50 protein-coding genes and 6 pseudogenes (1 of these 56 cut by a window edge) are annotated in these 56,215 nt (G+C 60.7%); 29 read left to right on the top strand and 27 right to left on the bottom strand.

Going from position 1 to position 56,215, the window contains the following annotated elements; genetic code table 11:
* From AC0Z2B_RS24650 to AC0Z2B_RS24615, 8 genes are all read left to right on the top strand, one after another.
* Positions 1-873: the 3' portion of an LLM class flavin-dependent oxidoreductase gene (locus AC0Z2B_RS24650; protein ID WP_476300081.1), read on the top strand. It extends 456 nt beyond the left edge of the window; 873 of the gene's 1,329 nt are visible here — the last part of the coding sequence; the start codon falls outside the window, past its left edge; it ends in the stop codon at positions 871-873.
* A gap of 176 nt (positions 874-1,049) precedes the next feature.
* Positions 1,050-1,562, top strand: a complete 513-nt coding sequence (locus AC0Z2B_RS24645; RefSeq protein ID WP_476300078.1) for a sigma-70 family RNA polymerase sigma factor — start codon at positions 1,050-1,052, stop codon at positions 1,560-1,562.
* Positions 1,559-2,512 (top strand): FecR domain-containing protein, encoded by a 954-nt coding sequence (locus tag AC0Z2B_RS24640; protein WP_476300075.1) that lies wholly within the window; start codon positions 1,559-1,561, stop codon positions 2,510-2,512. Before AC0Z2B_RS24645 ends, AC0Z2B_RS24640 begins: the two co-directional genes overlap by 4 nt.
* Positions 2,513-2,764: 252 nt before the next feature.
* The gene (locus AC0Z2B_RS24635) at positions 2,765-5,647 is read left to right on the top strand and encodes a TonB-dependent receptor (RefSeq protein WP_476300073.1); all 2,883 of its coding nucleotides are present in this window, start codon (positions 2,765-2,767) and stop codon (positions 5,645-5,647) included.
* A 140-nt stretch (positions 5,648-5,787) separates the two neighbouring features.
* Positions 5,788-7,599 carry an extracellular solute-binding protein gene (locus AC0Z2B_RS24630; RefSeq protein WP_476300109.1) on the top strand — a complete coding sequence of 604 codons (1,812 nt, stop codon included), beginning with the start codon at positions 5,788-5,790 and terminating at the stop codon, positions 7,597-7,599.
* Positions 7,586-8,644 (top strand): microcin C ABC transporter permease YejB, encoded by a 1,059-nt coding sequence (locus AC0Z2B_RS24625; protein WP_476300071.1) that lies wholly within the window; start codon positions 7,586-7,588, stop codon positions 8,642-8,644. Before AC0Z2B_RS24630 ends, AC0Z2B_RS24625 begins: the two co-directional genes overlap by 14 nt.
* Positions 8,645-8,646: 2 nt before the next feature.
* Positions 8,647-9,669 carry an ABC transporter permease gene (locus tag AC0Z2B_RS24620; RefSeq protein WP_476300069.1) on the top strand — a complete coding sequence of 341 codons (1,023 nt, stop codon included), beginning with the start codon at positions 8,647-8,649 and terminating at the stop codon, positions 9,667-9,669.
* A 1-nt stretch (position 9,670) separates the two neighbouring features.
* Complete coding sequence (locus tag AC0Z2B_RS24615) at positions 9,671-11,239, top strand: ABC transporter ATP-binding protein (RefSeq protein ID WP_476300067.1); 1,569 nt, start codon at positions 9,671-9,673, stop codon at positions 11,237-11,239.
* 679 nt (positions 11,240-11,918) lie between these two features.
* Here the strand turns inward: AC0Z2B_RS24615 and AC0Z2B_RS24610 are convergent.
* The 9 genes from AC0Z2B_RS24610 to AC0Z2B_RS24570 form a co-directional block, all read right to left on the bottom strand.
* Positions 11,919-12,134 carry a hypothetical protein gene (locus AC0Z2B_RS24610; protein WP_416423886.1) on the bottom strand — a complete coding sequence of 72 codons (216 nt, stop codon included), beginning with the start codon at positions 12,132-12,134 and terminating at the stop codon, positions 11,919-11,921.
* An 84-nt stretch (positions 12,135-12,218) separates the two neighbouring features.
* Positions 12,219-12,611: a DUF4440 domain-containing protein gene (locus tag AC0Z2B_RS24605; RefSeq protein ID WP_476300064.1), complete on the bottom strand. Its 393-nt coding sequence runs from the start codon at positions 12,609-12,611 to the stop codon at positions 12,219-12,221.
* A gap of 85 nt (positions 12,612-12,696) precedes the next feature.
* The gene (locus AC0Z2B_RS24600) at positions 12,697-13,254 is read right to left on the bottom strand and encodes a type 1 glutamine amidotransferase domain-containing protein (protein WP_476300062.1); all 558 of its coding nucleotides are present in this window, start codon (positions 13,252-13,254) and stop codon (positions 12,697-12,699) included.
* Between the two features lie 78 nt (positions 13,255-13,332).
* The gene (locus AC0Z2B_RS24595; RefSeq protein WP_476300060.1) at positions 13,333-13,617 is read right to left on the bottom strand and encodes a DUF6555 family protein; all 285 of its coding nucleotides are present in this window, start codon (positions 13,615-13,617) and stop codon (positions 13,333-13,335) included.
* Positions 13,618-13,784: 167 nt separating this feature from the next.
* A complete protein-coding gene (locus AC0Z2B_RS24590; protein WP_476300057.1) occupies positions 13,785-15,041 on the bottom strand; it encodes an NAD(P)/FAD-dependent oxidoreductase in 1,257 nt (418 codons plus the stop codon).
* Positions 15,042-15,044: 3 nt separating this feature from the next.
* Positions 15,045-16,622, bottom strand: a complete 1,578-nt coding sequence (locus AC0Z2B_RS24585; protein ID WP_476300055.1) for an aldehyde dehydrogenase (NADP(+)) — start codon at positions 16,620-16,622, stop codon at positions 15,045-15,047.
* A 56-nt stretch (positions 16,623-16,678) separates the two neighbouring features.
* Positions 16,679-17,626, bottom strand: a complete 948-nt coding sequence (locus AC0Z2B_RS24580) for a dihydrodipicolinate synthase family protein (RefSeq protein WP_476300053.1) — start codon at positions 17,624-17,626, stop codon at positions 16,679-16,681.
* Positions 17,627-17,668: 42 nt separating this feature from the next.
* Positions 17,669-18,595 (bottom strand): 4-hydroxyproline epimerase, encoded by a 927-nt coding sequence (locus AC0Z2B_RS24575; RefSeq protein ID WP_476300051.1) that lies wholly within the window; start codon positions 18,593-18,595, stop codon positions 17,669-17,671.
* 18 nt (positions 18,596-18,613) lie between these two features.
* Positions 18,614-20,248 carry an APC family permease gene (locus tag AC0Z2B_RS24570; protein WP_476300048.1) on the bottom strand — a complete coding sequence of 545 codons (1,635 nt, stop codon included), beginning with the start codon at positions 20,246-20,248 and terminating at the stop codon, positions 18,614-18,616.
* A 269-nt stretch (positions 20,249-20,517) separates the two neighbouring features.
* On the opposite strand from AC0Z2B_RS24570, the gene AC0Z2B_RS24565 reads away from it, so the two are divergent.
* From AC0Z2B_RS24565 to AC0Z2B_RS24550, 4 genes and pseudogenes are all read left to right on the top strand, one after another.
* Positions 20,518-21,309, top strand: coding sequence for a helix-turn-helix domain-containing protein (locus AC0Z2B_RS24565; RefSeq protein WP_476300046.1), 792 nt, complete (start codon positions 20,518-20,520; stop codon positions 21,307-21,309).
* A gap of 51 nt (positions 21,310-21,360) precedes the next feature.
* On the top strand, positions 21,361-21,792 hold the full coding sequence (locus AC0Z2B_RS24560; RefSeq protein ID WP_476300044.1) for a GFA family protein: 432 nt from the start codon (positions 21,361-21,363) through the stop codon (positions 21,790-21,792).
* 47 nt (positions 21,793-21,839) lie between these two features.
* A pseudogene (locus tag AC0Z2B_RS24555) lies at positions 21,840-22,217 on the top strand (glyoxalase superfamily protein); the annotation flags it as partial.
* A 113-nt stretch (positions 22,218-22,330) separates the two neighbouring features.
* A complete protein-coding gene (locus AC0Z2B_RS24550) occupies positions 22,331-23,539 on the top strand; it encodes a DUF2252 domain-containing protein (RefSeq protein WP_476300042.1) in 1,209 nt (402 codons plus the stop codon).
* 10 nt (positions 23,540-23,549) lie between these two features.
* On the opposite strand, the gene AC0Z2B_RS24545 is transcribed toward AC0Z2B_RS24550, so the two are convergent.
* From AC0Z2B_RS24545 to istA, 11 genes and pseudogenes are all read right to left on the bottom strand, one after another.
* Entirely contained in the window at positions 23,550-24,770 is a 1,221-nt protein-coding gene (locus AC0Z2B_RS24545) for an MFS transporter (protein WP_476300040.1), read from the bottom strand.
* 159 nt (positions 24,771-24,929) lie between these two features.
* Positions 24,930-25,192 (bottom strand): annotated as a pseudogene (locus AC0Z2B_RS24540) (transposase); the annotation flags it as partial.
* A gap of 113 nt (positions 25,193-25,305) precedes the next feature.
* Positions 25,306-25,590, bottom strand: a complete 285-nt coding sequence (locus tag AC0Z2B_RS24535) for a hypothetical protein (protein ID WP_476300038.1) — start codon at positions 25,588-25,590, stop codon at positions 25,306-25,308.
* A 1,191-nt stretch (positions 25,591-26,781) separates the two neighbouring features.
* Complete coding sequence (locus tag AC0Z2B_RS24530) at positions 26,782-26,919, bottom strand: hypothetical protein (protein ID WP_476300037.1); 138 nt, start codon at positions 26,917-26,919, stop codon at positions 26,782-26,784.
* A 111-nt stretch (positions 26,920-27,030) separates the two neighbouring features.
* Positions 27,031-27,528: a tetratricopeptide repeat protein gene (locus tag AC0Z2B_RS24525; protein ID WP_476300035.1), complete on the bottom strand. Its 498-nt coding sequence runs from the start codon at positions 27,526-27,528 to the stop codon at positions 27,031-27,033.
* Between the two features lie 177 nt (positions 27,529-27,705).
* On the bottom strand, positions 27,706-27,909 hold the full coding sequence (locus AC0Z2B_RS24520; RefSeq protein WP_476300033.1) for a hypothetical protein: 204 nt from the start codon (positions 27,907-27,909) through the stop codon (positions 27,706-27,708).
* A 166-nt stretch (positions 27,910-28,075) separates the two neighbouring features.
* Positions 28,076-28,654, bottom strand: a complete 579-nt coding sequence (locus AC0Z2B_RS24515; protein ID WP_476300031.1) for a hypothetical protein — start codon at positions 28,652-28,654, stop codon at positions 28,076-28,078.
* Positions 28,655-29,274: 620 nt separating this feature from the next.
* Positions 29,275-29,790, bottom strand: coding sequence for an RHS repeat-associated core domain-containing protein (locus AC0Z2B_RS24510; protein ID WP_476300029.1), 516 nt, complete (start codon positions 29,788-29,790; stop codon positions 29,275-29,277).
* A 13-nt stretch (positions 29,791-29,803) separates the two neighbouring features.
* On the bottom strand, positions 29,804-30,370 hold the full coding sequence (locus AC0Z2B_RS24505; protein ID WP_476300027.1) for a hypothetical protein: 567 nt from the start codon (positions 30,368-30,370) through the stop codon (positions 29,804-29,806).
* Positions 30,371-30,372: 2 nt separating this feature from the next.
* On the bottom strand, positions 30,373-31,131 hold the full coding sequence (istB, locus tag AC0Z2B_RS24500) for an IS21-like element helper ATPase IstB (protein WP_476300107.1): 759 nt from the start codon (positions 31,129-31,131) through the stop codon (positions 30,373-30,375).
* Positions 31,132-32,026: pseudogene (istA, locus tag AC0Z2B_RS24495) on the bottom strand (IS21 family transposase); the annotation flags it as partial.
* A gap of 1,030 nt (positions 32,027-33,056) precedes the next feature.
* Between istA and AC0Z2B_RS24490 the strand changes: the two are divergent.
* From AC0Z2B_RS24490 to AC0Z2B_RS24440, 11 genes are all read left to right on the top strand, one after another.
* Entirely contained in the window at positions 33,057-34,298 is a 1,242-nt protein-coding gene (locus tag AC0Z2B_RS24490) for an MFS transporter (protein ID WP_476300025.1), read from the top strand.
* A complete protein-coding gene (gene truD, locus AC0Z2B_RS24485; protein WP_476300024.1) occupies positions 34,288-35,355 on the top strand; it encodes a tRNA pseudouridine(13) synthase TruD in 1,068 nt (355 codons plus the stop codon). Before AC0Z2B_RS24490 ends, truD begins: the two co-directional genes overlap by 11 nt.
* 13 nt (positions 35,356-35,368) lie before the next feature.
* A complete protein-coding gene (locus AC0Z2B_RS24480) occupies positions 35,369-36,712 on the top strand; it encodes a B12-binding domain-containing radical SAM protein (protein ID WP_476300022.1) in 1,344 nt (447 codons plus the stop codon).
* A complete protein-coding gene (locus tag AC0Z2B_RS24475) occupies positions 36,713-37,360 on the top strand; it encodes a 2OG-Fe(II) oxygenase (RefSeq protein WP_476300020.1) in 648 nt (215 codons plus the stop codon).
* Positions 37,361-37,373: 13 nt separating this feature from the next.
* A complete protein-coding gene (locus tag AC0Z2B_RS24470; RefSeq protein ID WP_476300018.1) occupies positions 37,374-37,982 on the top strand; it encodes a 2OG-Fe(II) oxygenase in 609 nt (202 codons plus the stop codon).
* Between the two features lie 30 nt (positions 37,983-38,012).
* Positions 38,013-39,344 carry a hypothetical protein gene (locus tag AC0Z2B_RS24465; protein WP_476300016.1) on the top strand — a complete coding sequence of 444 codons (1,332 nt, stop codon included), beginning with the start codon at positions 38,013-38,015 and terminating at the stop codon, positions 39,342-39,344.
* Complete coding sequence (locus tag AC0Z2B_RS24460; RefSeq protein WP_476300014.1) at positions 39,328-40,419, top strand: aminotransferase class I/II-fold pyridoxal phosphate-dependent enzyme; 1,092 nt, start codon at positions 39,328-39,330, stop codon at positions 40,417-40,419. Before AC0Z2B_RS24465 ends, AC0Z2B_RS24460 begins: the two co-directional genes overlap by 17 nt.
* A complete protein-coding gene (locus AC0Z2B_RS24455) occupies positions 40,409-41,161 on the top strand; it encodes a tyrosine-protein phosphatase (RefSeq protein WP_476300012.1) in 753 nt (250 codons plus the stop codon). The genes AC0Z2B_RS24460 and AC0Z2B_RS24455 overlap by 11 nt, the downstream gene beginning before the upstream one ends.
* The gene (locus tag AC0Z2B_RS24450) at positions 41,133-41,663 is read left to right on the top strand and encodes a GrpB family protein (RefSeq protein ID WP_476300010.1); all 531 of its coding nucleotides are present in this window, start codon (positions 41,133-41,135) and stop codon (positions 41,661-41,663) included. The genes AC0Z2B_RS24455 and AC0Z2B_RS24450 overlap by 29 nt, the downstream gene beginning before the upstream one ends.
* Positions 41,664-42,299: 636 nt before the next feature.
* A complete protein-coding gene (locus AC0Z2B_RS24445; RefSeq protein ID WP_476300008.1) occupies positions 42,300-44,204 on the top strand; it encodes a hypothetical protein in 1,905 nt (634 codons plus the stop codon).
* Between the two features lie 462 nt (positions 44,205-44,666).
* Positions 44,667-45,596, top strand: coding sequence for a LysR family transcriptional regulator (locus tag AC0Z2B_RS24440; RefSeq protein ID WP_476300006.1), 930 nt, complete (start codon positions 44,667-44,669; stop codon positions 45,594-45,596).
* Between the two features lie 25 nt (positions 45,597-45,621).
* Here the strand turns inward: AC0Z2B_RS24440 and AC0Z2B_RS24435 are convergent, their stop codons facing one another.
* A complete protein-coding gene (locus AC0Z2B_RS24435; RefSeq protein ID WP_476300005.1) occupies positions 45,622-46,512 on the bottom strand; it encodes a LysR substrate-binding domain-containing protein in 891 nt (296 codons plus the stop codon).
* The gene (locus AC0Z2B_RS24430) at positions 46,509-46,631 is read right to left on the bottom strand and encodes a hypothetical protein (RefSeq protein WP_473006401.1); all 123 of its coding nucleotides are present in this window, start codon (positions 46,629-46,631) and stop codon (positions 46,509-46,511) included. The genes AC0Z2B_RS24435 and AC0Z2B_RS24430 overlap by 4 nt, the downstream gene beginning before the upstream one ends.
* 33 nt (positions 46,632-46,664) lie before the next feature.
* Here AC0Z2B_RS24430 and ydiJ point away from each other — a divergent pair, with 33 nt between their 5' ends.
* The 3 genes from ydiJ to AC0Z2B_RS24415 all read left to right on the top strand — a co-directional run bounded on the left by ydiJ (position 46,665) and on the right by AC0Z2B_RS24415 (position 51,355).
* Entirely contained in the window at positions 46,665-49,682 is a 3,018-nt protein-coding gene (gene ydiJ / locus AC0Z2B_RS24425) for a D-2-hydroxyglutarate dehydrogenase YdiJ (protein ID WP_476300002.1), read from the top strand.
* Positions 49,683-49,815: 133 nt separating this feature from the next.
* Positions 49,816-50,556: a hypothetical protein gene (locus AC0Z2B_RS24420; RefSeq protein WP_476300000.1), complete on the top strand. Its 741-nt coding sequence runs from the start codon at positions 49,816-49,818 to the stop codon at positions 50,554-50,556.
* Positions 50,557-50,629: 73 nt separating this feature from the next.
* Entirely contained in the window at positions 50,630-51,355 is a 726-nt protein-coding gene (locus tag AC0Z2B_RS24415; RefSeq protein ID WP_476299998.1) for a hypothetical protein, read from the top strand.
* 828 nt (positions 51,356-52,183) lie between these two features.
* Here the strand turns inward: AC0Z2B_RS24415 and AC0Z2B_RS24410 are convergent.
* Positions 52,184-52,276, bottom strand: a pseudogene (locus tag AC0Z2B_RS24410) (LysE family translocator); the annotation flags it as partial.
* A gap of 1 nt (position 52,277) precedes the next feature.
* Here AC0Z2B_RS24410 and AC0Z2B_RS24405 point away from each other — a divergent pair.
* Both AC0Z2B_RS24405 and AC0Z2B_RS24400 read left to right on the top strand, forming a co-directional pair.
* Positions 52,278-52,463: pseudogene (locus AC0Z2B_RS24405) on the top strand (Lrp/AsnC ligand binding domain-containing protein); the annotation flags it as partial.
* A gap of 99 nt (positions 52,464-52,562) precedes the next feature.
* Positions 52,563-53,780: an MFS transporter gene (locus AC0Z2B_RS24400; RefSeq protein ID WP_476299997.1), complete on the top strand. Its 1,218-nt coding sequence runs from the start codon at positions 52,563-52,565 to the stop codon at positions 53,778-53,780.
* Here the strand turns inward: AC0Z2B_RS24400 and AC0Z2B_RS24395 are convergent.
* The gene (locus tag AC0Z2B_RS24395) at positions 53,743-54,255 is read right to left on the bottom strand and encodes an N-acetyltransferase family protein (protein WP_476299995.1); all 513 of its coding nucleotides are present in this window, start codon (positions 54,253-54,255) and stop codon (positions 53,743-53,745) included. The genes AC0Z2B_RS24400 and AC0Z2B_RS24395 overlap by 38 nt on opposite strands.
* Before the next feature lie 95 nt (positions 54,256-54,350).
* Here AC0Z2B_RS24395 and AC0Z2B_RS24390 point away from each other — a divergent pair, with 95 nt between their 5' ends.
* The gene (locus AC0Z2B_RS24390; RefSeq protein ID WP_476299994.1) at positions 54,351-54,710 is read left to right on the top strand and encodes a YciI family protein; all 360 of its coding nucleotides are present in this window, start codon (positions 54,351-54,353) and stop codon (positions 54,708-54,710) included.
* Between the two features lie 26 nt (positions 54,711-54,736).
* Here the strand turns inward: AC0Z2B_RS24390 and AC0Z2B_RS24385 are convergent, their stop codons facing one another.
* The 3 genes and pseudogenes from AC0Z2B_RS24385 to AC0Z2B_RS24375 form a co-directional block, all read right to left on the bottom strand.
* Positions 54,737-55,165, bottom strand: a complete 429-nt coding sequence (locus AC0Z2B_RS24385; RefSeq protein ID WP_476299992.1) for a GNAT family N-acetyltransferase — start codon at positions 55,163-55,165, stop codon at positions 54,737-54,739.
* The gene (locus AC0Z2B_RS24380) at positions 55,162-55,965 is read right to left on the bottom strand and encodes a PhzF family phenazine biosynthesis protein (RefSeq protein WP_476299990.1); all 804 of its coding nucleotides are present in this window, start codon (positions 55,963-55,965) and stop codon (positions 55,162-55,164) included. The genes AC0Z2B_RS24385 and AC0Z2B_RS24380 overlap by 4 nt, the downstream gene beginning before the upstream one ends.
* 121 nt (positions 55,966-56,086) lie before the next feature.
* Positions 56,087-56,215 (bottom strand): annotated as a pseudogene (locus tag AC0Z2B_RS24375) (IS110 family transposase); the annotation flags it as partial.

Raw genomic sequence — 56,215 nt, 5'->3', positions numbered from 1 at the left:
CGCTACGCCCGCGCCCGCGAGTTCTACGACGTGGTTACCGGCCTGTGGGACAGTTGGGCCGACGATGCCTTCATTCGCGATGCCGACAGCGGCGAGTTTTTCGACCCGGCCAAGCTGCACACCCTCAATCATCATGGCGAGCATTTGCACGTGCGTGGGCCGCTGCACATCGCCCGGCCCGTGCAGGGCTGGCCGGTGATCGTGCAGGCAGGCTCCTCGGAGCCAGGCCGGCAGCTGGCGGCGGAAACCGCCGAGGTGATCTTTGCCGCGCCCAGCAACCTGGACGACGGCCGCGCCTTCTACGCCGACGTCAAGGCGCGGCTGGCGCCGTTGGGCCGTGAGCGCGACCACTTGAAAATCCTCCCGGCGGCCTTCGTGGTGGTGGGCGATACCCTGCAACAGGCGAAAGCCATTCGCGCCCGGCTCGACAGCCTGGTGCACTACGAAAGCGCCATCGCCTCGCTGTCCATCGCCCTGGGCACCGACGCCTCGCGCTTCGACCCCGACGGCTACCTGCCGCCGGTGCCGCAGACCAACGACAGCCAGAGCAGCCGCGAACGGGTGCTGGCCCTGGCCGACCGCGAGCAGCTCACCGTGCGCCAGCTGGCCCAGCGCCTGGGTGGTTACGCGGGCCTGGCGTTCGTCGGCACCGCGCAGACCATCGCCGACCAGATGCAGGAATGGCTGGAGCGCGAGGGCAGCGACGGCTTCAACGTAATGTTCCCGTGGCTGCCCGGCGGGCTCGATGATTTTGTCGACAAAGTGGTGCCGGAGTTGCAGGGGCGGGGGATTTTCCGGCGCGAGTACGAGGGCGCTACCCTGCGTGAAAACCTCGGCTTGCCGCGCCCGGCGAACCGCTTTTTCCCCGGGTAGCGAGGGTCTGCGCCAGCCCTTTGAAGGCAATCTCCCACAGGGCTGGCCTTATGCCTTTTGTATCGCAATTGTAAACTTTTAATTCCTTCCTGAAATCTCCCGCTTTGTTGCAGAGTGGCCGGGCCGCGCCCCAGCCGGGGCCTTTAACGTTCTGCATTCAAGGCATGGAGCATCCGATGGGCGCCACTCCCACTTCGCATTACCCGCTGATTGGCCAACTGTTCAAGCGTGACTACGGTTGGCTGTGCGGGCGCATCGCCCGGGTACTGGGGTGCCCGCACAATGCGCAGGACGTGGCGGCGGAAACCTTCCTGCGCGTCCTGGCGCTGCCTGACCCGTCGGCCATCCGCGAGCCGCGGGCACTGCTGACCACCATCGCGCGGCGCCTGGTGTATGAGGGTTGGCGTCGCCAGGATCTGGAACGCGCGTACCTGGAAAGCCTGGCGCTGGCCCCCGAGCACGTGCACCCTTCGCCCGAGGAGCGCGCGGTGCTGATCGAGACGCTGGTGGCGGTGGACCGGCTGCTCGATGGCCTGTCGGCGAAGGCCAAGGCGGCGTTCCTCTGCCACCAGCTGGACGGCCTGACCTACGCGCAGATCGGCGCGCAACTGGGGGTGTCCATCAGCCGCGTGCAACAGTACATGGCCCAGGCCTTCGCCCGTTGCTACCACCTGATGGCCGACGCATGAACGGCGCGGTGCCCGACAGCGTGGTCATCGACGAAGCGGCGCAGTGGATGGCGCTCCTGCATTCGGGGCAGGTCAATGACCAGCAGGTGCAGGCCCTGGCGCAATGGCGCGCCAGCGATCCCCGGCATGAGGCCGTGTGGCAGACGATGACCCAGGGCGTGGGCCAGTTGCCCAGCGCGGTGTTGCGCGGCGTGCCGCGCCAGGCGCTGCTGCGCAGCCTGCAGGCGCCGAGCAGCCGCCGGCGTTTTTTGCAGGGCAGCCTGGGCCTGGCGGCGCTGGTCAGCGGCGCCCAGTGGCTGGGCCGCGACGGTGCCTGGCCAGGCAGTGATAGCCTGCAGACCGCCACTGGCCAGCGCCAGGCTCTGACCCTCGACGATGGCAGCGCGCTGGTGCTGGACGCCCGCAGCCGCGTGGCCCAGCGCTTCGACGCCACCGAGCGGTTGTTGCACCTGTACCAGGGCGGCGTGTGGCTGGACGTGGCGCGCGAGCAGCGGCCCTTCATCGTCGAGACCGAACACGGCCAGGTCCGCGCGCTGGGCACCCGCTTCGTGGTGCAGCGCGATGAGGCCAGTACCGCGTTGAGCATGCTTCGCTCCCAGGCGTTGATCACCACCCGCAGTGGCCTTCGACAGGTGGTGGAGGCGGGGCACAGCGTGCGCTTTGACGGCGAGCAGTGGCTGGCCAGCAGCACCGCCAGCGACGCCGACGCCGCCTGGATCGACGGCCGCCTGGAAGCCCGCGACTGGAGCCTGGGGCAGGTCATCGAACGGCTGCGCAGCTACCGCTCCGGGGTGATTCGCGTCAGCGCCAGGGCGGCTGCCTTGCGCTTGAGCGGCATTTTCCCCCTCGACGACAGCGACCGCGCCTTGCAACTGCTGGGCCTGTCGCTGCCCATCGCGGTCACGCGCTACAGCGCGTATTGGGTGACCATCGACGTCGTGGACGTGTAAAGCAATACGCCTGTAGCAGCTGCCGCCAGGCGGCGTCTTGCGACCGTAGTGTATCAGGCGCACCACGGCGCCCCCGGACGCGGCCGTCGGCCGCTGCTACGCGGCTACGTAACGCCGCGTCCGAAAGCACCGCGCATCCCCAGGCAGGCCTCCTGCATAAGCTCAGCACCTTTGCGTCTAACCGCCCCCCTGTAAAACCGCGCCCCTCGCTGCACAACCCTGAAAACAACCAGATATCAGGGATGCCCCTTCGTGAAGCCATTTACCTTGACGCGTATCAGTGCCGGCCTGCTGCTGGGCTTGAACCTTGTGCCCCAGTGGGCGCTGGCGGTGCCGTTCGACCTGCCGGCCGGGCCGCTGGACGCGACGCTGCTGCAGATCTCCCGGCAGACCGGCCAGGCCATCGCCTTCGACCAGCGCCTGGTGCGCGGCCAGGTGGCGCCAGCGGTGCAGGGCGACCTCAGCACCGAGCAGGCCTTGCGCACCGCGCTGCAAGGCACCGGCCTGCACAGCGAGGCCACCGCCACCGGCGTGGTCATCAGCGCTGACGTCAGTGCGCAGCCTGCCGCCACTACCCGCGCCACGCCGCCCACCACGCAACTGGAGCGGGTGGAAGTCACCGGCAGCGCCATCCGCCGGGTAGACGCGGAAACCGCCGTGCCGGTGACCATCCTGCGGGTGGAGCAGCTCAAGGAGCAGGGCGTCACCAGCACCGAACAATTGGTCAGCCGCATCGCCAGCAACCAGTCCTCGGTCAACTCCAGCCGTGCCGTGGGCTCCAGCAGTGGCGGCGCCTCGTTCGCCGACCTGCGCGGCATTGGCCCGAACAAGACCCTGGTGCTGCTCAACGGCCGCCGCTTGAGCAACAACGCCATCAGCGGCGCCGGCGTCGACCTCAACACCATTCCCTTCGCGGCCCTGGACCGCGTAGAGGTGCTGCGCGACGGCGCCTCGGCCCTGTACGGCACCGACGCCATCGGCGGCGTAATCAACTTCATCACCAAGAAGAGCGTGGTCGGCGGCTCCATCAGCGGCGGGCTCACCAGCCCCACCCACGCAGGCGACGGCGACACCCACGACCTCAGCGCCAGCTACGGCTTCGGCGACCTGGACCAGGACCGCTTCAACGTATTCGCCGTGGCCAACTACGACAAGCAGGACAGCCTGGCCGCCAAGGACCGCAGCTACACCTACAACTACCAGCCCGGCTGCGGCCTGGACTACACCTCGGGCACCACCTCGCCGGCCAACTGGAGCCAGGGCAGCAACGCCACCAACCCGCTGGCGGGCGGGGGTTGCAAAGCCCCGGGTTTGATCCTGCGCAACGGCATCTGCCGCGAGAGCCTGTGGAGCTCGCTGGACCTGATTCCCGAATCGGAAAAGACCTCGCTGTTCACCAAGGCCAGCGGCAAGCTGGCCGATGACCAGACCCTGAGCCTGGAATATTTCTTCGCCAAGAACCAGAGCCGCACCCAAGTGGGCGCCGCGCCGCTGACCGGCCTACAGGTGAACCCTGGTACCACTTACTACCCCGGCAACGGCGTCACCCCCGGGCCCACGGGCTTCGCCCTCGACCCCACGCAGCCGGTGGACGTGAACTGGCGTGAAAGCGCCGAAGGCCCGCGGCGCCAGAGCGACGACAACACCAACCAGCGCCTGCTGCTGACCTTCGAAGGCAATGCCGCCGGCTGGGATTACAACCTGGGCGCCTCCTACAACCAGAACAAGGTGGTGGGCAGCATCAACAGCGGCTACGTCAATGACAGTGCGGTGGCCGCCGGCGTTGCCAATGGCACCATCAACCCGTTCGGCCCGCAAAGCGCGGCCGGCGCCGCCTACCTGGCCGCCAACGCCGTGGAAGGCGACTACAGCACTTCCATTGGCCGCGTGAAGGCCATCGACGGCCGCGCCAGCCGCGACATCGGCGACTGGTTCGGCGCCGGCCCCGCGGCGTTGGCGCTGGGCGGCGAGTACCGCAAGGAAGAGTTCCACCAGGATTACCAACCGTTCGCCGCCGAGGTCCAGAGCCTGGGCGTCGACCCCAACGCCGCCGTGTCGGGCGACCGCTCGGTACTGGCCGAATACGCCGAACTGAACGTGCCGGTGCTCGACAGCCTGGAAGTCAGCGCCGCCGTGCGCCACGACAAGTACAGCGACTTCGGCAGCACCACCAACCCCAAGTACTCGTTCCGCTTCCAGCCGTTCAAGGAACTGGTGCTGCGCGGCGCCTACAGCGAGGGCTTCCGTGCGCCGTCGCTGTATGAGCTGTACAACCCCAACTACACCACCTTCACCAACGCCAACTACAACGACCCACGCCTGTGCGCTGGCGGCCGCCCCAGCAACGGCGGCATTGCCAACCGCGACTGCGCCCAGCAGTTCTTCAGCCGCACCGGCGGCAACACCCAACTGAGCCCGGAAACCGCCCGCAACGTCACCTTCGGCTTCGTCTACCAGCCGGTGCGCGACCTGTCGGTGGGCCTGGACTTCTGGTGGATCAAGATCGCCAACCAGATCGCCGAATTCCCCGAGTCGGCGATCTTCGACAACCCCGACGCGTTCGCCGACCGCATCGTGCGCAAGGCCGACGGCTCCATCGACCACATCGTCACCGGCCTTGCCAACCTGGGCAAGGTCAAGACCAGCGGCATCGACGTGTCCCTGGACTACCGCTTCCCCAACACCCCGTACGGCCAGTTCGGCCTGGGCCTGCAGGGCACCTACGTGACCCGCTACGACTACCAGGAACAGATCGGCGGCCCGTTCATCGACAAGGTCGGCGACTTCCGCGGCGGTGACTTCACCTCGGCCGGCGCCATCGCCCGCTGGCGCCAGAACCTGGCCCTGAGCTGGAACCTGGGCCCGTACGGCGCCAGCCTGGTCAACCGCTTCACCAGCGGCTACCACGACTCCGACCCGGACACCCACCACAGCGTCGCCTCGTACAACGTCTGGGACCTGTCGGGCACCTACCACTGGCGCAAGAGCGTGGACTTCACCGTGGGCGTGCAGAACCTGTTCGACCGCGAGCCGCCGTTCAGCAACCAGACCTACACCTTCCAGAGCGGCTACGACCCCAAGTACGCCGACCCCTTTGGCCGCGTGCTGTTTACCAAGCTCGCCTACAACTTCTGAGGGCGGCGTTATGCACTTCGAGTCTGACCAGGCAACGGTTTGCGCCAATGAATACTAAAGCCCGCGCTATAAAAAGCCTGTGCTCGTTGCACAACCAGGCAGGCACGCACGTTTTCGCTGTCGCGCTGGCCGCGGTGTGCATGGCGTCGAGCGCCTGGGCTGCGCCCCAGGGCTACCTCACCGTCTACGGCGAGGCGCCACGCTACCCCGATGGCTTCCAGCACTTCGACTACGTCAACGCCAATGCGCCGAAGGGCGGCAGCCTGCGGCGCTCGTCCATGGAAGATGGCGCCTTCGACCACATCATTCCTTACGTGGACAAGGGCACCGGCGTGACCCAGGTCGACAGTTGGCTGTACGCGCCGCTGGGCTACCGCTCCAAGGACGAGCCCTACACCGTCTACGCCCTGGTGGCCCGGCAGTTCGAGCTGGCACCGGACCGGCGCTGGCTGCGCCTGACCCTCGACGACCAGGCGCGTTTCGCCGACGGCCAGCCGATCACCGCCGAGGATGTGCGCTACACCTTCAACCTGTTCATGACCCAGGGCAGCCTCAAGTATCGCCAGCAGTTCGCTGACGTCGACCAGGTGCGGGTGGAGTCGCCCACCCGCGTGCTGTTTACCTTCAAGGACAACGGCAACCGCAACCTGCCGTTGGACATTGCCAGCCTGCCGGTGCTGCCCGAGCACTGGTGGCGCACCCGCGACTTTGCCAACGGCGGCGGTTTTGAGCCGCCGCTGGGCAGCGGGCCGTACCGGGTGAGCCCCGTTGACCCCGGCCGCAGCATTCACTTTGAGCGCGACAAGACCTGGTGGGGCCGCGACCTGCCGGTGAGCCGCGGCCTGTATAACTTCGACGAACTGAGCGTGGAATTCTTCGGCGACACCCAGGTGTCGCAGCAGGTGCTCAAGGCCGGCGGCTACGACTACAACCGCGAGTTCTCGGCGACGGCCTACACCGTCGGGTATGCCGGCGCCGCGCAGGACGACGGCCGCCTGGTGCGCGAACACCTGGCGCCGGGCGCTGCGGAGAACAGCCAGGGGTTTGCCTTCAACCTGCAGCGGCCAATGTTCCAGGACCGCCGCGTGCGCCAGGCCATCGCCATGCTCTGGGACTTCGAATGGAGCAACCGGCAGATGATGCGCGGCATGTACCTGCGCCAGCGCAGCTACTTCTCGCACAGCGACCTGGCCGCCACTGGCTTGCCCAGCGCCGAAGAGCTGAAAATACTTGAGCCGTGGCGCGGGCAAGTGCCCGATGAAGTCTTCAGCCAGGCCTTCGAAGCGCCGAAGACCGACGGCAGCGGCATCGTCCGCAACCAGCAGCTGCAAGCTTTGCAACTGCTGGAAAGCGCCGGCTGGCACCCACGGGGCGACCACCTGGTGAACGCCGCCGGGCAACCGCTGAGCTTCACCTTCCTCAACGTGCAGCGCGGTTTCGAGCGCCTGCTGCTGCCGTTCAAGCGCAACCTGGCGCAGATCGGCATCGGCTTGAACATTCGCCAGGTCGACGCCGCGCAGTACACCAACCGCGTGCGTGCGCGGGACTACGACATGATCGTCATCGCCTACCCGGTTACGCCCACGCCGGGGCGTGAGCTGTACAACTACTACGGCTCGGCCAGCGCCGCCGACCCCGGTTCCAATAATTACTCGGTGCTGCGCAGCCCGGCGGTGGACGGCCTGATCGACGGCCTGGTGAAAGCCGACAGCCGCGCCGCCATGGTGCAGCACGCCCACGCCCTGGACCGGGTGCTGCAGTGGGGCTACTACTGGATTCCCAATTACTACCCGCCGGGCGTGTCCTCGGTGTGGTGGAACCGCTACGGCCGGCCCGCCGTGCAGGCGGCCAACGAGCCCGGCCTGGACACCTGGTGGCAGGTGAGCCCGGCGGCGCTGACCAGCGCGCAGATGCAACGGGCCGAGGAGGGCGACCGCCATGTGGGCTTATAGTCTGCGGCGCCTGGCGCTGATGGTGCCGACCCTGCTGTGCATCCTGCTGGTGAATTTCGCCATCGTCCAGGCGGCGCCGGGCGGCCCGGTGGAGCAGGCCATTGCCCGCCTGCAAGGCCTGGGCGCGGTGGCCAGCAGCGGCAGCGCCAGCGACAGTGCCGGCGGCGCTGGCCGTGCCAGCCGCGGCCTGGACCCGGCGCTGGTGGCCGAGATCGAGCGCCAGTACGGCTTCGACAAACCGCCGCTGCAACGCCTGTGGCTGATGCTGGACAACTACGCCCACTTGGATCTGGGCACCAGCTTCTTCCGCGGCGCCAAGGTCACCGAACTGATCCTCGACAAGCTGCCGGTGACCCTGTCGCTGGGCCTGTGGGCCACGCTGGTCACCTACCTGGTGTCGATCCCGCTGGGCATCGGCAAGGCGGTGCGCAACGGCAGTGCCTTCGACGGCTGGAGCAGCGCGCTCATCGCCTTCGGCTACGCCATGCCGGCGTTTCTGTTCGCCATGCTGCTGATCGTGCTGTTCGGCGGTGGCACGGCGCTGGACTGGTTCCCGGTGCGTGGCCTGGTCTCGGACAACTTCAGCCAGCTGGGGCCGTTGGCCAAGGTCGCCGACTATTTCTGGCACCTGGTGCTGCCGGTAACCGCGCTGGTGGTGGGCGGCTTCGCCACCCTGACCCTGCTGACCAAGAACAGCGTGCTCAGCGAGGTCAGCCGCCTGTACGTGGTCACCGCACGGGCCAAGGGCCTCAGCGAGCGCCAGGTGCTGTACCGCCACGTGTTTCGCAACGCCATGCTGTTGCTGGTGGCGGGCTTGCCCAACGCGCTGGTCAATGTGCTGTTTGGCGGCTCGCTGCTGATTGAGGTGATCTTTTCCCTCGATGGCCTGGGCCGCCTGAGCTACGAGGCGGCGGTGGCCCGCGACTACCCGGTGATGTTCGGGTCGCTGTTGCTGTTCACCCTGGCAGGCCTGGTGATCAAGTTGGTGGGCGACCTGTGCTACCGGCTGGTCGACCCGCGTATCGATTTTTCCCCAAGGAGCTGAGCATGTTTGCGCTTTCCCCCGTGGCGCGCCGCCGTTGGCTGCGCTTTCGCCAGCACCGCCGTGGCTGGTGGTCGCTGTGGCTGTTCGTGGCGCTGCTGGGCCTGTGCCTGGGCGCCGAAGGGCTGGCCAATGACAAGCCGCTGCTGCTGGCCTGGAAGGGCAACTATTACTTCCCGGCGCTGGTGCGCTACACCGAGCAGGACTTCGGCGGCCAGCTGCCGTTCCAGCCCGATTACCGCGCCGCGTCCACGCGCCAGCTGATTGAAGGGCAGGGCGGCTGGATGCTGTTCGCGCCGGTGCCATTCGGTGCCGAGACGGTGAACTACGACCTTGCCGGGCCTGCCCCCAGCCCGCCGTCGAAAGACAATTGGCTGGGCACCGACGACCAGGCGCGCGACGTGCTGGCGCGGGTTATTTACGGCGCGCGGGTGTCGCTGCTGTTCGCCCTGGCGCTGACCCTGGTCAGCACCGTTATCGGCGTCACAGCCGGTGCGCTGCAGGGGTACTACGGCGGCTGGGTGGACCTGCTGGGCCAGCGCCTGCTGGAGATCTGGTCGGGACTGCCGGTGCTGTACCTGCTGATCATCCTGTCGGGCTTCGTCGAGCCGAACTTTTGGTGGCTGCTGGGCATCATGGCGCTGTTCACCTGGCTGGCGCTGGTGGACGTGGTGCGCGCCGAGTTCCTGCGCGGGCGCAACCTGGAGTACGTGCGCGCGGCACGGGCGCTGGGTGTCAGCGACGGCCGGCTGATGCTACGGCACATCCTGCCCAACGCCTTCAACGCCACGCTGACCTGGCTGCCGTTCATTGTCACCGGCGCCATTTCCACGCTGTCGGCCCTGGACTTTCTCGGCTTCGGCATGCCGGTGGGCACGGCTTCCCTGGGCGAGCTGATCGGCCAAGGCAAGAACAACCTGCAGGCGCCCTGGCTGGGGCTGACGGCGTTCTTCGCCCTGGCGCTGATTCTTTCGCTATTGGTGTTCATCGGTGAAGCCAGCCGTGACGCCTTCGACCCGAGTGCCTGACATGACCGACCCGCTTATCACCCTTCGGCAATTGCACGTGGCGTTCAGCGGCACGCCCGTGGTGCACGGCCTGGACCTGGACATCTACCCCGGCGAGTGCCTGGCGCTGGTGGGCGAGTCCGGCTCGGGCAAGTCGGTGACCGCCCATTCCATCCTGCAACTGCTGCCCAGGGCAACCACCCACACCCAGGGTAGCGTTCGCTACCACGGCGAGGAGCTGCTGGGCGCCAGCGCCAAGCGCTTGCAGGCGCTGCGCGGCAACCGCATCGCCATGGTGTTCCAGGAGCCCATGAGCTCGCTGAACCCGCTGCACACGGTGGAGAAACAGCTGGCCGAAACCCTGCGGCTGCACAAGGGCATGAGCGCCGGCGAGGCGCGCGCGCGCATCCTCGAGCTGCTGGAACTGGTGGGCATCCGCGACCCGCGCCAGCGCCTGGGCAGCTACCCGCACCAGCTGTCCGGCGGCCAGCGCCAGCGGGTGATGATTGCCATGGCCCTGGCCTGCGAGCCGCAATTGTTGATCGCCGACGAGCCTACCACTGCTCTTGACGTCACCGTGCAGCGGCGCATCCTGGCGCTGCTCAAGCACCTGCAGCAGCGCCTGGGCATGGCGCTGCTGCTGATCAGCCATGACCTCAACCTGGTGCGCGACATTGCCCAGCGGGTGGCGGTGATGCGCGGCGGCGAGATAGTCGAGCAGGGCGCCAGCGCCGAGCTGTTCGCCCACCCCCGGCACCCGTATACGCGGCAGCTGCTGGACGCCGAACCGGGTGGGCGGGTGCACGCCGACCCCGACGCGCCCCTGCTGTTGCAGGTGCGCGACCTGCGCGTGGCCTTCGCCCGTGGCGGCTGGCCGTGGCGCAAGCAGTGGCTGCACGGGGTGGACGGCGTCGATCTGCAGGTGCGCCGTGGGCAGACCCTGGGCATTGTCGGCGAGTCGGGCTCGGGCAAGTCCACCCTGGGCCAGGCGCTGTTGCGGCTGATCCCGTCCCAGGGCAGCGTGCAGTTCCAGGGCAGCGAACTGCAAGGCCTCGGCGCCCGCGCCCTGCGTCCCTGGCGGGCGCAGGTGCAGGTAGTGTTCCAGGACCCGTTCGGCAGCCTCAGCCCGCGCCTCAGCGTGCTGCAGATCATCGCCGAGGGGTTGCAGGTGCACCGGCAATTGCCGCCCGATGCCTGCGAGGCACTGGTGATCGAGGCCTTGCATGAGGTGGGCCTGGACCCGGATTGCCGGCACCGCTACCCCCATGAGTTCTCCGGCGGCCAGCGCCAACGTATTGCCATCGCCCGGGCGCTGGTGCTCAAGCCGCAGTTGATCGTGCTGGACGAGCCCACCTCGGCACTGGACCGCTCGGTGCAAAAACAGATCCTGGCGTTGTTGCGGCGGCTGCAGGCCGACCATGGCCTGGCCTACATTTTCATCAGCCACGACCTGGCGGTGGTGCGCGCGTTGGCGCACCAGGTGATGGTGCTGCAGGCGGGCAGGGTGGTGGAGTACAGCAGCACCGAGCGCTTGTTCACCCAGCCGCGCCAGGCCTACACCCGCGAACTGCTGAGCGCCGCCGCGCCTTGACCGAACCGCGTCGGGGCCGGACGCAGCCTGCGGCAGCTGCTACGGGGGTACGCACCTCCGCCGTAGCAGCGGCCGCGAGGCCGCGTCCCCAGGCACCGCGGTGTTGCAGTGGAACCGCGTCGGGGTCGGACGCAGCCTGCGGCAGCTGCTACGGGGGTACGCACCTTCCCCGTAGCAGCGGCCGCCAGGCCGCGTCCCCAGGCGCCGCGGTGTTGCGGTGGAACCGCGTTGGGGCCTGACGCAGCCTTCGGCAGCTGCTACGGGGGTACGCACCTTCCCCGTAGCAGCGGCCGCGAGGCCGCGTCCACAGGCGCCGCGGTGTTGCGGTGGAACCGCGTTGGGGGCGGACGCAGCCTTCGGCAGCTGCTACGGGGCGGGGAAATACGCACCCCCGTAGCAGCGGCCGCGAGGCCGCGTCCACGGGCGCCGCGGTGTTGCGGTGGAACCGCGTTGGGGCCTGACGCAGCCTTCGGCAGCTGCTACGGGGGTACGCACCTCCCCCGTAGCAGCGGCCGCGAGGCCGCGTCCACGGGCACCGCGGTGTTGCGGTGGAACCGCGTTGGGGGCGGACGCAGCCTTCGGCAGCTGCTACGGGGCGGGGAAATACGCATCTCCCGTAGCAGCGGCCGCGAGGCCGCGTCCACAGGCACCGCGCGGTGGGGGGAGGGCGGTGCGGGTGTCAGGCGTCCTTGAGCACCGAACGCAATATCGCGTCCAGGTCCAGCCAGGGGTATTGGTCCTGCTCGGTGCGCGCCGCGCAGGCCTTGGCGTGGGTGAATGGCGTGTACGCCTTGCTCGCCAGCTGCGATTGCCCGCACAGCGGGCACTGCAGGTGGTCGCCCAGCAGACGCCAGGCGCGGTCCCAGTTCTGCAGCTTGAGGGGTCTGTCTGGCACGGCATCATGCCCCGTCGACTTAAACGCTGAGCATGCACCTATCCGGCAGGGAAATGCCGGCCATTGGTCGGGATCAGCAAGTTTTCAGATCGCCGTTTCCTGTAAAAAATGCCACTGCACGCCGGCCTCGTCGACGCTCATCACCACCACGGACCAGCGCGCGGTTTCCACGCCCTGCAGCCGATGCACCTCGCGGTAGCGCAGGGTCACGCCGTTGCCGGCCTGCCACACGGCCTGCACGTCGCTGACTTGTATCTGCAACCCGGGCCTGGCGCCGGCGGCGCCCTGGAACATGCGTTCGACCTGCTGGCGGTTCACCTCGACGCCCTGGGTGGTGACCATGCGGAAGTCGTCGGCGAAGGCGGGCATCAGCTCGGTGATTGCCGCCTGGCCCTGGGCGGCGGTGAAGACTGTGTGAATCAGTTCATGTACGTGGTGCACGCTGTGGCAGGCGCGCTCAAGTTTAGTGGTTGGCACTGGAGTCCCTTCGGCAGATGGGTGAGCAGGATGTGACGTCAGTCTGCCACACCGCAGCGCCAGTGACGCGGCCTGGTGGCCGCTGCTACGGGAGCGAATTGGCGATGGCGGCGTTGAATGCCGGTAGGTCCTCGGGCGTGCGCGAGGTAATCAGGGTCCAGCCGTTGGCGCCGCATTGCTTGACCTCTTCGTCCACCCAGCCGGCGGCCTTGGCGTTGACCAGGTCGGTGCGCACGCTGGCGTAGGAGGTCAGCGTCTTGCCTTCGATGACGCCGGCGTCGATCAACACCCAGGGGCCATGGCAGATGGCGGCCACGGTCTTGCCGGCCTTGACGAATTCGTTGACCAGCCGCTGCGCGTCCTTGTCCTGGCGCAGGGTGTCGGCGTTGACGGTGCCGCCGGGGATCACCAGCGCATCGAAGTCGGCGCCTTTCACCTCAGCCAGGCGGGTGTCGGATTCCACCGTGCGGTCCTTCTCGGTGTCCTGCTGGAAGGTCTGGGTGGTGCCGCCCTTGATCGAACCGTGCACCAGGGTGGCGCCCAGGCCGCGCAGGGTGTCCAGCGGCTTGAGCAGCTCATCGCGCTCGATGCCGGTGTTGCTGGTGATGACCAGGATGCGCTTGCCTTGGAGTGGGGTGCCCATGGGGAATGTCCTCTGCCGGGGATAGGGAATTTTCAGTGAGGAGTACAAATGTGCTCCTGGCGTTCATGCCCGCCTTGATCAGCTTTCGGCAGGCTCCGACGATGCGGTTTCATCAGTGCCTTCGCGCGGGCTGGGGCGCTGGCCGGCCAGGCGCCATTTCACCTCGGTAATGCCGTAGCGCTCGGCCATGGGCCGGCTGACCTGGCGGGTCTGCTGGCGGCCGAACTTGGGGATGATGCCGACCCCTGCGTCGCAACTGGCCCAGTGCCAGGCCAGGGCGTTGTCCATTTTTTCCAGGCGGATGATGAACGAGGCCGGTTTGCCGTGTAGCAGGTATTCGATGACGTAGAGCTGTGGGTTCATGGGCGCCTCCATCGTGCCATGTGGGTGGGATCACGGCGGGGCGCGGTTGATTCAAAAAAAATGCAGGCAAATGCGATAAATGGCGTGTCTGCGCGGGTTCGCCGGATTCCTGACGCGAATCCGTGGTGCGCGCGGATGCGGCCTGGCGGCCGCTGCTACGGCGCAGATCAGAACCGATCCAGGCGGTAGGCGCTCGAAGCAGGTGGCTCGCCGCTGGCCAGCGCCGCAACCATCTCTGCCGTCAGCGCCGCCTGGGTCAGGCCCAGGTGCTGGTGCCCGAACGCCAGCAGCACCTTGCCGCCCGCCACCCGGTCGATCACCGGCAGGGAGTCGGGCAGCGACGGCCGGAACCCCATCCACTCGGTAGCGCCGCGGGCGTCCAGGTCGTGGCTGAACAGGCCCTGGCTGAGGCGGTGCAGCTGCCGCGCGCGGGCCATCGACGGCGGTGCGTCGAGACCTGCGAATTCCACCGTGCCGGCCAGGCGCAGGCCGCCCTCCATGGGGGTCATGATGAATTTGCGTTCCAGCGAGGTGACGGCGAACGGCAGGCGGTGTTGCTCGGCTGGCAACATCAGGTGGTAGCCGCGCTCGGTGTCCAGCGGTACCTGCTTGCCGGTGAGCCGCTTGACCAGCGGCGCCGAATGGGCGCCGCAGGCCAGCAGCACTTGGCGCGCGGCGATCGCGCCCTGGTCGGTGTTCAGCACCACGCCGCCGTCGTGCAGGCGGCCGTCGAGCACGCCATGCTGCAGGAACTGCACGCCGCAGCCCTTGGCTGCCTCCACCAGTTCGGTGAGCACGGTATAGGGGTCGATGAAATGCCCGGTGGCGGGGAAGAACAATCCGCCCAGCAGGCGCTCGCTCAATTGCGGCGCGGCCTGGCGCACGGCGTCGGTGGCCCAGAAGTCCACCGGCACCTGCTGCTGGCGCATGCGCGCCTGCAGGGCATCCAGGGCGGGGCGGGATTCTGGGCGCTCGAACACCAGCAGCGAGCCGTCTTCCTTCAGCAGGCCCGGCCGGTGCACGCTGGCCAGCAGGCGCTGCCAGGCGCCCAGGCTGCCTTCGTTGAGCGCGCGGATGCCGGCCACCGTGCGCTGGAACGGCGCCGGGCGCAGGTTCAGCAGCAGCCGGGTGAACCACGGCAGCGCCCGCGGCAGGTACTTCCAGTCCAGGCGCAGTGGGCCCATGGGGTCCATGAGCATGGCCGGCAGGCGCTTGAGAATCGACACGTCGGCGATGGGAAACACCTGCTCGGTGGCCAGGTGCCCGGCGTTGCCGTAGGAGGCGCCAAGCCCTGGGGCCTGGCGGTCGAGGACCAGCACCCGGCGGCCCTGGCGTGCCAGGGCCAGGGCGCAGGTGACGCCGATGATGCCGGCGCCGACCACGGCGACGTCCGCCGTGGTCGGTTCAGCGAAAGGCTGGGTCATGGCTCAAACCTCCCGCTGGCCGTCGACCAGCCGCCGCAGCTGCAGGTCGTTGGCAGCGCCAAGGGCCACGGGCAGCAGGCTGTCGGGGAAGTCCTGGTAGCACACCGGGCGCAGGAAACGCAGGATGGCCGCGGTGCCCACCGAGGTGCCACGGGCATCGGAGGTGGCCGGGAACGGCCCGCCGTGCACCATGGCGTCGCAGACTTCGACGCCGGTGGGCCAGCCGTTGACCAGCAGGCGCCCGGCCTTGCGCTCCAGCACCGGCAGCAAGGCGCGGGCCTGGGGCAGGTCGGCGTCGTCCAGGTGCAGGGTGGCCGTCAGCTGGCCTTCCAGGTGTTCGAGCACCTGGCGCATTTGCTGATCATCGTCGCACTGGACGATCAGCGAGGCGGCGCCGAACACTTCGGCTTGCAGCGCCGGGGCGGCGAGAAAGTCGCGGGCGTCGGCAGTAAACAGCTGTGCCTGGCCCTGGTTCGGCCCGGTGGCGGCCAGGCCCTGGCCCAGGGTGTGCGCCAGCGGGTGGCTGGCCAGCGCCGCGACGCCCTGCTGGTAGGCCTGGCAAATGCCGGGGGTCAGCATGGTCTGCGCCGGGGCGTCCTTGAGCGCCGCCACGGCGGCCGTGGCAAAGCGTTCCAGCGCCGCGCCACGCTGGCCGATGAGCAGCCCGGGGTTGGTGCAGAACTGCCCGGCGCCCTGGGTCAGCGAACCGACGAACGCCTGCGCCAGCGCTTCCCCTCGGGCCTGCAGGGCGGCCGGGAACAACAGCACCGGGTTGATCGAACTCATTTCCGCGTACACCGGAATTGGCTCCGGCCGCGCCTGGGCGGCAGCGCACAGGGCCAGGCCGCCGCTGCGCGAACCGGTGAAGCCGACGGCCTTGATGCGCGGGTCGGTGACCAGGGCGATGCCCACTTCACGGCCCGAGCCGAACAGCAGCGAGAACACGCCCTCGGGCAGCTGGCAGCGCTGCACGGCGCGGGCCACGGCCTGGCCCACCAGCTCGCTGGTGCCGGGGTGGGCGCCGTGGGCCTTGACCACCACTGGGCAGCCGGCGGCCAGGGCCGAGGCGGTGTCGCCACCGGCCACCGAGAAGGCCAGGGGGAAATTGCTGGCGCCGAACACCGCCACCGGGCCCAGGGCGATGTGCCGCTGGCGCAGGTCGGCGCGCGGCAGGGGCTGGCGCTGGGGCAGGGCGGGGTCGATGCGCGCGTCCAGCCATTCGCCGGCCAGCACCACGCGGGCGAAGGTGCGCAGCTGCTGGCAGGTGCGCCCGCGTTCGCCAAGCATACGTGTGCGCGGCAGGCCGGTTTCGGCCACCGCGCGGTCAATCAGGGTGTCGCCCAGGGCTTCGATTTCCTCGGCGATGGCTTGCAGGAAGGCTGCGCGGGCGGCGGGTGTCGTCTCGCGGTAGGCGTCAAAGGCGTCCCACGCCAGGGCGCAGGCCTGGGCCACGTGCTCGCGGTTGCCGCCCGGGTAGCCGGGTTGCAGCGGCTGGTCGGTGGCGGGGTTGATGGCGTAAACCGGGGCGCCGGTGCCGGCGACGGCGTGGCGGCCGATCAGCAGCTTGCCTGTCAGTGTCATGGTGCATCCTTAAAAAGTCACGAGGCCGGGCCCCAGGGCCCGGCGCGGCAAGGGTGTCAGGCCTGGTTCTGCTCGGCCGACCAGGCGGCGTACCACTGGCGGAACAGCGCGTACTGCTGTTCGGCGTAGCGGCGCTGGGCGTCGCTGAGCACGTCGGTGTCGTTGAAGTGCAGGCTGTATTCCAGGTCGCCGTTGAGCACCATCAAATGCTTGTAGTACAGCACCAGGTCGCAGCCTTCATCGAACGACGACAGCACCGCCAGCGCCGCCTCCAGCTCGCGGGCCAGGCGGCGGGCGCGGGCGTCGCCCTTGGCCGCCTGCTTGCTCAGCGCCACCAGGTGCAGCACCTCGCGCGGCAGGGCGTTGCCGATGCCGGTGATGGCGCCGGTGGCGTTGCAGTTGACGAAGCCGTGCACCACCTGGGTGTCGACGCCCACCATCAGGGTCACGTCGTCATCCTGGGAGGTGATGTTTTCCGCCGCGTAGCGCAGGTCGGCGGCGCCGCCGAATTCCTTGAAACCGATCAGGTTCGGGTGCTCGCGGCGCAGTTCGAAGAACAGCTCTGCGCGGGTGGCGAAGCCGTAGTAGGGGCTGTTGTAGATCACCGCCGGCAGCTGCGGCGCGGCTTTCAGGATGGCGCTGAAGTGCGCCTTCTGCGCGGCCGGCGAGGCGCCACGCGACAGCACCCGCGGAATCACCATCAGGCCCTGGGCGCCGACCTTGGCGGCATGGGCGGCGTGGGCCACGGCTTCGCGGCTGTTGACCGCGCCGGTGCCGACGATGGTCGGGATGCCGGCGGCCACCAGGCGCGCCACGCCTTCCTGGCGCTGGGCCTCGGTGAGCAGCGGCCAGTCACCCATGGAGCCGCAGTAGACCACGGCGCTCATGCCGGCTTCGATCAGTTGGCGACCCTTGGCCACCAGGGCGTCGAAGTCCGGGGTGCGCTCGGCGGTGCACGGGGTCATCAGGGCGGGCATGCAGCCGGTGAAGATGTTGTCGGTCATGGTGCGTTCTCCAGTAGTCAGTTGAGTGCGAGAAAAGTGGGCTCAGATGCCCCAGGCAAACGGGTCTTGCTCGTCGATCAGCAGGGTGCTGTCGGCGGTCATGTAGGCGCGGCCGGTGATGAACGGGCGAATGCGCTCGCCGTCCCATTCGAAGCGGCCTTCGAACTGGCTGCCGGTGATGCTCGCCTGCACCCAGCGCTCGCCCTCGGCCAGCTTGCCGTCGGCGGCCAGGCACGCCAGCTTGGCGCTGGTGCCGGTGCCGCACGGGGAGCGGTCGTAGGCCTTGCCGGGGCACATCACGAAGTTGCGGCTGTTGGCGTGCGGGTCGGCGGCGAACAGCTCCACGTGGTCGATCAGCGCGCCGCCTTCGCCGTGGATGCACTGGGCTTCCAAGGCCTTGAGCAGCGCCCAGGTGAAGGCGGTGAGGGCCTCGACGTTGGCCAGTTCCAGCACCTGGTCATGCTCGGCCACCAGGAAGAACCAGTTGCCGCCCCAGGCGATGTCGCCGTGCACCAGGCCATGGCCGGGCACCTGCACCGGCACGCGCTGGCGGTAGCGGTACGACGGCACGTTGCCGACGGTGACGGCGCCGTCGGCGTGCAGCGTGGCGCTGACCTGGCCCACCGGCGTGTCGATGCGGTGCTCGCCGGGGCCGATCAGCCCCAGGTGCTGCAGGGACGCCACCAGGCCGATGGTGCCGTGGCCGCACATGTTCAAATAGCCGCTGTTGTTGAAGAAGATCACCCCGCAGGTGGCGTCGGCCGACACCGGCGGGCAGTACAGGGCGCCCACCAGCACGTCGTTGCCGCGTGGCTCCAGCAGGCAGGCGCGGCGCCAGTGGTCATGCAGTTCGCGCAGCTCGTCGCGCTGGCCGGCGAGGGTGCTGGCGGTCAGCGCCGGGAAGCCTTGCATCACCAGCCGCGTGGGTTCGCCGCCGGTGTGGGAATCGATCACGTGTACCTGTTTCATGGGTGCGTCCAGGTTGAATTAACGGGTAGTGGTGTGGGGCAGGTGCGCCGGTTGCGCGCGGCCGGCGTGCTCCACCGCCTCGCTTTCGGCGTCGTCCGCGTCCAGGCGCACCAGGTGGGCCGGCACCCCGGTGGCGGCGCCCCAGTAGTAGATGACCAGCGCGCTGGCGGCCACGGCCAGGGTGTCGTAAGGGTGGCCGAGCACGCCCAGGCCGCCGAAGCTGCCCAGCCAGGAGAGCAAAATGGTCACGGCGTAGAAGCCGATCAGCCAGGCCGAGGAACGCACTTGTTGGCCGATGCTCAGGTGGTCGGTGGGCACCAGGCGCTGGCACAGCAGGTACACCACGAACATCAGGATTTGCAGGCCCAGCAGCCAGGACACGGTGCCCCAGCCCGACCAGTAGACGATCAGCGCAGCGACGATGAACGACACCGGGCCCAGCAGCGCGAAGCCTCTCACCCGGAACGGCCGTGGCATGTCGGGGGCGTTGCGGCGCAGGGCGGCCACCGAGATCGGCGCGATGGCGTAGCTCAGCACCAGGGCGGCGGACACCACGTTGATCAGCGCTTCCCAGGACGGGAACGGCAGGGTCCAGAACAGCGACAGGCCGAAGGTCAGCCACAGCGCCGGGCGCGGGATGCCGGATTTCTCGTCGATGCGGGTGAAGACCTTGAAGAAGGTGCCGGTGCGCGCCCAGCCGTAGATCACCCGCGGCGTGGCGTTCATGTAGATGTTGCCGCAGCCGCTGGGCGAGATCACCGCGTCGGCCACCACCAGGTAGGCCAGCCAGCCCACGCCCAGCGCCAGGGCGATGTCGCGGTAAGGCAGCGAGAAGGCCTTGCTGATGCCGGCCCAGCCCTGGCTGAGCATCTCGGTGGGAATGCCGCCCAGGAACGCTACCTGCAACAGCACGTAGATGCCGGTGGACAGCAGCACCGAGAGGATCAGCGCGATGGGAATGGTGCGTTGCGGGTTGCGCACCTCGCTGGCCACTGAGATGATCGGCGTCAGGCCCAGGTAGGCGAAGATGATGCCGCCGGCCGACACCGCCATTTCCACGCCGGACAGGCCGAACGGGGCGAAGCCGTGCACGGTGAAGTTGGCCGGCTTGAAGAAGGTGAACAGCACGCCGATCACCAGCAGCGGCACGATGAACTTGAACAGACTGATGAAGTTGTTGGCCTTGGCGAAGGTCTTGACGCTGTAGTAGTTCAGCGCGAAGAACAGGCACAGCAGGGCAAACTGCAACAGCCAACCCAGCAGGGTCGGGTTGCCGGTGCCCGGTTGGCTCAGCGCCGGCAGCCACGCCGCGGCGTACTGGCGGGCGGCGACCACTTCGATGGCCACCAGGCTGGAAAACGCGATCAGCGTGATAAAGCCCATCAGGTAGCCCAGCAGCGGGCCGTGGGAGAACACCGGGTAGCGCACCACGCCACCGGCGCGGGGCAGGGCGGCGCCCAGTTCGCAGTAGACGATGCCCAGCAGCAGCACCGCGAAGCCGCCCAGCATCCACGAGAAAATACCCGCGGGGCCGGCGATGGTGGACACGTGACTGGCCGCGAACAGCCAGCCGGAACCGAAAATGGCACCCAGCCCGATGAAGGTCAGGTCCATCAATGAGAGTTGTTTCTTGAACTTGCCTGTGCCGGACATGGCGTCGCCTTCTTGTGTGTTATTGGTCGGCAGGAGTGGATGTCGCCTTGCAGTTGTTATTGTTGGGCGGCGCCGCCTGGGCGCTTCCCGTGGGCTCTACAGTGAACCTTGCGGCGCCGCTTTACTTGATGCTTTTCGCCAGCGACGATGACGAAATCGGCACAATTGGCAGAATGGTTTCAGCCGCTGGACAGCGCTCGCCCAGTGCGGCAAGCTGGCCGGCCGCAGCGCTGCCATGGCGGTGCGTGCCGCCGTGAGGAGCCTGGTCCATGACCCTGGATGCACTGACGCTGCTGGGCCAGGGGCATCCCCTGGAACGCCCGCAAACACTGGATGAAATGCTCGCCGGCATGGCGCCCCTGCTGCCCATGCTCGACGTGATTCCCAACGCGGTGGTCTTCATCAAGGACCCCCAGGCGCGCTACCGCCTGGCCAACCGCACCCTGCTGCAGCGCTGTGGTTTCAAGCGCCTGCAGCCGCTGCTGGGCAAGACCAGCGCCCAGGTGTTCCCCGCACAATTGGGCCCCGGCTACACCGAGCAGGACCGCCGCGTGCTGGAGGAAGGCCTGGTGCTGGAGGACCAGCTGGAGCTGCACCTGTACGGCAGCCGCGAGCCAGGCTGGTGCCTCACCCACAAGCAGCCCATCTACAACCGCGACGGCGCCATCATCGGCCTGGCCGGCATCTCCGTGGACCTGCAGACCGCCAGCGCCAGCCACCCGGCGTACCAGCGCCTGGCGGCGGTGGACGAGTACATTCGCGGGCACTTCCAGGGGCCCATCAGCATGGCCGAGCTGACCCGCATTGCCGGGATCTCGGTGGCGCAGCTGGAGCGCTACTGCAAGCGCGTGTTCCACCTCACGCCGCGGCAGATGATCCACAAGGTGCGCCTGGAGCACGCCCATCGGCTGCTGCACAGCGAACTGCCGATCACCGAGGTGGCGATGCAGTGCGGCTACACCGACCACAGTGCGTTCAGCCGCCAGTTCAAGACGCTGACCGGGTTTACCCCGCGGCAGTATCGGCAGGCGACGGTTGCCCGGGGTGGTGGTGGGTTTTGACGCGGCCTGGCGGCCGCTGCTACAAGGGTGGTTTATTTCAAGGGAATGGTCATGACGTCAGGACAATGCCTGTGCGGCACCGTGCGCTTCAGCCTGGAAGCGGCGCCGCGAACCTTCTACCGCTGCCACTGCACCTTGTGCCGCCGGCAGACGGGCGTGGGGCATAACCTCGCTACCGTGGTGAAGGCCGCCGACTTCCATTGGCACGCCGGCGCAAGCGCCATCAGCACCTGGCAGAAGCCAACCGGCTACCGCAACGACTTCTGCGGCCAGTGCGGCGCCACCGTGCCCAACCCCCTGCGCGGCGAGCCGTATGTGTGGGTACCGCTGGGTCTGCTGGACGGCCCGCTGGAGGCCGAGTGCGTGGGCGACTACTGCACCGACGACGCCATGCCCTGGGACCAGCAACGCTGCGCCACCCACCACGCCGCCGCCCCCCAAACCCTCGACGCCCTGGTCCAAGCCCTGGCAATATCCCCGTAGCAGCGGCCGCAGGCCGCGCCAGGGGCATGATCCCCCAACATCCGTTCCAGGAGGGAACCATGACCGCACCCACGTTCGATAGCCCCATCCCCATCCTGCGCAGCTTCGATGAAGCCAAAGCCCGGGAGTTCTACCTCGATTTCCTCGGCTTCAGCGTCGAGTTCGAGCACCGTTTCGAAGCCGGCCTGCCGCTGTACCTGGGCATTCGCCGCGGTGCGCTGCAACTGCACCTGTCAGAACACCACGGCGATGCCTGCCCGGGGGCGACGGTGTTTATTCCGATGCACAACATAGAACAGCTGCGCGATGAGTTGCTGGCCAAGCGCTACGGCAATGCGCGGCCCGGTATCGTGCAGCAGGACTGGGGGCAGGTGCTGGAAGTGTACGACCCGTTCGGCAACCGTCTGCGGTTCTGCCAGATGTAAGGGTGGTGGGCGGGACGCGGCCTGGCGGCCGTTGTTACGGGGTATCTGGGAAATATTTTGAAACATTTATGACGGCCGCCAGTCCACTGCACACACCTGCCAAAGACGCCCCCATGAAAACACCCAGACCCTCCGCGCGCCTCGCCCCGCTCACCGAACTCCGCAACCTGAAAATGGCCCGTTCCGCCCACGCCTACGTGCGCGGCAGCACGGTGCAGTTCTACCAGTGGCTGCACAGCCAGCCGGGCAAGCGCCTGCCCAGCGGGCCGGCGGTGTGGATCTGCGGCGACTGCCACGCCGGCAACCTGGGCCCCACGGGCGACCTCAAGGGCAAGATCGACATCCACATCCGCGACCTCGACCAGACCGTGATCGGCAACCCGGCCCACGACCTGGTGCGCCTGGCGCTGTCGTTGGCCACCGCCGCGCGCGGCTCCGACCTGCCCGGCGTGGCCACGGCGAAAATGCTCGAAGAGATGATGCGCGGCTACGAACTGGCCTTCGAAACCAACGTCGACGAAGACCCGCCACGCCCGGCCCAGGTCAAGGCCGGCATGCGCAGCGCGGTGCAGCGCACCTGGAAGCACCTGGCCCAGGAGCGCATCGAGGACACCCGCCCGACCATCCCCCAGGGCAAGCACTTCTGGCCGCTGGCCAAGGACGAGCGCACGGCGCTGAAGAAGCTCTGCGCCAGTGACGACATCCACGCGCTGGTGACCTCGCTCAAAGGCCGCTCCAAGGATGACCGCGTCGAGCTGCTGGACTCCGCCTACTGGGTCAAGGGCTGCAGCTCCCTGGGCCTGCAGCGCTACGCGGCGTTGCTGAGCGTGGGCGATGACGACGACCCCGACTACTGCCTGATCGACATCAAGCAGGCCGTGGGCGCCGCCGCGCCGCGCGCCGCCCGCGCGTCCATGCCACGGGACAACGGCCAGCGCGTGGTGGAGGGCGCCCGCCACCTGTCACCGGGCCTGGGCAACCGCATGCTGGCCACGCGCATGCTCGACAACGGCTTCTTCATCCGCGAACTGCTGCCCCAGGACATGAAGCTGGAGCTGGACCAGCTCACCCAGGTCGAGGCCATGCGCGTAGCGGCCTACCTGGCGCGCGTGGTGGGCCTGGCCCACGCCCGGCAGATGGACCTGGCCACCCGCGCCGGCTGGATCAAGGACCTGCAACTGAACCGCTCGCGCACCCTGGATGCGCCGTCGTGGCTGTGGAAGAGCGTGGTGCAACTGGTGGCCAGCCATGAAATGGGCTATCTGGAGCATTGCCGGCGTTATGCGCTGGAGGAGGCCAAGCGGGCGAAGGCCGGCAAGTAGCGAGCGGGGTTCAGCGGCTCGGGCATGCGCCCTCGGGTTGGGCCATGACGGCGGGGCGCTGGCCCATCATCAGCAGTGCCACCAGCAGGGCCACGGCGGCGATGGCCGTGGCGATCAAGCCCAAGGCATCCAACCCCAGGTGCCGAATCCCCAGCCCGCCCAAAATAGCCCCCAGGCCAATGCCTGCGTTGGCCGCCGAAATGTTCAGCGAAGCGGCCAGTGCCTGGGCGCGGGCGCCAGCCTGCATCACCCGCACCTGGCACACCGGGAACAGCGCGGTGTAGCCGATGCCCCAGGCGACCAGCGCGACGATCAGCCAGGCGTGGTGCCCGGCGGCCGGGACCACAGCGAGCATGCCGGCGCCCATGACCAGCAGGAACAGCACCATGGCCCCCAGCGGCTTGCGGTCTACCAACTGGCCGCCCCAATGGTTGCCCAGCATGCCCACGGCGCCGAAGCCCATCAGCCACCAGCCGACCTGGCTGGCGGGTACGCTGGCCACGCGTTCAAGGATGTCGGCCAGGTAGGTGTAGGCGGTGAACATGGCCGTGAAGGCCAGCACCGACAGCAGCACGTGGGCCAGGAAGCGCGGCTGGCGCAGGATGGCAGTCTGTTTCTCGCCGTCGGCGGGCTTGGGTGAGGTGGGCAGGGTGGGCATGGCCAGGTGCATCAGCGCGGCGATCACCAGCGACACCGCCGCCAGGGCCCAGAACGTGCCGCGCCAGCCCAGGGTGTCGGCGGCCACGGTGCCCAGCGGCACGCCAAACACCAGGGCCGCGGAGATGCCCATGTACACTTTAGACACCGCCTTGCCGGCGTTGCCCGGGCCTGCCAGTTGCCCGGCGGTTTCGCTGGCGGTGCCCCAGAATACCGGCAAGGCCAGGGCGGGGATGAAGCGCGCCAGGGCCATGATCCAGATATTGCTGGCCAGCGCGGCCAGCACGTTGGAGGCGGCGAACACCAGCAAAATCACGGTGAACAGGCGCTTGCGCTCCACCTGCGCCAGGCGCGCGGTGAGCAGCGGGCCGAACAGCATCACGGTGAAGGCGAATAGCGTCACCAGCTGGCCGGCCACGGCGATGGACACGTCAAGGTCACGGGCCAGGGCCGGCAGCAGGCCGACGATGAGGAACTCGGTGGTGACGATGATGAACGCCGCCACGGTCATGATCAGAATCTGCAAGGCTGAATGGGCGGATGGCGTGGCCTGGGCCACGGTTGAGGACGGCATGACACTTAACTCCAGAAAGGTTTTGCCATAGCCTATTGGAGAATTGACGGCCTATTTGCGCCGTTTTTTACCAAATGTCTTGAACCCAGTTCAACAATGGAGCGGCGATGTTTTCCGCGGAACGGCTCAAGGGGGATGCCTGAGAAAAAATCCTGCTCCTTAAGCTCTGTACGAAAAATGATGCCGTAGACACCGCATGGCGCAAGCCAGAGTGACCATCGCGGCATAACTTTTTGCAAGCTTGTCGAAGCGCGTCACGATGCGGCGACTTTCCTTCAGCCAGCCAAAAACACGCTCGATGACGTTCCGCTTCCGATGTTTTGGCTTGTCAAATAATCTGGGGACGCCGGGGCCGGCTCGCGCTTCATGATCCGTAACGGAATCACCGGCTGCATTCGGAAACGATCACAGTAGCGACCTAACTCCTTGGCGTAGAAACGCCAATGAAGTAAAGCCGGCTCGCAACGCCGGGCTTTTTCTTCAAGGATCGGGTGAGGCGGGTGGCGCATTTCCACAAGTATTTTTATCATGCAGGTCATACGCCTCCACTTATCAAGAAAAAGAAAAGCAGCACCGCTATTGGTTGAGCTGGGATTGCAATCAAAATAATGAGGTGGGGCGTTTTTTTATTTAATGCCAGAAGCAGTAGGTTTGCTAATAGTAATGCTCCTGGAAGTATGATGCTGCTATAAAGCTGCTGCGCGTTTGGGTGGCCTGCTATATTTCGGGAGGCTAGTTCGAAATACAGGCTGATGCCTAGGTATAATATCAGCATCCAAATTGTTATGGATACTCCAAAGAAGGCTGTAAGTTTTCTCATTGTAAGGGGCCTGATAGGCTTCGTGAAACCTGCTCGCAAAAAAAATGTCCAACCAGCGTCTGTTTGGTTGTCGTCTTCTCGCAAGAGTTAACTGTTTGACGGATTGGGTTTTCTCCTGTAGGTACAAGATCATGAATCCCCACTGCAGCATAGGATGCACCTGGTGCCGAATAGTTTCTCATAGCATTGAATGCGTCCGCAGTCGAACAAAAAGTACAAAGTAGAACCAAAATATTGCAATAAACATCTTCCCAATCATGATGGCTTCCACTTTTTTCGGAGCCTGGGTTCGGTACCCAATTTTCGTCACATTTGGGATCCGCGTAGTTGGATCGGTATTGCCTGGGTATGCTCGAATGGTAGAGATAGATCCACAGCTATCTTTATTTATTGTTGGTTAATTCGGACTCGTGACGTATCCCGTTGGTATCAATCTTGCAGCACCATTTTACGTGAGAACTAAAATCGTTGTTGTCGTTCTTGGTTATCGTGCCGGTGGCGATTATATTGTCTAAGTTTCCTGACTGATCGAAATCTTCCTCGATTAGTATAACTATCATTCCCTCTGCTATCGTAACGATAGTGCCGTGAATATTGGTCTTTTCGTCGTGCTGCGAGAACATGATCGTCTCGAAGTCAATCATCTCATTAAAATCGACTCTGAATATGTTAGCTTTTGTGGTCATCTTTCGGGTGCTCTCAGGCTTTTGGACGGTGGGTTTGGTATTGTCGGGGTGAATAACCCTTGCAATTGCCTTGCGGTCAGATTTTTTGCTGTAATGTGATTCGGGTTTTTACCGTGCTGTCTTGAATTACCTCTTCATTAGCGGTTCTAATAAGACCAGCGTTTGATGCTCCAATAGCGTTGTTTTTCGAATGGAATTGATCATTCATCTATGGAAGCCCTTGGTGCACTTTTATCTCTCGTCACTGCAACGGTGGCGCCCAATACAGCTTCGGCGGTTCCTGCGGTACGCGCAGAGACGGCTCCAGAACCTCCTACGGTTGCAACAATTGCTTCGAACGCTTCGACTGCTGGGATAAGGAAGGCGAACTGCCCATTCGAGTGGATATAGCTCAGCGGATTAGCGTTTGCATATCCCTAAGTGTTGGCGCCGGCGACCACGCCGATTGGGTCGCTCTGCACGTATCGCCCAAGATTCGCCTCGTAATCCTTGAAGTAGTTGTAGCTCAACTGCGCCTGCGCGTCATCTGCCGCTGCCCGGTGGTGCCGCTGTAGTCGGTCTGACCGATCAATTCGCCACTGGGGCCGTAATAAAAGGTGCTGCCGGTTTGCAGTGCGCCGCAGGCCTGATACACCGCGTTCATCCGTCCGCTTTCATTATAGGTGTGGCGCAGCCAAAGCTCTTGAAATTGCCGGCGAGATGCGGGCGGTCACCTCGATAAGCGAAATTGCCCTGCATCTCGATGCGCCGCAAGCTATTCCTGATTCGGATTTTTCAATTTTTCCTTAACTATTTCGAGTAAGGATGGGGCAATGAGGATCCCTTTTTTTTGCGCTTTTTCTAATAGTAGCAAGGCTGTTTTAAGGTCCTTCTCTACCCCTGAACCATCCAAGTACATTAGCCCTAATCGGTACTCCCCACGTGGGTCTTCGCATTCGGCTGCGTAAGAAAACCACTTCGCTGACTCGGTATCATCTCGTTTGATGTGACGACCTTCGTAGTAGAGTTGTCCAAGGTTGAGGTATGCCTCGCATACTAGATTTTTTGCTGCCATCAAGTATAGATTGATGGCTTTCTCTATATCTATCGGTACGTATCTTCCTCGTAAGTAGTACGCGGCGAGGTTGTTCTGTGACCAGCCATCTCCTTGTCTGGCTGCCTTCTCCAAGAAAAAGACAGTCAGCATGTCGCTATGGCCTTGGAAAGAGGCTCCAAGAAATCTCAAGGTTCTTTTGGTAAAGGATTTTAACATTGTTTTGCTCCGCTAACTTTAATTGTGCAGGCCTATTTGGGTGGGGGCTCCAAGGGCTTCCTTCTTCCATTCGCAATATCAAAAAACTTTACGGCTGCATATGTTTTGGCTTTTGAAGTCATCAGAATGGTGCCTCTATAATTATTTCTGGCGGGGCAAGCTCTGGGAGTATCTCCGTTAAAACAACGACAGCCGGAATTCAGGCGTCGTAGGCGTAGTGGGTGATGTCGGATACGTCGGCACGGGGCCATCGACGCTGGCGATCTGGCTCAGGTCGGTGTAGGTGTAGGCACTGGTACTGTAGGCGTGGGCCATGACAGATGATAGTGAGCGCGCCCAGGCAGCGACCAGCAGTCGTTTGCGAAAGGCAGAAAATGCCATGTTCAGGTCCTTCTGAAGGTCGTTTGCACGGCTGGGGTCGCGCCCGACTTTACGGGTTGTAAATGAGCATTCCGAGCCTGTTTTCAACGCAGCGTGGGCGAGCTGGGATACATTTCGTACAGAGTCAAATAAGCTGGTGGCAATAGGCTTAGTCGTTGTGTTTGATTTATTTGCTCAAAAGTTTTTTTAATAATGTGTGGCTGTCAGTGTATTCTATGTCTGCGATTTTCCAACCTTTTGAGGTTTTGGTCATGTCATACGAAACTCTAATTTTTTCATGATTTGCTGGGTAGGAAAATTCTACATCAATGCTTGTAGGGGTGGCGCGCTTGATGCTCAGTTCAGAGGCGGAGGAGTCTTGTGATGCAAATATTGGATTAAACTCCAATTTGCATAGCTTGCCTGGTTTTTTTTTAACGCAATCGGCTTCTTTTAGAAAAAGTAGCACAAGTTCGTTGTCAAAATATTTTGCAAGAATCTCCTTTGGTTGCATTAAAAGAGTAGGGCCTAGGAATTTTTGGGCATCGTCTGGTGATGCGAATAGTGCCTCCCAACCAAAGTCATGATATAGCCGATAAACAACAGGTGCTGCCTCGCTTTCTTGTGGGTAAGCTGGTTGCGAGAATGAAAGCGTGAGCCACGCGAATGCGAAGTTTAAAAGCGCCGTTTTTCGTATGCAGGATGACCTTTTGGTTTTCATGTCGTTGGCTCGGTGCTCTATAAGTTTGATAGATCGAATTTCCATACCCTGTACCTTCAGGTGGCATGGAAAACCAGTGGCCATACCTAATTTTCTAGCAAAGCTGTTCGAGTTATAACCTGAGGGGGTCGAAAATGCCTTGCGGTAGTAATGTATACCATAGCGATTTGTGTTGGGGGCAATATTTTGAAAACGGGGGGCATGTTTCTGATCAGCCCTAAGCGCCATTTCTGACGGTATTTCTGTCAATTATCTTGGCCGAACGCTTTACGAAACAGTGCTGCTCCACCAAAAGATATAGCTCTGCCGCACGTGACGGCGAAGCAATGGACTGGTTTTGAAGGTAAGTTGTACTTGACATTATCTTAGCCTGGAACCATTAGGGTTAATAGCCTCTTCATCTTTGTGGGTGGGGTAGTAAATCTTTTTTGTGTCCAAATTGTAAAACAAGGTCCCGTGAATGCCATTCGCCAATTTTTTGTTTACTCTCCGTGTCCAGATCTTCTCAAATGCTTTGTCCAGTTCCTTTTGATTTGCATACGCGAGAACTTAATCAATAAAAGCAATGTCGGTTCCGGTGGGAAAAATCAAATCGAATTGTTCGTCGGTGGCTGAAAAAACATCGTATACGCAATTTGCTGCGCTAGATATTATTTGTATGTTTTTCATGCGGCTTCCACTTTGTTTTTTAGTTGTAAAAATATTGCGATAATCCCCTGTGTGTCACCAGCAGCATCTTTCCAACCATGGCTGGCTGAGCCTTTTTCGGGGTTTGGGTTCGGTACCCAATTTTCGCCGCGTTTGGGATCTGTGTAGCCATCCTCTTCGCTAGGTCTTCCCGGTGCTTTTGGCCCGGTTGGATCATAAGCATTAGCAGGGGGGGCATACTGGCAGCGGCCTGCGCAATGATTCATGGCAGGGCTTACGAGCGAGGTATTCGGATATAGAAGGCTAGCTGTGCTCGTCACCCTTCCACCAGATTTTGGAATGAGTCGTGGAAATTTCGCTATATTTTGCCAAGAAGGAAGCGCGATTGTTTCCAAGCCCAAAGGGTTGGTGTAATAGCCCGGGTTTCCCACGGCATAACTGTATGCGTTTATTCCGCCATTTAGCGTACTTGGATCACTCTCCACATATCGCCCCAGATTCGCGTCATAATCCGTGAAGTAGTTGTAGCTCAACTGCGTCTGCGCATCATAGTACTGCCTTGGGACGCGCAGGGGGAATATGCGTGGCCACCCCATCGCCGTCCACGTCCTCATTGGGCAGCGCCGCGCCGAAGGCGTCGCTGTTCCAGGTCCACACCACAGCTTGCTGATTGGTGGCGATGCGCGGGGCGTTGAGGTGGTCAGGGTGCAGGTAAAGGATCTGGCCACCGCTCAGTGCGCCCTGGGTGTAGTTCACCTCGACTTGAGCGAGGGGCAGGCTGTCCAGCCACACCCAGTAACGGGTCATCAGCCGCTGCCCGGTGGTACCGCTGTAGTCGGTCTGGCCGATCAGTTCGCCGCTGGGGCCGTAGTAAAACACGCTGCCGCTCTGCAGTGCGCCGCTGGCGGGGTCATAGGTCAGCTTCAGGCTGCGCTGCCCCAGTGCGTTGTAGCTGTACACCGCCACCCGCTGGGCACCGGCTTGGTACACCGCGTTCATCCTCCCGCTTTCATCATAGGTGTAGCGCAACCCGGTAGTGTGCTGCTGCAGGTTGCCGGCGGCATCGTAGGGCAGGGTGAGGTTGTCAAGCGTGGCAGGGCACCTTCCGATCAAGATCAAAATGGCTCATCGTCCTCAGCGACATCACCTCCCTTACGCTTTCGTTCACGTGTCTTGATCTTTGTCCGGTCAGCTAAGGTGCTGTGTTGCAGGCGGTAGGAGTCATTGCCCGTTTCGACGATGTGGCAGTGGTGCGTCAGTCGATCCAGCAGTGCAGTGGTCATGTTGGCATCGCCGAACACGCTCGACCATTCCGAGAAGCTGAGGTTGGCCGTGATGACTACGCTGGTGTGCTCGTAAAGCTTGGACAGAAGATGAAACAGCAGCGCGCCACCGCTCGGGCTGAAAGGCAGATAGCCCAGCTCATCCAGGATGACGAGGTCTGTGCGGAGCAGCCCCTGTGTAATCCGGCCCGTTTTCCCATCGTACTTTTCACGCTCCAACAGATTGACCAGGTCTACCGTGGAGAAGAAGCGGACTCGCTTGTTGTGAACGGTGATGCCGGATATGGCCAGCGCGCTGGCCAAGTGTGTTTTGCCGGTTCCAGGCCCGCCTATGAACACCACGTTTTGGGCCGTCTCTGTAAACTCCAGGCTCGATAGCTCCCTAACCAGGCGGGCATCAGCGCTGGAAACGCTGAAGTCAAAGCCCGCTAAATCACGGTGCATCGGAAGCTTGGCCATGTTCATCTGATGGTTCACAGAGCGCACGGCGCGATCTGCCTGCCCCTGTTGGAGCAGATGCTCAAGCAGCCATTTTGAGGATGCTGTCGATGCTTCCCCCTGAGCAGCCAATTCTTCCCAAGCGTGCGCCACCCGCTCCAGCTCTAGGGCATCTGACAACATAAGCCCCTTGTATTGCGGGTGCGGCAGCTCACTCCGGAGAGTTCGGCAGCGTTGGCCGAGCCAGATATTCAGGTCATCGAAGGTATGAAACAGGCAGTCTTGAGCATCGAGCCAGATACGCCGCCGACTGTCTTGGACGTTCTTCTCGACGATCCCTTTTTTCCAGCCCGAAGCCACGTTGCAGAAGTCTGGGTCGAACAGATAATGCACGCACATCACCGAAAAGCGGGCATTGACCGTCCGGCCTTTACCCTTGCTGACCTTGTCGACAGCCGTTTTCATGTTGTCGTAAATGCCGCGACGAGGAACGCCGCCCAATGCCCCAAACGAGCGAGTATGGGCACCAAACAGCATCTCGTGACCTAGGCTGGGATAGGCCACCAGCCAAAATGCGCGGCTGGCACAGAGCTTCATGTGGGAGACCTGGATCCGCCTGAACAGCCCGCCGATCAACAGACCTTCTTCACTCCAGTCGAACTGGAAAGCCCTCGCTCAACGCGAACGTCAACGGTACAAAGGCTCGCAGGGATTTTCCCTGCTCGCCGCGCCACGCGCGGATGAATGCGGTTAGCTGACTGTAGCCGCCGTCGTAGCCCGTGCCTTTGATCTGCTCGAAGTGAGCCTTGGCGGTTCTGCGGTTGTGTTTTGCCCGGAGTGAATCGGCTTTGAGTGCCTGTTCCAGCGTTTCGTGGAAAGGACTGAGCTTGTTGAAAGCGGATTGGCGCTGGTACACCGGCTGTTTGGTTTCGGGGGCTCTGACCCACTTTCGGATGGTGTTTCTGGACAGCCCGGTACGCTTCGCTATTTGGTGAAGCGACAGCTTGTCGCGGAAATACATCCGCCGAATTTTTCCCATCATTTCCATGCTGATCACCTGGTGTTCTCCTGCTCGGAAAGTGAGCAGAAGCAGTTGAACACCTGGGTCAGTCTTCAGTCGGCAGAACAGCCTTTAATGGGTCAGTTTTCGGTCAGCGGCAACACTCTATGAGGTCATCGAGGAATGTTTCGATTCGGCGCGTAGCAAGATATTGGACGTCAAGGACGATGACTACCTGCTTCGACATGACATTGACGAAATCCTGGACAGCAGCCGACCGTTGGATGCACACCTTGATCGCTTTAGGTTCGTCCTGTTCGTTGGATATGACTCGTGCCTGGTCACCGATCTTGAAACACCGGGGCACGAGGACGGCCTGCAGCAGGAAACGGCAGCACTGTTTGAGCAATTCGCCGCTGACCTTGTAGGGGGGGCTCCGTTCGGGTAGCTGAGCGTCCAAATCTTTCTCTACCCCCGCTCCAAGCCTACAAAAGCTAGCTAGATTGGTCGAAGAAAAAGTGAGGGTGTAATGGTCAACTGATCCCGGACACTGTGTTAAATTTTTCCTCAGCGAGCTCAGGCGGCAACTCATGGATAAGTGGCACGTCATTATTAACCTCTCTCCGTTTCATCGCGATGGCAAAGACGCGCCAATAGAGTTTCAACTCGGAATAGCTACGCTGCAAGCGAGCCTTTCCCAGCATATAACACACTGATCCATGTTTCTTTTTTTCGTCACATTAGCGAAATTTGCGTGTAATTATTAAATTCGATGCATGCTTCTAAGAAAGCAATTTGTTGATTTGCTGTACGTATTCGAACACTTGACGTCGTCGTGTCACGATGAGTCTCCTAGCACCACGCGCTCACGAACAGAAAGAGATAAACTTATAATTAATTGTTATTATAAATATTAATTTCATAAGGATCATTGTCCTTGACAGAAAGATTTAAAACGGGCAACACTTTACGCCATTGCATGACACGACTTGGCAATTTTCCGAAAGATCAGGCTAATGTTTAGGTATTGAAAGGAAGTAAATCTCAAGACAGTGGAGCCGTGTATACGGAATCATATATGCCATCCCGAGCAAACATTTCAGGTCTAACATTCATTACATGCACATTACAAACCATCTCCGATGTGCGTATGAAAATAATAACCTTTGCCATCCCATTCATGCTGTCTATCGACACAATAACCACCTCTAATAAAATCGCAGTACTAATAGCCATAACGTTCGCTGCGCAGGTCGTAGGCAATGCTATTGGCAGCCTATTGCTACAAGTGACAGGGACTAAAACGTTATTGATTGCCACATGCGCCGTTGAAATAACGGCCATTGGCGTTATTGAAGTATTGGCACTTCTGCGGTGTCTTACATTTAGTACGGCATCATCACCTTTAATATTATCGAGCTTTGCAGCGACGGTCGGGAGTTTAGCTCTACAAACAATCTACCCTAAACACTATTCCGCTAGTGAACTCACCCGATTCAACGCAATACTTTCCGCTTCGCGAAATACTGCAGCACTGTTGACGCCAATAGTTGCGGGTATCTTGATTACAATTACCGATGTAACGACTGCTTTAACTGGCGTAATAGGACTAGCGTGCATCTCGATACCAATTGCTGGGCTTTTAAAGTTAAAGCAGGTCGACATAGACAACCTAGAAATCAGAAATAGAAGTATTGTAGACAAGCTCCTAACTGGGTATCGGTTTATCTTCCGACACCATGCGCTATCGCAAGTCACGAAATTCGCTATTGTAGCTAATATATTTCTTGGCGGCTTTACCGCCCTGCAGATGGTGTATTTATCGAAGTTTTTGAGCTTTGATGCGTTCTCCGTTAGCTGGTTTCTGGCCATGCAAGCATGCGGAGGGATTCTCACAAGCTTCCTACTGATGATCAAGCGCTACTCGCATCAAGGCAAGGCTTTAGTGGCCTTTAGTATCGCAATAACATCCATAGGAATAATAATTTACGGAGCAGTCCAAGGCTTGGAAACCACAGAATGGAAAGTAGCAGCGATATTGACCGGTTCTTTTCTGATCGGTAGCGGAACCGCAACTTTTAACACCGTATATATATCAATACGGCAGTTGTACAGCCCTTTTGCTCTTATTGCCCCAGTGAGTGCTGCGGCGAGAACCTTAGTTTTACTGGCAACACCAATAGGGGCATTGATTGCAGGCATGGCAATTAGCTACCTCACACCCGCCGCAGCAATAGTAACATTAGGAGTGATTATGTTTAGTGTTGCTCTTTTAGCCGGAACTAAGATTTTCTCAAAAGAGGTATCCTATGACCGTTAATATGTCCACCGACCACGTGCTTTTTCAGCATAAAATAAAAACTGTGCCAGAAGACTTTAGAGTTCGCGAGTTATTGGCGCCGAGTGATCAATTCCAAGGGAAGATTCAAAACTTCTTGCTAAAAAAGAAACTGCACACTACCACGGAAGCAATTTCGCATCTGGCAGAGTTTGTGGGATGTGCAACCAGCCAAATAACATACGCTGGCCTAAAAGACGAAGATGGTATAACAGAGCAAACAATTGCATCGACATACTTGTTTAGTAAAGATGAAATCGAAAGATTTAACGCGAAGATGACCTCGGCCAACGGAGACTATGTAGCTATAACGCCGCTGAAAGGAGAGTCTCGCGAAATATCGATTGGTAACCTGCTTGGGAATGCATTCAAAATTAACGTACGCAATCTCAATCAAGAAGTGGCCCGATACATTTCTCTAAACTCAACCATCGTGATCGACTGGTTAAACTACTACGACGTGCAGCGCTTTGGAATTCCAGGACGTGCGCCGACGACCCATTTGATCGGAAAGGCTCTAATCGCGGGCGACTATAACACGGCACTACAGCAGACCATTCTCTCTGGTACACCTGAAGGACAAGCGGGTTCGGAATGGAGTGGTGAGCCAAGAGAGTTTTTTGACTCTCTCGATCCACGGCGCGTCGACTTTTACTTAGCTTCGCATGCATCGCTTGAATGGAATGAAGATCTGATTCAACTGGTTAAGAACGTGCCAAATATTCCATTGCACTGTAATCAACGCCGAGGCATAGACTACTTTTTTACAGGGAACTCGGAAGCGACGAGACGTCTCTCGGGGCCGCTCGACTCACTGCAGATGAATCGGTATACAAAACAGGGGGGGCAAATACTCAGAAGCTTCCGGTACCGTCCGCCCATAATCCAAACAAGTTTTAAAGTTTCGCAAAAGGCACCAGATGAACTAAATCTCGGACGTTGGAAAGCGTCTTTCGAATTTTTCTTACCGTCTGGATGTTATGCAACCATGGCGATGGACCAATTAATCTTCTCAATGCAGTTATCAGTTGCAGAATAACTGGAGAATATGAATGAAGACGACAAGCCTTTTGTTAATGATTCCTCCCCACATTCCTAGCTACTTTAATGCCGGGCACCATCTGCCACTATTTCAGGTTGGAGCTTATATACGTAAAACAAGGCCTGATATTTCGCTTACGATAGTCGATGCGGCAGCGTTAAATATTCATTGGCGAGATATCTGTGAAGTCCTAATCAGGCAATACGACGTTATAGGGCTCATGAATGACTTTGACGCGGTCGACAGTTTCGAGAGGATGCTAGATTATATAGCGGAACTATCTCCAAAAGCTAAGGTATTTACATTCGGAAGGCTCTCTAATCAGTTGCCGGGACTATTTGAGCGCATGGGGTTCGACGGGGTAGTATTTTCCGGCGACTACGAGGCGGGAGTGCATGGATATCTGCGTTGTCTATATGATGAAAAAGAAACTCCACTCGGTGTATCGGTTAAACGGAGCTCTGGATATCTACGTGGTGGCCCCGGTATAGCATTGCCGGCAGAATCCTGGGTATTTCCAGACATTAATGATATTCCCTACGAGCATTACGATCGACTGTACAACAAAGATCTCAACAAATTCTGCGGTATCCCGGAGCGTCGAGAGCTAGTAGTTCCTATAGCTCGAGGTTGCCCTGTGGGTTGTGAATACTGTGACGTCCCAATTATGCAGGGTAAAAAAGAACGACGAGTTGATGTCCTAGACGTAGTCAAATATATTAGGGAATCTTTTTCCGCCCAACCTTTCGAATACGTTTCGTTCTACGCTCCAACTTTTACTCTTAATCGATCTTGGGTTCTGGAGCTGTGTCGCGAACTCAAGGCTAAAAATATTGTATTCCCTTGGAAGTGCGTAACGACTACGTTTCACCTGAGCTTGCCGCTGATGCAGGAAATGGCGGATAGCGGATGTATAAGAATTAGCATCGGTGTTGAAGCATTTACCTCTACCCTCGATGCACTTCCTAAAATAAAACACAACGGCCGAGCACAGTTCGACTTGGTTTCGGGGTGGGCTAAGGAGTGTGGTATTGAGCTAAACTGCTTCGTTATTGCTGGTTTACCTGGTACACGTGTTGAGGATTTCGAGGCCACTTCTAATTATATGGAGGAGCATGGCGCAAGAGTACGCCCCACGATATATACACCCTACCACCATCTGACTGATTCTATGTCAATTCGTGAAGTGTCAAAATTCAATAGACAAACGTTCTTCAATGCGTCAGATATAGAATATAATTCTAGCGTTTATAGCTTGGTATACGGTCATACATACAAGTCCACATTAGTGGCAGAAAAAATAAACTTGCGTCACATTAGTAGCGACTCTTCAACTGCGGTCGGAGAGTTCTAAATGGCACTGGGGGAAGATCATAGCCAGTGGACATGGCACCACGAGCCCTTTCATCACGGCGTCATTGACAATTACCTGAAAAGCTCTACTTTTGATGAGTTGCGAGCTGCATTTCCAATCAAGTCGCTTAAATACTCGGATAGCCACACGCGTGGTTCGGCCAAACAATATCAGAATTATGTATTGACCCTTGCTATAAGGGGGGAGTTAGTTAAAGAGGCGTTTGATATTTTGCCTTGCTCCTGGCGTCACTACATACAACATCTGCTATCACCAGAGCATAATAAGCATACCTCAGAGCTATCTGGGATTGATTTAAAGCGGACTCTTCTTGAAGCACGACTAGTCAGTTACAGTGCAGATTGTTTTATGGAGCCGCATACTGATCGGAATGACAAGCTTCTTACCCAGATAATATATTTCTCCGAAGACTATACACCCGGATGCGGAGGAGATTTGCTTATACTCAACTCAAGTAATCCCAGTGATATCTTTGCTGAGATTTCTCCTTTGCCCAATCGCTCTGTAATCATTGTACCTACCTCCAATTCATGGCATTCAGTTACTACTGGTACAACTGGGAGAAGGCAATCTAGGCGCACGCTGCTGTTACATTATGGAAAAGTAACATCTTCCACTCGTGATTGACGGAGCAAATACTATGGATCTCCTCCGAAATGTTGTGGCCAATCAGGAACCTTATCTTTGGGGTATGGGTCGAGAGCTATTTGACACAGGTTTGGCACTACGCTTAGCTGATGCCTTCCCTTCAGAACAGCTAGTTCTATCTAACAGAACGAACGGTATACCAGGCCACGGTAAAGCCTATCGACATCACTGCTTATCACTCAACGATGCGGTGTTAAAAAACAATTTATGGAGCATCGTCCTTGAGGTGGCAAAGTCTCATTTGCACATGCAAGCGCTGTCTACAATGTTTAATCTGAAATTCAATACTGAAGCCACTTTTGTTGACCTAAATTTCTGGGAATACCAGGTCGGCGATTGGCTCGGCCCCCATACCGACAAGGAGGACAAGATTATTACACAGATCATAAACCTATGCCCCCAATGGGAATATGAATGGGGTGGAAATCTTCGTATTTTGGGTGGGCCAGATGAGAGCAGATATGCCCATGAAATTTTACCTTTGTTTAATACAACTGTGATAATTCCACGTAGTGACCAATCCTGGCACATGGTAACACCGTTAACTCATGCATCTCAAAGCAGTAAACGTCAAGTTGTTACCATTGTGTACAGAACCTGATTAGACTGAAAGTGACATCTTAGGACTTATATGACAATTTGGAAAGTTTCTGGTGGTCGACCACTTAAAGGCTCTGTCTCAATATCCGGGTTTAAGCATTCGCTAGTGGCGACTATTGCTTTTGGCCTATCTAGTCCAAGACGGTTTACAATTCGGAATGCGCCAGATGTTGCGGATACTAGGGTGCTGATGTTAATCATCGCGGAGCTAGGCGGCCTGACTACTTACGATGATGCTGAGCAGGTACTTACCGTTGAAGCCCAGTCACTACGCCCGCACGAAATCAACGCTGATCTGTCCGAACTGGTTCATGGATCAATTTATCTGTTGCCTAGCCTCCTAGCAAGACACGGAAAAGTAGGAGCTGGTCCGTTCGGGGGATGTTTAATAGGTGACGCCAAGAACGGTGCCCGACCCATATCCCACATATGCCAGGTCATGGAGCGATTCGGTGCAACTGTCTCTTTGAGTGGCGGCAAAGTGTACGCCGAAGCTGAGAAGCTTTCAGCTACGACTATAGACATGGCGGATTTCGGAACCTGGGACCAAAACGGAAAACTGACTGGACCGTATTATTCCGGAGCTACAAAGACAGCTATTATTCTAGGCGCGAATGCCATCGGAACAACCGAGATATTGAATCCATATTTGAAAGGAGATGTGGTTGATCTCCTAAAAGCGGTGAGTGCATCAGGAACTAAAATTTCGTTCGATGAGCAGAGAATTGTAATAACAGCAGTTCACAAACCGACGCCCGAAGACTTCGAAGTCGAGTTGACACATGACGCAATCGAATTGATGACCTTTTTGGCACTCTCTGCCTATACCAATTCTGAACTCAAGATTAAAAATGTTAACCACAGAGAACTCAGCACTTCACTTTCTTCTGAAATTCATTATCTCAACCTATTGGGATATCAGCTGGATATAGATGATGAAAACGCGCTTAGCCTTCAGAAGAGCTCACTACAAACTGGAGTTGACATTGTGGTGACTTCTCATGGCATATTCAGCGACTCTCAGCCCTTTTTTACACTGCTTCTTTCCAACGGACCAGAACCAAGCTCAATTACTGAGGAAGTATGGAAAGAGAGGTTCGGTTACTTAGATGCTATGCAAATACTTGGAGCTGAGATTACTAAAAAGCATAATAGTATTCATATTTCACCAAAACGCCCATCTGCGGTGAACAAGGTTATCCATGCGACTGATTTAAGAGCGGGTGCTATGTTGGTGATTGCAGCTCTGGGGATTCATGGATCGACCACTATTAGTGGCTTGGGGCACTTAGAACGTGGGTATTCTAGTTTTTATTCTAAATTAACGCAATTAGGTGCCGTGATTGATGTCCAGCATAACTAATCCGCCGGTGGGCGTATCACCATTTCCGTTACCTACTCCTGAAGCTAACTGGGGCTCCCATATCAGAGAGAATGGAAACTATGTAAACCTGGGAAGTTGCGAATTAATTCACCCATTAATGCTCAATCTTCTTTCCAGGTTGGAAATATCACCGGAGTCATTGGCCTATTACCCATCGCCATATCACTATTTAGAGTTGATCGCAGGCGAGATAAATTTACCTGCTGATCGACTGCGTCTATTCCCTGGGTCCGACGCGGCCATCTCTACAATACTTGACGCACTTACCAAAGTATCTAAAAGTATAATTCTGCAAACGCCAAATTATGTTGGATGGACGTATTATTCTAAACTACGATATCTAGATATTGTCGAATGTCATATGGATATTTCCGCGCCAATTGAGGAGTTCTACAGTAACTTCATCGATGCGTTACCGGATAAGAAGCCATCAATCGTAGTCATATCCAATCCAAATAGCCCAACAGGGTTTGAGTGCTCCTTGCCTTTCATTGGTGAGCTTGCAGTGAAATGCCAAGGGCTTGGCCATCTACTAATAATTGATGAATGCTTTTCCGACTTTTCCGATGTTAGCATAGAGGATTATCTCGGCGTTATGGATAATATCGTATATATTCGATCTCTCTCCAAGGGGTTCGGTATGGCAGGTTGTCGACTGGCTTTAGTAAACGCCCCGCCGGCGATTTCTAGAGTACTGGCCTCTTATCGATCTGAGAACGCGATATCTGGTGTTGCATTACACGCCGCGATGTATCTGCTGAATAACCAAGATAAACTTAAGTGCATACGATCTAATATAATTAGAACGCGTGATTGGTTTATTGCAAAGGTTGCAACACAAAAGCCTGATTGGCAAGCTATTCCTAGCGTTACGAATTTTGTAAACTTTAAGATTCCTGCAGCAAGTGCTAACTCAGTCGTGGCCAAGCTTGCGGAGAAAGGAATTCGAATAAAAAACACGTCCGATGCTTTGAAAGTCACGGATGTGATACGTTTTACGATTGCTGATAAACGGACAATGCAGTGCGTTTTACGTGCTCTGGATGGAGTTTGAAGTGTTAACTTTAAAGTCCGAAACTCATTCTAAAAGCAGCCGTTGGCTGCGTTTTCCAGGTGCAACAAATACTCGCGATCTTGGTGACGTACGCTTTAGGGATGGCGGATGTTTATCTAGACGTATACTAATTCGTTCGGCCGCTCCCCTTGCCGGTGACAATAGGTTGCTCGAATACTTAAGCCTGTCTCTAGGAAAGTTTCGGTGGGTGGATTTGCGGACTGCTAAAGAAATACAAGGCTTTGTGTCGCCAAGGTCTCATAATATCAACTATTCTTGGTTGCCTTTGGCGTTTCCAGTTTTAAATGATGAAGGCCTCAAGCCTACTACACTGACCGAGTTTTCAAAAATTTACTCCCTTATGCTTCCGCAAGCCATTCCTATTGCACTAGAGGTGTTACGACTACTGCCCTCAATGCCGACTCTCTTGACCTGTAGCGCTGGGAAGGACCGCACAGGGATCGTTATTGCAATCGCTCTGGACTTACTTGGGGTTGTTAATGAAGAGATTGAGAAGGACTTTGCTCTGACCGCTAGGGCTTTTCGGGCGGACGCGGCATGGCGTCAAAGATTATGTACCAAGCGCCAGGAGTCACTTTCTTCAATTTCTCGCCGTTATGAGCTTTCTGGGAGCGTCATTCGACCTGCGCTGGAAAAATTTCGCGCTATGGATAAAAGGTCTTTTGTTGGTCGGCTTTCGGAAGCTTGCCCAAATGCGGAGAAAACTGAACATGGACACTAGGGAAGTTATACTAGAAGCGTATAACCATCAATGGGCAGTTATTGCGGACGAGGTTGCCCGTGAACTGCATCAAGTTTTTGGGGACCTACTGATATCCTGTCACCATATTGGTTCTACAGCAGTTCCCGGTATAAAGGCAAAACCGGTAATAGACGTCATGCCCGTTGTTAGAGATTTGGAATTGTGTGATAAGCTGCAAGAGCAATTAACCGCGTGCGGTTATGAATGGTTTGGTGAGTATGGAATTCCGGGACGTAGATATTGTGTAAGGCCGGCGTCTGAATATCGACTTCGTGTCCAGGCCCATTTTTTTGTGATTGGATCTGCTCATGTTGATAGGCACCTGGCGTTCCGTGATTATCTCCTTAACAACAAATGTGCCCGGGATAAATACGAGCGCGACAAGATCCGGTGCGCTATGTGCAACCCTCACTCTACTAACGCCTACAGCCAATGTAAGTCAGCAGTTTTAGAAGAAATTGAAACTTTGGCCCTTAAATAAACTCAACTAATGAGTTACACCACGGGTAGTGAATTAATTTTTGCTATTAGGCCAAAGTGGATGAGAGATACAATGGAGCATTGTTTCTAGCCGCAGCCTCAATGAGGATCTGCTGTGTTGAACTTTTGTAGGAAGTGATTTTTTTGATGATTTTAGGAAAGTCTCCGTCTGGAAAAGGTACGCTAGTTGTACCCTGGACAGCCTCAGGGAGCAAAAAAATATCGCCAAGCCTTATACGTGATACTCTCTTACGATACCTTTCAACGCACGTGGCGTCGGGTGTGTCTACGAGTATTATGATATCTGAACACCTAAACCTCATTTCAGCCGTCTCTGCATACCCGCCTTCCATAATCCAATCTGGTTCCGCAATTGCGCATGCAAGTCGCTCCAACCAAACCGCCTCACTTGGTCGCGACCAGTTTGGTCCCCAATACATATCATCCATAGCGAATAGCTTTAGTCCTAAAGATGATGCAAGAGCTTTGCCAAACGTCGACTTACCGCTACATGGTGCTCCTATGATGCTTATTCGGCGGGCTTGATGGAGTTTGATAAGCCTTTCTGCTGTCATGACGCCAGTTACTAAGTTAAAAGTGGTTTCGTTCATTTCAGTTTATCTCTCCTGGATTGGGTATGAATTCAAAATCTCAGAGCTGCACCTTAACCTTCACTAAAATAAATGTTGCGACGACTCGTTCCATCCAAGAAAAAGTACCACTTAAGACCATCGAGATTTCAAGACATCAAATAGACTATCTTAAAACATGGAAAATGCAAGACCCGCTTCCCGTTTTCTCAGTTAACCGACCCGATTTAAGCGCGAAAGCACACGATCTTAAATTGCTTTATGATTTTGTCAGTCGACCGTTTCCGGCGGACGTCGGAATATTCTTTTTGCAAAGCTTAGAACTAGTTGAAGCTGCAAAAAACTTATGGTTTCCGCTAGCCAATAACTGGATTTATGTCAGCAATGATGCATTGCCGCCGACCTTCGATGAGCTGATTGGGCTATTCCCTAGTCTTGAAAGAGTTATAATCATCGCTCCCTATGAAAAAGTTTCTTCCGGGACATTTAATGACCTGGTCGACGGCGCTTATTTTGACGGTAAAAGCCGGGCGTCAGTAGGGATAATTACGGGTAGGGATGAGCAGTCGCTGCTGTGGTTGATTATAAAACAGTGGCTGGTTTCCCGCGAGGACATTGTCAACGTAGGTATAGTTTCAAATCGTTCGCAAACCGAGAAACCATCGAACTACAGCTTGGATGTAACCTTGGTTGAGCTAAATCAAATCTCAGAAACACTAAAAGAACCATGGCGTCGCCTCATGTTTCGAGGTCACGGTCGTGAGGACGCAATAGCTATAGATCATATTACTTTATGCGGTAAATTTGACGGCAATATGGTTTCTTCAGTTGCGCGGCCGAGTTGCGGCTGGGGGAACGGCTGTTATCGTGAGGGCGGCGATATTGTGCCCATCAATCGAACAAATGCAATATCCATTGCCCTTTCAAGTTGCGCGGCAGGCCCCTTCGGCCAGACACGCTTCCATTCAGACTACCAAATTACGCTTAGTGCAATCGATAGTGTCGCCAAGAATGTAATATTCGTTAGAAATTATGTTGATGCATCTGGTCACCCTGAGAATCAGATCTTTCTTACTATACCTGACGACCTTGACATGGCTCTTGCCTTAAATGAGAGCTTGTCTCAAGTAAGTGTAACTCCTACGTACTGGTGTTTTGGTCTTCCTGGGAAAAAGCCTGTACCAGGCACATCCGCTGAACATTTGGAGCGGCGACTATGGATAGTCGCTGATACGCTCAATTACTACTCCTCAATATGGCACGCTTCGGCAAAAAATCCATTGCAACAACATTTTGCGAACATGTCAACAAAGCTTGTGCATGCTCTTGCTCGCAACAATATATCTAAGCTTTCGCATAAGTTTAACGACGGGCTTGTTTCTACCCTCCGCGACCTAGATCGCAAGATCATTGATTGTATACTGGATCATAAGGGGCGGTATTTCTTAGAAATGAGTCATCGCCTCGCCAAAGTCGGTACTCGGCATCACGATAAGGAGGTGATCCGCGAAGCTTGTAACTGTGGCTTAGTCCCCTCTAATCTCCCCGTGCGGCTATTCTCCATTGCACCAATCGCCGGAAGACTAGAACTCAACCGAACGACTTGTACGCTCTGCACAGATGAGTCCAATTTTTTCTCGCAAGGTCCGCGATTATTTGTGACCGCAACCGAAAATCTTAGTCCCGGTTCTAGTTCTTCTATCACGGTCGAAACCGATGTTCAAACCGAAGGCCCTATTTTAGTGACCGTGTTGATATCAGGAGCTAATGGTGTGAATGTACAACCTCGATTCCATCGTCTTTCCAGCTCTGCAGAAAAAGTTTCCTTCAGGATTAATATTTCCCCTCTTACATTACCCCACGTCTATCACTACAAAGTCATCGCAGTAAAGGATCTCTCAGTTTCAGTGTATCGAAAAAAACTTTCTGTTAATCCTACTATGGATAACTAAGAAATCAATAATCATCTCTCGCCACATCAATGGTGCGCCTGGTTCAGTCAAAAACCTCAAATTCCACTAACTAAAGCAGCATCAGCCAACGAAGCACCGAAAGGTCGCGGTAGGGTAAGCCTCAACTCAGCGGACAACTGACGACCGGTTTGTTCGCCTTGCAGCAGATTCGATGTTGCTATCTACGGGTCGAACTCACCACGCAATGCATGTGGGGCTCTTGGCAGCGGCACCTTGAATAGGTCTGCGTAACGGGCAGTCAGCAAGCGTTGGGGGCAGGATTTGTCGGGCATCTGGTGGGAAAGGCGTCGACTGACTTTATTACGCGCCGACCGACTCTAATTCTAGTCATCATGACACTTAACTCCAGAAACATTTTGCCGTAGCCTATTGGAGAATTGACGGCCTATTTGCGCCGTTTTTTACCAACTGTCTTGAACCCAGTTCAACAATGGAGCGGCGATGTTTTCCTCGGAACGGCTGAAGGGTATCGACGTGTTCGTCAGCGTGGCGGACCTGGGCAGCTTCACGGCGGCCGCCGAGCGCCTGCACCTGAGCATTTCGGCGGTGAGCAAGAGCATCGCCCGCCTCGAGGCGCGGCTGGGCGCACGGCTGTTCAACCGCACCACCCGGCGCATGGCGCTGACCGAGGCCGGGCAGACCTTTTACCGCACCTGCACGGCGGTGCTCTGCGACCTGGAGCAGGTGGAGCTGGCGCTGGGCGCCGAGCAGGGCGAGCCCCATGGCCACCTGCGCATCGACCTGCCGGCGTCCTATGGGCGCCTGCATGTGCTGCCGCTGATCCTCGACTTCGTCAAGCAGCACCCGCGGCTGCTGCCCCATGTGTCGTTCTCCGACCGCTTCGTCGACCCGGTGCAGGACGGCATCGACATCGTCGTGCGCATCGGCGGCGCCGACGCCTGGCCGGCGGCGCTGGCGCACCGCTACATCGGCGCCCAGCGCATGATCTTCTGCGCCGCGCCCGCGTACCTGGCGCGCCATGGCGTGCCGCAGTCGGCCGATGACCTGGACCACCACCATTGCGTGGGCTATGGCCAGAACGATGGGCTGGTGGGGCCGTGGTACTTCAAGGGGCGCCAGCCGGGGGAGATGGAGCGGCGCATCATGCACCCGCACATTGCCGTGGGCGATGGCGAAGGCGAGGTAATGGCAGCGCTGGCGGAGCTGGGCATTGCCCAGTTGCCGACCTGGCTGGTGGCGACGCACGTGGCGAGCGGGGCGCTGGTGGAGGTGCTGCCGGACCTGGCCACCGATGGCCAGCCGATGAACCTGGTGTGGCTGCGCAGCCGTGAGAGCCTGCCCAAGGTGAGTGTGTTGGTGGATTACCTGGGTGAGCGCTTGACGTCGGTGGGGGGTACGCGGCGGCTGTGACGCGGCCTGGCGGCCGCTGCTACGGTTACGGGGACGGGTTGCCGATCAACCACTCGCGAAACGCCACCAACGCCGGCAGCGCGCGGTTGCGCGGCGGGTACACCAGGTAATAGCTGCGCGCGCTGGCGTAGGGCAGGGCAGGGCTGAGCAACTCGCCGCTGGCCAGTTCCTCGGTGATCAGCACCCGTGGCACCAGGCCGATGCCGATGTCGGCGCGCACCGCCTGCACCAGGTGCGAGGTCAGCTCGAAGCTGGCTCCCAGGCGCATGCCCTGGTGCGCCAGGCCATGGTGGGCGAACCACTCGCCCCAGGCGCTGGGGTTGTTGACCACGCTGAGCAGCACCTGCTGGCCGAGGGCCGCCGGGGTCCACTCGGCGCGGGTGGCCGCCAGGGTCGGCGACAGCACCACCATCAATTCCTCGGCGTACAGGCGGTGGCAGACCAGCCCCGGCTGGTCGCCGGTGGCGACGACGATGGCGGCGTCGATGCCGCTGGTCTCGAAGTCCACGGTCTCGATGCGCGAGTTGATGTGCACCATGATGTCCGGGTGCTGGCGGTAAAAGTCATGCAGGCGCGGCAGCAGCCATTTCGAGCCGAAGGTGGGCAGGGTGGCCAGGCGCAGGCTGCCGCTGCCGGTCTGGTGCGCCATGGCATGCAGGGTGGCGCTGCGCACCCGGCCCAGGGCTTCGCTGATCTCGCGCTGGTACAGCCGGCCCACCTCGGTGAGCCGTACCGCACGGCCTTCGCGGCGGAACAGCGTCACCCCCAGTTGCTGCTCCAGGGCCTGCACCTGGCGGGTCACCGCGCTCTGGGTCAGGGACAGTTCCTCGGCGGCGCGGGTGTAGCTTTCATGTCGCGCCGCCGCCTCGAAGGCCAGCAGCACCGACATGGATGGGGTGAGGTTGCGGTAATTCATTCGTAAAAGTCATCAATGCAGGTGCGAATATCGGTTTGTGCCGAACGCCGGGCTCCGGGATCATTGGCATCATCCACTACCTGGCCGCTGATAACCAGCACGCCCAGGCCAGTATCCATGATTATCCTGACATAAAGACGAGGCCATCCCCGATGATCGCCCAACTGACCGGCACCGCACCGGCCACCCTGTACCCCGAGTTCCTCGATGCCCTGCGCAGCGCCGGCTTCAAGGGCCAGCTGAGCACCGACCACGCCACCCGCACGGTGCTGGCCACCGACAACTCCATCTACCAGCGCCTGCCCCAGGCGGCGGTGTTCCCGGCCGATGCCGAGGACGTGGCGCGCGTCGCCACGCTGATGGCCCAGCCGCGCTTCCAGGGCGTCAAGCTCACTCCCCGTGGCGGTGGCACCGGCACCAACGGCCAGTCGCTGACCGATGGCATCGTCGTCGACCTGTCGCGGCACATGAACAACATCCTCGAAATCAACGTCGAGGAGCGCTGGGTGCGCGTGCAGGCGGGGGTGGTCAAGGACCAGCTCAACGCCGCGCTCAAGCCCCACGGGCTGTTCTTCGCCCCGGAGCTGTCCACCTCCAACCGCGCCACCGTGGGCGGCATGATCAACACCGACGCCAGCGGCCAGGGCAGCTGCACCTACGGCAAGACCCGCGACCACGTGCTGGAACTGCACAGCGTGCTGCTGGGCGGCCAGCGCCTGCACACCTACCCGCTGAGCGACGATGAACTGGAGCAGGCCTGCGCCGTGCCCGGCCGTGCCGGCGAGGTGTACCGCGCCGCGCGCAAGATCCAGGAAACCCAGGGCGAGCTGATCGAGCGCACCTTCCCGCCGCTCAACCGCTGCCTGACCGGCTACGACCTGGCGCACCTGCGCGACGAGCAGGGGCGCTTCAACCTCAGCAGCGTGCTGTGCGGCGCCGAGGGCTCGCTGGGCTACCTGGTGGAGGCCAAGCTCAACGTGCTGCCGATTCCCACCTACCAGGTGGTGGTCAACGTGCGCTACGCAAGCTTCATGGACGCCCTGCGCGACGCCAATGCGCTGCTCGAGCACACGCCGATCTCCATCGAGACGGTGGACTCCAAGGTGCTGTTGCTGGCCATGAAGGACATCATCTGGCACGCCGTGGCCGAGTACTTCCCGGCCGACCCGGCCCGCCCGACCCTGGGCATCAACCTGGTGGAATTCGCCGGCGACGACCCGGCCGAGGTCAACGCCCGGGTGGCGGCCTTCGTCGAGCACCTGCAGGCGGACAAGAGCATCGAGCGCCTGGGCCACACCCTGGCCGAAGGCGCGGCGGCGGTGAACCGCGTGTACACCATGCGCAAGCGCTCGGTGGGCCTGCTGGGCAACGTCGACGGCGAGGCACGGCCGCAGCCGTTCGTGGAAGACACCGCGGTGCCGCCGGAAAAACTGGCCGACTACATCGCCGACTTCCGCGCGCTGCTGGACAGCCATGGCCTGGCCTATGGCATGTTCGGCCACGTCGACGCCGGCGTGCTGCACGTGCGGCCTATTCTGGACATGAAGGACCCGGCCCAGGCCGCGCTGGTCAAGCCGATCTCCGACGCGGTGGCGGCGCTGACCCAGAGCTACGGTGGCCTGCTGTGGGGCGAGCACGGCAAGGGCCTGCGCTCGGAATACGTGCCGGCCTACTTCGGCGAACTGTACCCGTCGCTGCAACAGCTCAAGGGCGCGTTTGACCCGCACAACCAGCTCAACCCCGGCAAGATCTGCACCCCGCCGGACAGCGCCGAAGGCCTGATCAAGGTCGACGAAGCGCCGCTGCGTGGCGACTATGACCGCCAGATCGACGAGCGCGTGTGGCAGGACTACGGCACGGCGATGCACTGCAACGGCAACGGCGCCTGCTACAACTTCGACCCCGACGACGCCATGTGCCCGTCGTGGAAAGCCACCCGCGAGCGCCAGCATTCGCCCAAGGGCCGTGCCTCGCTGATTCGCGAATGGCTGCGCCTACAGGGCGCGGCGGACATCGACGTGTTGGCCGCTGCGCGCAACCAGGTGTCGTGGCTCAAGGGCCTGCCCACGCGCCTGCGCAACAACCTGGCGCGCCGTCGTGGCCAGGCCGATTTCTCCCACGAGGTGTACGACGCCATGGCCGGCTGCCTGGCGTGCAAGTCCTGCGCGGGGCAGTGCCCGGTGAAGGTCAATGTGCCCGAGTTCCGCTCGCGCTTCCTCGAGCTGTACCACGGCCGCTACCAGCGCCCGCTGCGTGACTACCTGATCGGTTCGCTGGAATTCACCCTGCCGTACCTGGCCCACGCGCCGGGGCTGTACAACGCGGTGATGGGCTCGGCGCTGATCGGCCGGCTGCTCAAGGGCCAGGCCGGCATGGTCGACAGCCCGCTGATCAGCCGCTACAACCTGCAGGCCACCCTGAGCCGTTGCAAGGTGCGCGTGGCCACGTTGCCGGCCCTGGCCGAGCTGACCCCGGCCCAGCGCGAGCGCAGCGTGGTGCTGGTGCAGGACGCCTTCACCCGCTACTTCGAGACGCCGCTGCTGGCCGCGTTCATCGAGCTGGCGCACCGCCTGGGCTACCGGGTGTTCCTGGCGCCCTACAGCGCCAACGGCAAGCCGCTGCACGTGCAGGGCTTCCTCGGTGCGTTCGCCAAGGCCGCCATCCGCAACGCCCGCCAGCTCAAGGCCGTGGCCGACTGCGGTGTGCGCCTGGTGGGCCTGGACCCGGCCATGACCCTGGTGTACCGCCAGGAATACCTCAAGGTGCCGGGCCTGGGTGAGTGCCCGACCGTGGCCTTGCCCCAGGAATGGCTGATGGACGTGCTGCCCGAGCAGGCCGCCAGCGCCACCGGCAATTACCGCCTGATGGCCCACTGCACCGAGAAGACCAACGTGCCGGCCAGCACCCGCCAGTGGGAGCAGGTGTTCGCGCGCCTGGGCCTGAAATTGGCCACCGAGGCCACCGGCTGCTGCGGCATGTCCGGCACCTACGGCCACGAGGCGCGCAACCAGGACACCTCGCGGACCATCTTCGAGCAGTCCTGGGCCGGCAAGCTGGACAAGCAGGGCGAAGCCCTGGCCACCGGCTACTCGTGCCGCAGCCAGGTCAAGCGCATGGCCGACCGCGAACTGCGCCACCCGCTGGAAGTGGTCCTGCAAACCCTGCTGTAACCCCCGTAGCAGCTGCCGCAGGCGGCGTCCCAGGCCACCAAGGTGCCCAGGACGCCGCCTATCGGCCGCGGCTACAGTTTTTTGTAAGGTTGTCGATACAAGGAGGTAACTCACTGGTACACGGAGGCGCAGGATGCGCATCAACCTATATACCCAGCAGTCGGTTTCCACCCTGGCAGCGTCTGCCGCTGCGCAATCCACCACGGTGCTGAGCACCGCGCGCAGCGCCGGGCAGACGGCCCAGCAGGCCACCGTCAACCTGAGCATCGACGCGATCACGCGTAGCCAGGCAGCCAATCTCTACAACCGCTATTTCCCGGTGCGCGAAGGTTTCAGTGCCGATGCCCTGGGGCTGGGCACCGCGCTGCCCCAGGCGACTTCAAGCTCAACGGGCCTGTCCGGTGACGCGATAGGCGTGGATGCGCGCAAGCGCATGGACGCCGTGTACGCGGCGATGGAAGCGTCGGGCAACCCCTATTCAATCGACAGCTATGAAGGCCAGGACACCAACACCCTGTTCGGCAGCCTGGACCGCCGCTCGCTGTCGGCCGTGGCCAACAACCAGGGCGGCTTGTTCTCGTCCCAGGAGCAAATGCTGGCCAAGTCGGTGATGGACCAACAGCAATCGCTGGCTTCCGGGCTGTACTCGGGGCCGATTCGCCTGGAGTCGACGTTCAAGTCAGTCACCGACAGCAACGTCTCCCAGGTGCTGGCCGCCAGCTTCCTCGACAACGTCAGCGACGAAGAAAAAGCCACGTCCAATTGGCAGGCCGCGCGCGCACGTGTTCTGCCCGCAGCGCCCACCCACACCCAGGACACCGTCGCCGACGCACTGGCCAAGGTGCTCGTGGCAACGGGCCTGGGTTCGCGGTGAAAGGTTCAAGTCTGCAGATCTCAGTAAAAACAACCTCACAAGAGCGTCGTTCACAGGCACATGGAGGCGCAGGATGCGCATCAATCTGTATACCCAGCAGTCGATCACCCAGCTTGCCGCCAGCAAGGCCGCACAATCCACCACGGTGATCAGCACCGTGCTGCAGCCTGGCCGGCAGCCGAAAGATGCCACGGTCACCCTCAGCATCGACGCGGTTACCCAAAGCCAGGCCGCCAGCCTATACGGTGCCTTCTTCACTGGCCGTGAAGGCTTCAACACCGACGCCTTGGCCCTGGGCGCAGTATTGCCCCAGGCCACTTCCAGCTCTACCGGGCTGTCCGACGACCAGGTCAGCCAGGACGCTCGCCAGCGAATGGATGCGGTGTATGCGGCGATGGCCACCACCAGCAACCCGTTCTCCAATACCGACCAGGACTACAACAGCCTGTTCGGCAGCCTGGACCGCCGTTCATTGCTGGCGGTGGCCCAGAACGAGGGGGGCTTGTTCTCGGATCAAGAGCAGGCTTGGGCCTACGGCTTGATGGGCCGACAACAGGCCCTGGCCACCGGCCAGGTCACCGGGCCCCAGGCCGATGCCCTGGGTTTGAAGCGTGTGGAGGATTACAACCAGATACTGACGCTGACGGCGTCGTTCCTCGACAACGTCAGCGACGCGGAAAAGGCCACCTCGGAATGGAAACTGGCCCGCGCCAGGTCCGCCGGCGTGTCGCCCACTACCACCAAGGACAGCACCGACGACGCCTTGGCGAAACTGATGATCTCCATGGGCCTGCGCTAACTACGCTCCGTACGGCCGCCATGCAGGCGGCGCCCTGTAGCAGCGGCCACGGGCCGCGTCCTGGGACGCGGCCTGCGGCCGCTGCTACGGGTGCGGTGTGCGCAGCATTCCGCGTAGCCGCTGCCGCCCAACTGCGCTGGCCCCTGCGTGCGCTGAAGATCTCCAGCGTGAAGAGCCGCAGCCTGTAGCAGCGGCCACGGGCCGCGTCCGGCCCACGCGGTGACAGGTGCGGTGTGCGCAGGATTTCGCGTAGCCGCTGCCGCCCGGCTGCGCTGGCCCCTGCGTGCGCTGAAGATCTCCAGTGAAAAGCCGCAGCCTGTAGCAGCGGCCATGGGCCGCGTCCGGCCCGCGCGGTGACAGGTGCCGTGTGCGCAGCATTTCGCGTAGCCGCTGCCGCCCGGCTGCGCTGGCCCCTGCGTGCGCTGAAGATCTCCAGTGTGAAAAGCCGCAGCCTGTAGCAGCGGCCACGGGCCGCGTCCGGCCAACGCGTTGACAGGTGCGGTGTGCGCAGCATTCCGCGTAGCCGCTGCCGCCCGGCTGCGCTGGCCCCTGCGTGCGCTGAAGATCTCCAGTGTGAAAAGCCGCAGCCTGTAGCAGCGGCCATGGGCCGCGTCCGGCCCGCGTGGTGACAGGTGCGGTGTGCGCAGGATTTCGCGTAGCCGCTGCCGCCAGGCTGCGCTGGCCCCTGCGTGCGCTGAAGATCTCCAGTGTGAAAAGCCGCAGCCTGTAGCAGCGGCCACGGGCCGCGTCCGGCCCACGCGGTGCCTGGGACGCGGCCTGCGGCCGCTGCTACGGGTGCGGTGTGCGCAGCATTCCGCGTAGCCGCTGCCGTCCTTGCAGGCCGGCGGAAATGGCGTAGGCCCAGTCCGCACCCGGGGTAATCACGAACAGGATCGACACCGCCCAGAAGGCGATAAACAGTCCCCAGGTAGTCGAGGCCCAGCGCCTGTTCGGCGAACCGGACTACCTGCTGCACGTCATCACCCAGGACCTGCCGGCGTTCCAGCGTCTTTACGATGAGCGCCTGTCAACCTTGCCCAACGTTCAACGGCTGACCTCCACGCTGGTGATGAAGCGGGTGGTGCAGGACCGGCCCCTGGCTCTTTGACAGGTGCGCCGATCCTGACCCTGACTCCGTCATTTGCATGACAAACCGTGTTCCAGGCCGTGTTACAACAGCCCGACTACTCCGCACGGAATGCCCTTGATGCCTGCACCCGCCCAACGCCCCGGCCCGCGCTTCGGCCTGTTCTGCCTTGCCAGTTTCCTGCTGTCCATCGCCTATGGCAGCACGTTCCTGCTGTCGTTGCTGGTGGCCGGCCACGGCGGCAGCGAGCGCGATGCCGGGCAGGTGTTTGCCGTGGCCATGGTCAGCACCTTGCTGGCGGTGCTGGTGTCGGGGCATGTGATGCAGCGCTTGGGCGCCGGGCGTTCGGTGGCGTTGGGCGCCGGCTGCCTGGTGCTGGCCTCGCTGGGCTTTGCCCTGGTGCCGGGGCTGGGCCTGGCGCTGCTGGGTTGCGGGCTGCTGCTGGGGGTTGGTTGGGGGCTGTTCTACACCCTGGGGCCGATCATGGTCGCGGCCATGGTCGAGCCGGCCCGGCGCACCCACTGCTTCGCGTTGCTGTCGGGCAGCATGCTCACCGGCATCGGCAGCGGCCCCCTGGCCGGCAAGCTGGCCAGCCTGTATGGCCTGCCGGTGCACAGTGCGTTCCTGCTGGCCGCCGCGTGCGCGGTGGTGGGTGGCGCGTATTTCTGGCGGCTTGGCAGCGGCGCGCAGGGCTCGGGCGAGCCGGTGCAGATCAGCCTGGCCAGCGCCGCCCAGGTGCTGCGCTCGCGCGCCGCGCTGGCGATCCTGATGGTGGGCCTGGGCGGGGCGATCTTTGGTGGCATGGGCAGTTTCCAGACCAGCTACGCCGCCAGCCTGGGCCTGGATTATTCGCTGTTCTTCATCGGCTTCATGGGCGCGGCCATCGGCTGCCGCTTGCTGATTGCCGGCTGGGTGGTGAAGCGCAACCCGCTGGTGGCCTCCGCCGTGCTGACCACGTTGATGCTGGTGGCGGTGTTCGGTTTCTCCAGCTGGGTGCACGGCAGCCTCAGCTACCTGCTCACCGCCGCGCTGCTGGGGGTCGGCTATGGCCTGAACTACTCGGTGATCAACGGCCTGGCCGCCAACCAGGCGCCACCCCGGCTCACGGCCCAGGCGCTGCTGTTGTTCAGCCTGGCGTATTTCATCGGCGTGTTCGGCTTTCCCTTCGTGATGGGCAAGGTCATCAGCGCGGCGGGGGTGCATGGGATGCTGGTGAGTGTCGGCAGCATTGCGGTGCTGGTCTGGGTATTGGCGGTGGCGCGAGCCAGTGCAGCCGGGCGGCAGCGGCTGCGGGCCGGGTTCACGGGGGCGCGTGGAAACGAATCTCCTCCAGGCTGACGCCGCCGCGGCGCAAGGTGCGCAGGCTGTCTGGCTGCGCCGTCCAGCCCATGCGTTGGTAGAATTCGATGGCCCGGGTATTGGCCGCCAGTACCCACAGGGTGGACTGCTGGTAACCCTGGTCGGCCAGCCAGCGCACGCCAGCCTCCCACAGCCCACGGCCCAGCCCTTCACGCCAATGCTCTGCCAGCAGGTAGATCGCCATGATTTCGCCAGTGGCCCTCTTGTCCGCATCCTCATCACGGCTGCCGCCTGCTGAAAGCCAGCCAACGACCTCGCCGTCGATTTCGGCAACGAAGACTTGTGCGTCCCCCTGGGTGATGGCCCCTGCCCAATACGTCTCGCGCTGGGCCAGGCTCTGGTCCAACGACGCAAGGTAGGCGGCCGGCATCAACGACGCATAGGCGGCCTGCCAACTGCGTACGTGCACATGGGCAATGGCGGGGGCATCCGTGGGCAGTGCAGGGCGGATCATCGCAACCTCCTTGGGGCGTCATGTCCGGCCATTGTGCACTAGGCTGATACCTGTGCTGCAACCCATTGGTTGGTCCAGGATCGGAGGAGACGAAGATGCGCGTCATGGTATTGGTCAAGGCTACTGAAGAGAGCGAAACGGGCACGCTGCCCAGCACCGAGCTGATGGAGGCGATGGGCAAATTCAACGACGAACTGGTGAAGGCGGGGCTGCTGCAGGCTGCCGATGGCCTGAAGCCGTCATCCCAGGGCAAGCGCGTCGCGTTCGATGGTGCCGGCCGCATCGTCAGCGACGGCCCGTTCGCCCACACCCGCGAGCTGGTCGCGGGGTTCTGGATCTGGAAAGTGAAGGACATGGACGAGGCGGTGGCGTGGGTGAAACGCTGTCCCAACCCCATGCCCGGGCCGAGCGAAATCGAAATCCGGCCGTTCTATGAGATGTCGGATTTCGAGTGACGCCCGGACGCCGCCTGCGGCAGCTGCTACGGGAGCAGGCGTTTCTGGAAGAAGTGGCGGGTGTGGGTGGGCGGATAGTCGTCGATGTGGCCGAACTCGGTGTAGCCGTGGCGCTGGTAGAACGCCGGGGCCTGGAAGCTGAAGGTGTCCAGCCAGATGCCCACGCAGTCCTTGGCCCGCGCGTGCGCCTCGGCCATCTCCATCAGGCGCGAGCCGGTGCCCTGGCCACGGGTCTGCTCGGGCACCACCAGCAGCTCGATGAACATCCACCGGTAGAACAGCTTGCCGTACAGGCCGCCGATGATCGCGTCGGTCTGCTCGTCGCGCACCAGCAGCGCGAAAGTCTCTGGCACCGTGCTGCCGGCGTTGGCGATGTTGAACGCGCGCAGCGGCTGGAGGATGGCGTTGCGCTCGGCTTCGCCGGGGTTGGTGTCCAGTTCGATGCGCACGTTCATTGGCCGGCCCTCACGGTGATCACCCCTTGCAGGTATTGCACGGCATGGCCGGCCACGAACACGCGGCCGTCCGCCACGCGGCAGTCCAGCTCGCCCTGGCGTTGCAAGCCTTGCAGCGCTTGCAGGTGCGACTTGCCCAGGCGCTTGGCCCAGAACGGTGCCAGCCCGGCGTGGATGGAACCGGTGACCGAGTCTTCCTCACCGCCGTTGGCCGGCCAGAAATAGCGCGAGTGGAAGTCGTGGGCAACGCCCGGCGCGGTGACCACCACATCGCGCGGCGCCAGGGTTTTCAGCAGGTCGGAACGGCTGACCACGGCCTCCACCTGCGCCGCATTGTCGTACACGGCAAAATACGCCTGGCGGCTGACCCAGTATTCGCTGGGGGCAATCGACAGCCCTTCGACCAGGGCCGCAGGTACTTCGGTGAGCGGCGTGGGTGCAAGCTCGGGGAAGCTCAGTTCGAGCTTGCCATCCGGCAGCCGGCGCACCGGAATATCGCCGACGGCCTTGGCCCAGAACGTCAGGGTTTCCGGCGCGCCCAGCTGGTTGAACAGCACGAAGGCGCTGGCCAGGGTGGCGTGGCCGCAGAAGTCGATTTCGGTGAACGGCGAGAACCAGCGAATCTCATAATGGCCACGCGCGTTGCGCACGAAAAACGCGGTTTCCGCCAGGGCGTTTTCAACCGCGATGGCCTGCATCACCTCATCGGGCAGCCAAGCGTCCAGGGGCACCACCGCGGCAGGGTTGCCGGCGAAGAGGCGGGAGGTAAAGGCGTCGATCTGGTAGAGGGGGAGTTGCATGGGCTGAGTCCTTGCCGATTCGTGGACGCACGTTAGCAAGGCCACGCACTGCACAGAAGTGACAGATCCCGATTATTTCCACGATACAGTGCCCGTAGCAGCAACTGTCTTGCCCAGTTATTTATGCCCGCCATGCTGTGCCGTCGCGCAGCATGGCGTTGAGCCGGATCAGCAGCACTCGCATGCACGCCACAAGAGCGACTTTCGCGCTCTTGCCTTTGCCACATAGCCCTTCATACCGCGCCTTAAA

The organism is Pseudomonas sp. GYB4201 (assembly GCF_056312595.1).
Note: the sequence above shows the minus strand (reverse complement) of the source record. Positions and strands in the feature narration are given on the sequence as shown.

What these genes read in the sequence shown, in the direction of transcription:
- AC0Z2B_RS24645 (WP_476300078.1), top strand. Translation starts at nt 1,050, where the DNA reads ATGGGCGCCACTCCCACTTCGCATTACCCGCTGATTGGCCAACTGTTC.
- AC0Z2B_RS24640 (WP_476300075.1), top strand. Translation starts at nt 1,559, where the DNA reads ATGAACGGCGCGGTGCCCGACAGCGTGGTCATCGACGAAGCGGCGCAG.
- AC0Z2B_RS24630 (WP_476300109.1), top strand. Translation starts at nt 5,788, where the DNA reads ATGGCGTCGAGCGCCTGGGCTGCGCCCCAGGGCTACCTCACCGTCTAC.
- AC0Z2B_RS24625 (WP_476300071.1), top strand. Translation starts at nt 7,586, where the DNA reads ATGTGGGCTTATAGTCTGCGGCGCCTGGCGCTGATGGTGCCGACCCTG.
- AC0Z2B_RS24620 (WP_476300069.1), top strand. Translation starts at nt 8,647, where the DNA reads ATGTTTGCGCTTTCCCCCGTGGCGCGCCGCCGTTGGCTGCGCTTTCGC.
- AC0Z2B_RS24615 (WP_476300067.1), top strand. Translation starts at nt 9,671, where the DNA reads ATGACCGACCCGCTTATCACCCTTCGGCAATTGCACGTGGCGTTCAGC.
- AC0Z2B_RS24600 (WP_476300062.1), bottom strand. Translation starts at nt 13,254, where the DNA reads ATGGGCACCCCACTCCAAGGCAAGCGCATCCTGGTCATCACCAGCAAC.
- AC0Z2B_RS24595 (WP_476300060.1), bottom strand. Translation starts at nt 13,617, where the DNA reads ATGAACCCACAGCTCTACGTCATCGAATACCTGCTACACGGCAAACCG.
- AC0Z2B_RS24590 (WP_476300057.1), bottom strand. Translation starts at nt 15,041, where the DNA reads ATGACCCAGCCTTTCGCTGAACCGACCACGGCGGACGTCGCCGTGGTC.
- AC0Z2B_RS24585 (WP_476300055.1), bottom strand. Translation starts at nt 16,622, where the DNA reads ATGACACTGACAGGCAAGCTGCTGATCGGCCGCCACGCCGTCGCCGGC.
- AC0Z2B_RS24580 (WP_476300053.1), bottom strand. Translation starts at nt 17,626, where the DNA reads ATGACCGACAACATCTTCACCGGCTGCATGCCCGCCCTGATGACCCCG.
- AC0Z2B_RS24575 (WP_476300051.1), bottom strand. Translation starts at nt 18,595, where the DNA reads ATGAAACAGGTACACGTGATCGATTCCCACACCGGCGGCGAACCCACG.
- AC0Z2B_RS24570 (WP_476300048.1), bottom strand. Translation starts at nt 20,248, where the DNA reads ATGTCCGGCACAGGCAAGTTCAAGAAACAACTCTCATTGATGGACCTG.
- AC0Z2B_RS24565 (WP_476300046.1), top strand. Translation starts at nt 20,518, where the DNA reads ATGACCCTGGATGCACTGACGCTGCTGGGCCAGGGGCATCCCCTGGAA.
- AC0Z2B_RS24560 (WP_476300044.1), top strand. Translation starts at nt 21,361, where the DNA reads ATGACGTCAGGACAATGCCTGTGCGGCACCGTGCGCTTCAGCCTGGAA.
- AC0Z2B_RS24550 (WP_476300042.1), top strand. Translation starts at nt 22,331, where the DNA reads ATGAAAACACCCAGACCCTCCGCGCGCCTCGCCCCGCTCACCGAACTC.
- AC0Z2B_RS24545 (WP_476300040.1), bottom strand. Translation starts at nt 24,770, where the DNA reads ATGCCGTCCTCAACCGTGGCCCAGGCCACGCCATCCGCCCATTCAGCC.
- AC0Z2B_RS24535 (WP_476300038.1), bottom strand. Translation starts at nt 25,590, where the DNA reads ATGAGAAAACTTACAGCCTTCTTTGGAGTATCCATAACAATTTGGATG.
- AC0Z2B_RS24530 (WP_476300037.1), bottom strand. Translation starts at nt 26,919, where the DNA reads ATGAACGCGGTGTATCAGGCCTGCGGCGCACTGCAAACCGGCAGCACC.
- AC0Z2B_RS24525 (WP_476300035.1), bottom strand. Translation starts at nt 27,528, where the DNA reads ATGTTAAAATCCTTTACCAAAAGAACCTTGAGATTTCTTGGAGCCTCT.
- AC0Z2B_RS24520 (WP_476300033.1), bottom strand. Translation starts at nt 27,909, where the DNA reads ATGGCATTTTCTGCCTTTCGCAAACGACTGCTGGTCGCTGCCTGGGCG.
- AC0Z2B_RS24515 (WP_476300031.1), bottom strand. Translation starts at nt 28,654, where the DNA reads ATGGAAATTCGATCTATCAAACTTATAGAGCACCGAGCCAACGACATG.
- AC0Z2B_RS24490 (WP_476300025.1), top strand. Translation starts at nt 33,057, where the DNA reads ATGCCATCCCGAGCAAACATTTCAGGTCTAACATTCATTACATGCACA.
- truD (WP_476300024.1), top strand. Translation starts at nt 34,288, where the DNA reads ATGACCGTTAATATGTCCACCGACCACGTGCTTTTTCAGCATAAAATA.
- AC0Z2B_RS24480 (WP_476300022.1), top strand. Translation starts at nt 35,369, where the DNA reads ATGAAGACGACAAGCCTTTTGTTAATGATTCCTCCCCACATTCCTAGC.
- AC0Z2B_RS24475 (WP_476300020.1), top strand. Translation starts at nt 36,713, where the DNA reads ATGGCACTGGGGGAAGATCATAGCCAGTGGACATGGCACCACGAGCCC.
- AC0Z2B_RS24470 (WP_476300018.1), top strand. Translation starts at nt 37,374, where the DNA reads ATGGATCTCCTCCGAAATGTTGTGGCCAATCAGGAACCTTATCTTTGG.
- AC0Z2B_RS24465 (WP_476300016.1), top strand. Translation starts at nt 38,013, where the DNA reads ATGACAATTTGGAAAGTTTCTGGTGGTCGACCACTTAAAGGCTCTGTC.
- AC0Z2B_RS24460 (WP_476300014.1), top strand. Translation starts at nt 39,328, where the DNA reads ATGTCCAGCATAACTAATCCGCCGGTGGGCGTATCACCATTTCCGTTA.
- AC0Z2B_RS24455 (WP_476300012.1), top strand. Translation starts at nt 40,409, where the DNA reads ATGGAGTTTGAAGTGTTAACTTTAAAGTCCGAAACTCATTCTAAAAGC.
- AC0Z2B_RS24450 (WP_476300010.1), top strand. Translation starts at nt 41,133, where the DNA reads ATGCGGAGAAAACTGAACATGGACACTAGGGAAGTTATACTAGAAGCG.
- AC0Z2B_RS24445 (WP_476300008.1), top strand. Translation starts at nt 42,300, where the DNA reads ATGAATTCAAAATCTCAGAGCTGCACCTTAACCTTCACTAAAATAAAT.
- AC0Z2B_RS24440 (WP_476300006.1), top strand. Translation starts at nt 44,667, where the DNA reads ATGTTTTCCTCGGAACGGCTGAAGGGTATCGACGTGTTCGTCAGCGTG.
- AC0Z2B_RS24435 (WP_476300005.1), bottom strand. Translation starts at nt 46,512, where the DNA reads ATGAATTACCGCAACCTCACCCCATCCATGTCGGTGCTGCTGGCCTTC.
- AC0Z2B_RS24430 (WP_473006401.1), bottom strand. Translation starts at nt 46,631, where the DNA reads ATGGATACTGGCCTGGGCGTGCTGGTTATCAGCGGCCAGGTAGTGGAT.
- ydiJ (WP_476300002.1), top strand. Translation starts at nt 46,665, where the DNA reads ATGATCGCCCAACTGACCGGCACCGCACCGGCCACCCTGTACCCCGAG.
- AC0Z2B_RS24420 (WP_476300000.1), top strand. Translation starts at nt 49,816, where the DNA reads ATGCGCATCAACCTATATACCCAGCAGTCGGTTTCCACCCTGGCAGCG.
- AC0Z2B_RS24415 (WP_476299998.1), top strand. Translation starts at nt 50,630, where the DNA reads ATGCGCATCAATCTGTATACCCAGCAGTCGATCACCCAGCTTGCCGCC.
- AC0Z2B_RS24400 (WP_476299997.1), top strand. Translation starts at nt 52,563, where the DNA reads ATGCCTGCACCCGCCCAACGCCCCGGCCCGCGCTTCGGCCTGTTCTGC.
- AC0Z2B_RS24395 (WP_476299995.1), bottom strand. Translation starts at nt 54,255, where the DNA reads ATGATCCGCCCTGCACTGCCCACGGATGCCCCCGCCATTGCCCATGTG.
- AC0Z2B_RS24390 (WP_476299994.1), top strand. Translation starts at nt 54,351, where the DNA reads ATGCGCGTCATGGTATTGGTCAAGGCTACTGAAGAGAGCGAAACGGGC.
- AC0Z2B_RS24385 (WP_476299992.1), bottom strand. Translation starts at nt 55,165, where the DNA reads ATGAACGTGCGCATCGAACTGGACACCAACCCCGGCGAAGCCGAGCGC.
- AC0Z2B_RS24380 (WP_476299990.1), bottom strand. Translation starts at nt 55,965, where the DNA reads ATGCAACTCCCCCTCTACCAGATCGACGCCTTTACCTCCCGCCTCTTC.